The following is a 56900-nucleotide window of genomic DNA, read 5'->3' as shown; positions in this document are numbered from 1 at the left end:
CATCGGCGGCTTCGCCATCGGTATGGCCTCGGTGATCGGCCCGGCGTACATCGCGGAGGTCTCGCCGCCCGCCTACCGCGGCCGGCTCGGTTCCTTCCAGCAGGCGGCGATCGTCATCGGCATCGCCATCTCCCAGCTGGTCAACTACGGCATCCTCCAGCTAGCCGACGGCGACCAGCGCGGCAAGATCGGCGGCCTCGAAGCCTGGCAGTGGATGCTGGGCGTCATGGTCGTCCCGGCCGTCCTGTACGGGCTCCTGTCCCTCGCGATCCCCGAGTCGCCGCGGTTCCTGATCTCGATCGGCAAGAAGGACCGGGCCCGGACGATCCTGGCGGAGGTCGAGGGCAAGGGCACCGACCTCGACGCCCGGGTGGCCGAGATCGAGACCGCCATGCACCGCGAGCACAAGTCCAAGTTCACGGATCTGCTCGGCAGCCGCTTCGGGTTCCTGCCGATCGTCTGGGTCGGTATCGGCCTGTCGGTCTTCCAGCAACTCGTCGGCATCAACGTGGCGTTCTACTACTCGGCGACGCTCTGGCAGTCCGTCGGCATCGACCCCACCGCTTCCTTCTTCTACTCGTTCACCACGTCCATCATCAACATCATCGGTACCGTCGTCGCGATGGTCCTGGTGGACCGGGTGGGCCGCAAACCGCTCGCCCTGGTGGGCTCCACCGGCATGGCCATCGCCCTCGCCTTCGAGGCCTGGGCCTTCTCCGCCGACCTGGTCGACGGCAAACTGCCCAGCCCCCAGGGCGCCGTGGCGCTCGTCGCGGCCCATGTCTTCGTGCTCTTCTTCGCCCTGTCGTGGGGTGTCATCGTCTGGGTCTTCCTCGGCGAGATGTTCCCCAACCGGATCCGCGCCGCCGCGCTCGGCGTCGCGGCGTCCGCGCAGTGGATCGCCAACTGGGCGATCACCGCGAGCTTCCCGAGCCTGTCCGACTGGAACCTCTCTGGCACGTACATCATCTACGCCTGTTTCGCCACGCTCTCGATCCCCTTCGTGCTCATGTTCGTGAAGGAGACCAAGGGCAAGGCGCTGGAGGAGATGGGTTAGGGCCGCGCGTCCGGCGCGACCGCCTCGCAGAACAGACGCAGGCTGCGCCACCCCTCCTCGACCGGCATCCCGCCGCACAGCGGATGCAGCACCAGGCTGTCCAGCTCCCCGGCCGCCGCGGCGCACTCCTCGGGGGTGACGATCCGGTAGACCCCCTCGGCCCGCAGCTCCGCCACCGTCGTCGCCGCCGAACGCACGGCGGAGCGGATGTCCTTGGACTGCCAGGAGGCGTAGGTGCGCGCCTCGTGCAGGAAGTGCTCGCCGTACTCCGCCCAGGTCCGGTCCGGGTCCCGCGACACGTGCAGCAGCGGGGTCTCGGCGGCGGGCATCATGCAGAAGCCGTCCGTACCGGCCTCGGTGCGCCGCTCCTGGTAGTACGCCTCCAGCTCCGGCAGATGGGCGCTCGGGAAGAACGGCAGCCCGAACCGGGCCGCCCGCCGCGCCGCCGCCCGCGAGCTGCCGCCCACCAGCAGCATCGGATGCGGCCGGGTGTACGGGCGCGGCGTGACACGGACCGTGCGGCCCCGGTACGGGAACGGCTCACCGGTCCACGCCCGCAGCAGCGTCTCCAGCAGCTCGTCCTGGAGCCTGCCGCGCCTGCCCCATTCGACACCCGCCCGCTCGTACTCCTCGGGCCGGTAGCCGATCCCCGCCACCGTCACCAGCCGGCCGGCGCTCAGCAGGTCCAGGACCGCGATGTCCTCGGCCAGCCGCAGCGGGTCGTGCAGCGGGCCGATGATCGCCGAGACGGTGACCGCGATCCGGCGGGTGGTGCCGAAGACCGAGCCCGCGAAGACGAAGGGGGAGGGCAGCCAGGAGTTGGCGGCGCCGTGGTGTTCCTCGGTCTGTACGGTGTCGACGCCGTGCTCGTCGGCGTACGCGGCCATCTCCAGCGCGGCGCGGTAGCGGGCCGAGAGCGGCCCGGGTGCGGCATCGGGATCGACGAGATTGAACCGGACCACTGTGAAGGCCATGAGACTTGTCCCCATCGTCGGGCGGACTCGGCGAGCCGGGACAGTAGCTGACGTGGCGTCAGAAGTGTAGGGACGTGCCGCCGTCGCTTTCCCGGGCCCGTCCGGCGGGACGCGGCAGGATCGCGTACAGGGCGGCGGAGACCGTGATCGTGGCCGCCCAGCCGAGGCCCTGGCGTCCGGGCCAGGTGGTGGCGAGCGGTCCGGAGAACCACCGCACGCTCGTGAGGAGCAGGCCCGCCGCCAGCCCCGCGGCCCATGCGGTCACGGCCGGTACGGAGAAGCCCCCGGTGTACCAGTAGGCGCTGGTCGGCGTGGTGTCCAGGAGCGCCACCGGATCGTACGCGCGGCCCCGCAGCAGATCCACGGCGAAGACCCCGATCCACGCGGAGAACGTCACGGCGAGGAGGTTCAGGAAGGAGACGAAGGTGTCCAGGAAGCCCGCGGCCGTGAGCATCAGCGACGCGCCCAGGAGGAGGCTGATGGCGGCGTTCACACCGACCGCCCAGACGCGGGGGACCGTGAATCCCAGTGTCTGCGCGGTGAAACCGGCCGAGTACATCGACATCGCGTTGATCAGCACCATGCCGACCACGATGAGCAGCAGATACGGCACCGAGAGCCAGCCGGGCAGCAGGGGGCCGACGAACGCGACCGGGTCGCGGGTGACCGCCAGACCCGGCTCGGCGACCGCCATCACGGCCCCCATCAACACCATCGGCAGATACGCGATCCCGGCGCCGCCCACTGTCGCGGCGACCATCGCCCGGCCGGACGCCGTGCGCGGCAGATAGCGGGCGAAGTCGGGGCCCGACGGGGCCCAGCTGATGCCGCCCGCCGCCAGGGTGCCCACCCCGGCGATCACCATCCCCGTCGGCCCGGCGGGCCTGCCCAGCACCTCCCGCCAGTCGGTCGCGCCGATCAGATGGATCAGGACGAGCACACTGACGCCGCCGAAGAGGTACGCCGACCAGGTGCAGCACACCCGCAGCGCTCCTATGCCCAGCCCCGACACCAGCCAGCTGCACCCCACGAAGACGAGCAGGGTCACCAGGGTCAGGCTGTGGTTGCCGGTGACGCCGAAGAGCAGGCCGAGCACGGCGAGCACCGCGTAGGTGCCGGTGACCGCGTTCACGGTCTCCCAGCCCCAGCGGGCGACCCAGGTCAGCGCGCCGGGCAGCAGATTGCCGCGCTGCCCGAAGACGGCCCGGGAGAGCGCCATGCCGGGTGCCCCGCCCCGCCTGCCCGCGATCGAGACCAGGCCCACCAGCCCGAAGCCGATGACCGAGGCCAGGACCGCGACCACCAGCACCTGCCAGAGATTCAGACTGTCGAGGACGACGAGCCCCGCGCCGACGGTGAGCAGGAGCACGGTCAGGTTCGCGCCGACCCAGGTGGGGAAGAGGGTCCGGACCCGGCCGGTGCGTTCGTTGTCGGGGACGGGCTCCAGGCCGCGGGTCTCCACGGGCAGAATCGTACCTTTACCGCCAAAAGGTGCATAACTCTCAAGGGGATACTCGGGTGATCCTTCGGGGCGGTCCCCTCGGGCGGGCGTGACTGATACTGGGTGGGTTATGGAATTCGTCATCCTTGCTGTAGTCATCGCCCTGGTCGCGGTCGGCGTGATCAGCGGGCTCGTGGTCAGCAGCCGCAAGAAGAAGCAGCTGCCCCCGGCACCGCCGAGCACGCCGACCATCACTCCCTCCGCCGAGCCCCGTGTCGGCGAGGAAGCCGAGACGCCGCGCGAGGAACCGCGCCGCACCATCGAGGAGGCCGGTCCCCCCGCGGCCGAGGCTCCCGCCGAGGAGGCCCCCGGGGCCGTCGAGCCGGAGGCGCCCGCCGCCCCCGCCCTCGACGTGCCCGAGCCCACCGCAGGCCGTCTGGTGCGGCTGCGCGCCCGGCTCGCCCGCTCGCAGAACTCCCTCGGCAAGGGGCTGCTCACGCTCCTGTCCCGCGACAACCTCGACGAGGACACCTGGGAGGAGATCGAGGACACCCTCCTCACCGCCGACGTCGGCGTCGCGCCCACCCAGGAGCTCGTGGAGCGGCTCCGCGAGCGCGTCCGCGTGCTCGGCACCCGTACCCCCGAAGGGCTGCGCGCGCTGCTGCGCGAGGAGCTCCTCACCCTGCTGGGCACCGACTTCGACCGCGCGGTCAAGACGGAGAGCGGCCTCGACACCCCCGGCGTCGTGATGGTCGTCGGCGTCAACGGCACCGGCAAGACCACCACCACCGGCAAGCTGGCCCGGGTGCTCGTCGCCGACGGCCGCAGCGTCGTGCTCGGCGCGGCCGACACCTTCCGGGCCGCCGCCGCCGACCAGCTCCAGACCTGGGGCGAGCGCGTCGGCGCCCGCACCGTGCGCGGCCCCGAGGGCGGCGACCCCGCCTCGATCGCCTTCGACGCGGTGAAGGAGGGCATCGCCGAGGGCGCCGATGTGGTCCTCATCGACACCGCCGGCCGGCTGCACACCAAGACCGGGCTGATGGACGAGCTCGGCAAGGTCAAGCGGGTCGTGGAGAAGCACGGACCGCTGGACGAGATCCTGCTCGTCCTCGACGCCACGACCGGGCAGAACGGCCTGGTGCAGGCCCGGGTGTTCGCCGAGGTCGTGGACATCACCGGCATCGTGCTCACCAAGCTGGACGGCACGGCCAAGGGCGGCATCGTCATCGCCGTCCAGCGCGAGCTGGGCGTACCGGTGAAGCTGGTCGGCCTCGGCGAGGGCCCGGACGACCTGGCCCCGTTCGAGCCGGAGGCGTTCGTGGACGCCCTGATCGGCGACTGACGACACCGCGCGCAGCACCCGAGGAGCCCGACCGCACGGCACGGCAGCGGTCGGGCTCCTCGGCGCTACGGGACCGGCGCCGGTTCACGGGACCGGCCCCGGCGCGCTCGGTCGCGCGGTGATGCGTTCAGCCGCACAGCGGAGCGCGGTGGCAGCTGTACGCCAGCGTGCCCAGCAGCAGCCGCGCCTGCGGCGGCGCGGCCGCCGTGTCCAGCACCGGCGGGCGCAGCCACCGGACCGGGCCCCGGCCGCCCTCGTCGGACGGCGGGGCGGTGATGTGGCAGCCGGGCCCCAGCGCCCGCAGATCCAGCCCGGCGTCGTCCCAGCCCATCCGGTACAGCAGCTGCGGGAGCTCGGCGGCGGCCCCGGGGGCCACGAAGAACTGGGCCCGCCCGGCCGGGGTCACCGCGACCGGGCCGAGCGGCAGCCCCATCCGCTCCATCCGCACCAGGGCCCGGCGCCCGGCCGCCTCGGCGACATCGAGGACATCGAAGACGCGGCCCACCGGCAGCAGCATCGAGGCGCCCGGCACCCGGGCCCACGCGTCGGCCGCCGCGTCGAGCGTGGCGCCCGCGGGGACCTCGGGGGCGAAGTCCAGCGGATGGGCGCCGGGGGAGGGGCAGTCCGCCCGTCCGCAGGAGCAGCGGCCGGCCGCTGCCCGCGCTCCCGGCGCGACGGCCCAGCCCCACAGTCCCGTGTACTCGGCCACTGCCGTGCATTCGGCCGCACGGCCGCGGCGCCGTGAGCCGGTGCGCATCTCTCGGATGCCGCCGATCGTGAAGCCCATGCCCCCTCCAACGGGTCCGGCTCGCCGGTGGTTACGACGTGCGTGGGAGTCGTGACACTCCGCCGTCGCTGTCGGTCCGGAGTGCGCCGGTGGCATTCGGAGCGCGCGGGATCGTTCATGCGCTCCGAGCCGCATCACTGCGCCCCCTGCTGACCGCTATGTGTCAAGTGAATCGCGCCCGACGGGGGTGGTGTTCATTCAAAGGGGTGGCGAATGGTGGCGTTTCTGTAATCACCATGGCCCCAGGGGTGATCGTAGGATTACCGTCGGTACACGAACCATGGAAGTATGTGCGCCCACGGGTATGCCGGAGGCAACCCGATTCCCTGTTCGATGGTGCGCACCCTCTGCATGGGCGGCATCGGCTCAGGGCATTCTGGTAATGGTTCGCGCGACAGGTATTCAGCGGGATGGGGGCGTTCCAGTGAGTGGCAGCGGCGCAGGCGATTCGACGAATGCCGGTAAGCGCCCCAACGGGCAATTGAGCTCATGGTTCGTGCGAAGCGGCTGGTCGAAGGGCGAGCTCGCGCGCCAGGTGAACCGCCGGGCGCGTCAGATGGGCGCCCACCACATCAGCACCGACACGTCCCGGGTGCGGCGCTGGCTCGACGGCGAGCAGCCGCGCGAGCCGATCCCGCGCATCCTCTCCGAGCTCTTCTCGGAGCGCTTCGGCGCCGTCGTCGCCATCGAGGACCTCGGGCTGCGCGCCGCGCACCAGTCCCCGTCCGTGGCCGGTGTCGACCTGCCCTGGGCGGGCCCGCAGACCGTCGCCCTGCTCAGCGAGTTCTCCCGCAGCGACCTGATGCTCGCCCGGCGCGGATTCCTCGGCTCCTCGCTCGCCCTGGCCGCCGGACCCGCGCTCATCGAGCCCATGCAGCGCTGGCTGGTGCCCGTCGCCGCCGCGGGCCCCGCCGAACAACCCGAACCGGCGGCCGTGTCCCACCGCCCCTCCCGGCTCTCCGGCCCCGAGCTCGACCTGCTGGAGTCCACCACCGCGATGTTCCGCCAGTGGGACGCGCAGTGCGGCGGCGGGCTGCGCCGCAAGGCCGTCGTCGGACAGCTCCACGAGGTCACCGACCTGCTCCAGGAGCCGCAGCCGGAGGCCACCGCCAAGCGGCTCTTCCGGTGCGCCGCCGAGCTGGCCGAGCTGGCGGGCTGGATGAGCTACGACGTCGGCCTCCAGCCCACCGCCCAGAAGTACTTCGTCCTCGCGCTCCACGCCGCCAAGGAGGCCGGTGACAAACCGCTGGGCTCGTACGTCCTCTCCAGCATGAGCCGCCAGATGATCCACCTCGGACGGCCCGACGACGCCCTCGAACTGATCCACCTCGCGCAGTACGGCAGCCGGGACTGCGCCACCCCGCGCACCCAGGCCATGCTGTATGCGATGGAGGCCCGCGCGTACGCCAACATGGGCCAGCCCAGCAAGTGCAGACGAGCCGTCCGGATGGCCGAGGACACCTTCCTCGACGTGGGGATCGACGGCGAGCCCGAACCCGACTGGATCCGCTTCTTCACGGAGGCCGAGCTCAACGGCGAGAACTCCCATTCCTACCGCGACCTCGCCTATGTGGCGGGCCGCAGCCCCACGTACGCCTCGCTCGCCGAGCCCTTGATGGAGAAGGCCGTCCAGCTCTTCGGCGAGGACGACGAGCACCAGCGGTCGTACGCGCTCAATCTGATCGGCCTCGCCACCGTCCACCTGCTCAAGCGCGAGCCCGAGGAGTCCACGGTCCTGGCCGGGCAGGCCCTGCGCGTCGCCAAGAGGATCCGCTCCGAGCGGGTCAACACCCGGCTCCGCAAGACCGTCGACACCGCCGCCAGGGACTTCGGGGACATCCCCGAAGTCGCCAGGCTCACCGATCTCCTCACCGAACAGCTGCCGGAGACCGCGGAAGCGGTCTGAGCAGCACCCCCGGCCCCGGCCACGGCGACCACCCCGCACAGACCGACTTCGGCTCCCCCCATTGCCAGGTCAGCGGGTGGTCGGCGTGGCCGGTTCGCGTTGCCGTGCCCGTACGGAAGAGTCGGCACCGCACCGTATGCGGCCACCGCCGCAGGGCGGGCCCGGCACCGGTCGCGCCACCGGTGGTTCATGGCCGCGTAACACACCGGACCTCTTCGTCACCGCCGTGAAACACCGTGCGGCATCGGCGGAAACCGCGCTGGGCGAATCTCGTGGCCATAACCGGCCCGCACCTTTTCCCAGTGGTCCCGCACGTGGTGCCGCTCCCCATCACCCGCACGCGGCCGCACCGAAGACGAGGAGACGCCGATGCCCCCAGGCATCACGACGCTTGCCGCAGACACCCCGACACTGTCTGCCGCCAACACCGGGTTCATGCTGATCTGCTCCGCCCTGGTGATGCTCATGACCCCGGCCCTGGCCTTCTTCTACGGAGGCATGGTCCGCGTCAAGAGCACCCTCAACATGCTGATGATGAGCTTCATCAGCCTCGGGATCGTCACGATCCTGTGGGTGCTGTACGGCTTCAGCCTCGCCTTCGGCTCCGACGTCGGCTCCTTCCTCGGCTGGAGTTCGGACTACGTCGGGCTCAGCGGGATCGGCGTCACCCAGCTCTGGGACGGCTACACGATCCCCGTCTACGTCTTCGCCGTCTTCCAGCTGATGTTCGCCGTGCTCACCCCGGCCCTGATCAGCGGCGCCCTCGCCGACCGGGTCAAATTCACCTCCTGGGCCCTGTTCATCACGCTCTGGGTCACCGTCGTCTACTTCCCCGTCGCCCACTGGGTCTGGGGCGCCGGCGGCTGGCTGTACGAGATGGGGGTCATCGACTTCGCGGGCGGCACCGCCGTCCACATCAACGCCGGTGCGGCGGCGCTCGGCGTGATCCTCGTCATCGGCAAGCGCGTCGGCTTCAAGAAGGACCCGATGCGGCCGCACAGCCTGCCGCTCGTCATGCTCGGCGCAGGTCTGCTCTGGTTCGGCTGGTTCGGCTTCAACGCCGGCTCCTGGCTCGGCAACGACGACGGCGTCGGCGCGGTGATGTTCGTCAACACCCAGGTCGCCACCGCCGCCGCGATGCTCGCCTGGCTCGGCTACGAGAAGCTCCGTCACGGCTCCTTCACCACCCTCGGCGCGGCCTCCGGCGCGGTCGCCGGACTCGTCGCCATCACCCCGTCAGGCGGAGCGGTCAGCCCGCTCGGCGCCATCGCGGTCGGCGCGATCGCCGGAGTGCTGTGCGCCATGGCCGTCGGCCTGAAGTACCGGTTCGGCTACGACGACTCCCTGGACGTGGTCGGCGTCCACCTCGTCGGCGGCATCGCCGGTTCCCTCCTCGTCGGCCTCTTCGCCACCGGCGGAGTCCAGTCCGACGCCAAGGGCCTCTTCTACGGCGGCGGCCTCGACCAGCTCGGCAAGCAGGCCGTCGGCGTCTTCGCCGTCCTCGCGTACTCTCTGGTCGTCTCCGCGGTCCTGGCCTTCCTCCTGGACCGGACGATCGGGATGCGGGTCACCGAGGACGACGAGATCTCCGGCATCGACCAGGGCGAACACGCCGAGACCGCGTACGACTTCAGCGGCGCGGGCGGCGGAGCGGCCCTGCGTACCGCGGGCTCCGCCCAGGGCAGCACGGCAGCAGCGAGGACCAAGAAGGTGGACGCATGAAGCTCATCACCGCAGTCGTGAAGCCGCACCGGCTGGACGAGATCAAGGAGGCCCTCCAGGCCTTCGGCGTCCAGGGCCTCACGGTCACGGAAGCCAGCGGATACGGACGCCAGCGCGGCCACACCGAGGTCTACCGGGGCGCCGAGTACACCGTCGACCTCGTACCCAAGATCCGTATCGAGATCCTGGTCGAGGACGAGGACTCCGACGAGCTCATCGACATCGTCGTGAAGGCCGCCCGCACCGGCAAGATCGGTGACGGCAAGGTCTGGAGCGTGCCGGTCGACACCGCGGTCCGGGTCCGGACCGGCGAACGCGGCCCGGACGCGCTCTGACCGACGCCCCCGAACGAAAGGCAGCCGGGTGACGCGCACCGGAACGACCATCGAATCCGCAGACCCGGAACCCGGCGGCTACGCGGCGGCCCGGCTACGCCTCCTCCAGGAGAAGACGCGGTCCGGGCCGCCGCGCCGTGCGGCCCTCGCCTCGCTCACCGACGACTGGCTCACCACACTGTTCACCGCCGCCGCCCGGCAGGCGGGCGTCCACGGCGCCGCCCTCGTCGCCGTCGGCGGCTACGGACGCGGCGAACTCTCCCCGCGCAGCGATCTCGACCTGCTGCTCCTGCACGACGGGAACGCCGACCCGGCGGCGCTCGCCGCCCTCGCCGACCGCGTCTGGTACCCGGTCTGGGACCTGGGCCTCGCCCTCGACCACTCCGTACGCACCCCCGCCGAAGCCCGCCGGACGGCCGGCGAGGACCTCAAGGCACAGCTCGGACTGCTCGACGCCCGGCCCGTCGCCGGGGACCTCGGACTCGTCGCCGCGATGCGCACCACGGTCCTCGCCGACTGGCGCAACCAGGCCCCCAAGCGCCTGCCCGCACTCCACGAGCTCTGCCGTGAGCGGGCCGAACGCCACGGCGAGCTGCGGTTCCTCCTCGAACCCGACCTCAAGGAGGCCCGCGGCGGACTCCGGGACGCCACCGCACTGCGCGCCGTCGCCGCCTCCTGGATCGCCGACGCCCCCCGCGAAGGGCTCGCCGAGGCCCGCCGCGTCCTCCTCGACGTCCGTGACGCCCTCCACCTCACCACCGGCCGCGCCACCGACCGCCTCGCCCTCCAGGAACAGGACCAGGTGGCCGGCGAACTCGGCCTGCTCGACGCGGACGCCCTGCTCCGCCAGGTCTACGCGGCCGCCCGCACCCTCTCGTACGCCACCGACGTCACCTGGCGCGAGGTCGACCGCGTCCTGCGCGCCAGGTCCGTGCGCCCCCGGCTGCGTGCCATGCTCGGCGGCGGCAGGACGGCCGCACCGGAACGCAGCCCGCTCGCCGAGGGTGTCGTCGAGGCCGACGGCGAAGTGGTCCTCGCCCGCACCGCCCGCCCCGAACGCGACCCCGTGCTCGTGCTGCGCGCCGCCGCCGCGGCCGCCCAGTCCGAACTCCCGCTCTCCCGCCACGTCGTACGCCGGCTCGCCACCGCCGCGCCACCGCTCCCGGTGCCCTGGCCCGCCGAGGCCCGCGAGGAACTCGTCACCCTCCTCGGCGCGGGCGAGGCCACCGTCCCCGTCTGGGAGGCGCTCGAAGCCGAAGGGCTCATCACCCGGCTGCTCCCGGACTGGGAACGCGTCCACTGCCGCCCCCAGCGCAACCCCGTCCACACCTGGACCGTCGACCGCCACCTGGTCGAAGCGGCCGTCCGCGCCTCCTCCCTCACCCGGCGCGTCCACCGCCCCGACCTCCTCCTGGTCGCCGCGCTCCTGCACGACATCGGCAAGGGCTGGCCCGGCGACCACTCCGCCGCCGGTGAGGTCATCGCCCGGGACATGGCCGCCCGGATCGGCTACGACCAGCACGACGTGGGCGTCATCGCCACCCTCGTACGCCACCACCTGCTGCTCGTGGAGACCGCCACCCGGCGTGACCTCGACGACCCGGCGACCGTCCGCTCCGTCGCCACCGCCGTCGGGAGCGCCGCCACCCTGGAGCTGCTGCACGCGCTCACCGAGGCCGACGCCCTCGCCACCGGGCCCGCCGCCTGGTCCGCCTGGCGCGCGGCCCTCGTCGCCGACCTCGTGGGGCGCGTCGCCGCCGTGCTCGCCGGCCAGGCCCCCGAGGAACCGGAACCCACCGCGCCCGGCGCCGAACAGGAACGTCTCGCCGTCGAGGCCCTGCGCACCGGCGGACCCGTCCTCGCCCTGCACGCCCAGGCCGAGGCCCCGGACGCGGACGGCGAACCGGAACCCGTCGGCGTCGAACTCCACATCGCCCTGCCCGACCGGCCCGGGGTGCTGCCCGCGGCGGCGGGCGTCCTCGCCCTGCACCGCCTCACCGTCCGCGCCGCCGACCTGCGCGCCGTGGAACTCCCCACCGAGCTGGGCGAGCCCGCGGACCTGCTGCTGCTCAGCTGGCGGGTGGCGGCCGAGTACGGCTCCCTGCCGCAGGCCACCCGGCTCCGCGCCGACCTCGTACGTGCCCTGGACGGCTCCCTGGACATCGCGGCCCGGCTCGCCGAACGCGAGGCGGCCTACCCGCGCCGCCGCGGGGTGAAGGCCCCGCCGCCGAGGGTGACCGTCGCGGCGGCCGGCTCCCGGCTGGCCACCGTGATCGAGGTGCGGGCCCAGGACGCCCCGGGGCTGCTGCACCGGATCGGCCGGGCACTGGAGCTGAGCGGGGTACGGGTGCGCAGCGCGCATGTGTCGACCCTGGGGGCGAACGCGGTGGACGCCTTCTACGTCACGGACACGGACGGGAAGCCGTTGCCCGGGGAGCGGGCGCTCGCGGTGGCGGACGCGGTGGAGGCCGCGCTGCGGGCGTGAGACACGGCAGGGCCCGGGTCCGGGATTTCCCGGGCAGGGGTCATCGTTTCTGCCGGGGCGGATACCCTGGGGTACCGAATCCACTTTGCCCCCGACCCTGAGGACCGACGAGCGCCGTGTTCGATACTCTCTCCGACCGCCTTGCCGCGACTTTCAAGAACCTCAGGGGCAAGGGCCGCTTGTCCGAGGCGGACATCGACGCCACGGCTCGCGAGATCCGTATCGCCCTGCTCGAAGCGGATGTCGCGCTGCCCGTCGTCCGGGCCTTCATCGCCAACGTCAAGGAGCGGGCGCGCGGCGTCGAGGTCTCCCAGGCGCTGAACCCGGCCCAGCAGGTCGTCAAGATCGTCAACGAGGAGCTCGTCGGGATCCTCGGCGGCGAGACCCGGCGGCTGCGGTTCGCCAAGACCGCGCCCACCGTGATCATGCTCGCCGGTCTCCAGGGTGCCGGTAAGACCACCCTCGCCGGAAAGCTCGGCCTCTGGCTCAAGGGCCAGGGCCACTCCCCGCTGCTGGTCGCCTGTGACCTCCAGCGTCCCAACGCCGTCAACCAGCTGAGCGTCGTCGCCGACCGCGCCGGTGTCGCGGTGTACGCGCCCGAGCCGGGCAACGGCGTCGGTGACCCGGTCCAGGTCGCCAAGGACTCGATCGAGTACGCCCGCACCAAGCAGTTCGACGTCGTGATCGTCGACACCGCGGGCCGCCTCGGTATCGACCAGGAGCTGATGCAGCAGGCCGCGGACATCCGCGACGCCGTCAGCCCCGACGAGATCCTCTTCGTCGTCGACGCGATGATCGGCCAGGACGCGGTCAACACCGCCGAGGCCTTCCGCGACGGCGTCGGCTTCGACGGCGTGGTGCTCTCCAAGCTCGACGGTGACGCCCGCGGTGGTGCGGCCCTGTCGATCGCCCATGTCACGGGCAAGCAGATCATGTTCGCGTCGAACGGCGAGAAGCTCGAGGACTTCGACGCCTTCCACCCCGACCGCATGGCGTCCCGCATCCTCGACATGGGTGACCTGCTCACCCTGATCGAGCAGGCGGAGAAGACCTTCAGCCAGGAAGAGGCCGCCAAAATGGCCTCCAAGCTGGCGTCCAGCAAGGGCAAGGACTTCACGCTCGACGACTTCCTGGCCCAGATGGAGCAGGTCAGGAAGATGGGCTCCATCTCCAAGCTGCTCGGCATGCTGCCCGGCATGGGTCAGATCAAGGACCAGATCAACAACATCGACGAGCGCGACGTGGACCGCACCGCCGCGATCATCAAGTCGATGACCCCGAAGGAGCGCGCCGAGCCGACGATCATCAACGGCTCGCGCCGGGCCCGTATCGCCAAGGGTTCCGGAGTCGAGGTCAGCGCGGTGAAGAACCTGGTGGAGCGGTTCTTCGAGGCCCGCAAGATGATGTCGAAGATGGCCCAGGGCGGCGGCATGCCGGGGATGCCCGGGATGCCGGGCATGGGCGGTGGCCCCGGCCGGCAGAAGAAGCAGGTCAAGCAGGCCAAGGGCAAGCGCAAGAGCGGCAACCCGATGAAGCGCAAGGCCGAGGAGCAGGCCGCGGCGGCCCGGCGGGAGCAGGCGGCGCAGGGCGGCGCCCTGGGTCTGCCCGCGCCGGAGGACAAGAACTTCGAGCTGCCGGACGAGTTCAAGAAGTTCATGGGCTGAACCGGCCCCGGATCCGACGGGCCGTGACGGCCCGGTGAGCTCCCCGAGGGGGCGCCCGCTTTCCGGCGGGCGCCCCCTTCGGCGTGTACGGAGCCGCTGCCGTACGCCGTCCCTCCAAGGGACCATCCGGCAGACACTGGGAGGGCTTTGCCCGCATTCCTCCTTTACTGTCGCTTCAACGGCTGTCGGCAGAGGAGCGCGCGTGACCAACCCCGTACCTCCCCGCGACCGCCCCGATCAGCCCTGGCGCTCCGAGGGCGCCCCGCCGCCCCCGGCACCGGGCCGGAAGATGCCGGGAGGCTGGGGCGGGCTGCTGCTGACCGCGCTCGCCGTCTATCTCATCGCCAATCTGGTGCTCTCCTTCTTCAACGGGGAGGAGGAGCGGACGATCGCGTACACGGAGTTCAGCAAGCAGGTCACCTCGGGCAATGTCTCCAAGATCTACTCCAAGGGCGATGCCATCGAGGGGCAGCTCAAGAAGGAGGTGAAGGTCCCGGGGAGCGACGAAAAGTACACCAAGTTCGTCACCCAGCGGCCGGCCTTCGCGGACGACAACCTCTGGGCCGAACTGGTCAAGGACGACGTCACGGTCACCGCCAAGCCGGTCGTCCAGCAGCGCAGCTTCCTCGCCAACCTGCTGATCTCCCTCGCGCCCATGCTGCTGCTCGTCGTGCTCTGGGTGTTCATCGCCCGGCGGATGTCCAGGGGCATGGGCGGCGGGATGGGCGGATTCGGGCGCAAGGCCCCGCCCAAGCCCGTGGAGCTGGAGGGCGCCAAGCGCACCACCTTCAAGGACGTGGCCGGGATCGACGAGGTCGAGGGCGAACTCAACGACGTCGTGGACTTCCTGAAGAACCCGCAGGCGTACCGGAGGATGGGCGCCCGGATGCCCGGCGGAGTGCTGCTCGCGGGACCGCCCGGCACCGGCAAGACCCTGCTGGCGCGGGCCGTCGCCGGTGAGGCCGGAGTGCCGTTCTTCTCGGCATCGGCCTCCGAGTTCATCGAGATGATCGTCGGCGTCGGCGCGAGCCGGGTCCGGGAGCTCTTCGCGGAGGCGCGCAAGGTCGCCCCCGCCATCGTCTTCATCGACGAGATCGACACCATCGGCAGGGCCCGCGGCGGCGGCTCGGGCATGGGCGGCCACGACGAGCGCGAGCAGACGCTCAACCAGATCCTCACCGAGATGGACGGCTTCTCCGGCTCGGAGGGCGTCGTCGTACTCGCCGCCACCAACCGCGCCGACGTGCTCGACCCCGCCCTCACCCGGCCCGGCCGCTTCGACCGGATCGTCCAGGTCAGCCCGCCGGACAGGAACGGCCGGGAGGCGATCCTGGAGATCCACACCCGGCAGATCCCCCTCGCCGACGACGTGAACCTGGCCCAGGTGGCCGGGACGACACCCGGGATGACCGGCGCGGATCTCGCCAACCTGGCCAACGAGGCCGCGCTCCTGGCGGTCAAGCGCCGGCAGTCCGAGGTCACCCAGCCCGACTTCTCGGACGCCCTGGAGAAGGTCCAGCTGGGCGCGGAACGCTCCCTGGTCATGTCCGACGAGGAACGCCGCAGGACCGCGTACCACGAGAGCGGCCACGCCCTGCTCGGCATGGTCCAGCCCGGCGCCGACCCGGTCCGCAAGGTCACCATCGTGCCGCGCGGCCGCGCCCTGGGCGTCACGCTCTCGACGCCGGACGCCGACAAGTACGCGTACACCGAGGAGTATCTGCGCGGCCGCATCGTCGGGGCGCTCGGCGGCATGGCGGCCGAACAGGTGGTCTTCGGCGTGATCACCACCGGTGCGGAGAGCGATCTGGAACAGGTCACCAACCTGGCCCGCGGGATGGTCGGCCGCTGGGGCATGAGCCACAAGGTGGGCAGGCTGACGGCGATCCCGAGCGACGCCCAGCAGGCGTACGGACTCTCGGCGGCCCCCGCCACGCTCGACGCGGTCGACGGCGAGATGCGCCGGATCGTCGACGAGTGCTACGAGGTGGCCTGCCGGCTCCTGCGCGAGAACCGGGACCGGCTGGACTCGCTCTCCGCCGCGCTGCTGGCCAACGAGACGCTGGACGAGGCCGAGGCCTACCGGGCGGCCGGCATCACCCGCCTGTCCAAGTAGGGGCCGCCGCGGTCGCCAGGTGGTGCAGACGAGATGGTCGTTCAGGTGCTGCAGACGAGATAGCGGAAGACGTTCGGCATCCAGACCGTGCCGTCCCGGCGCCGGTGCGGCCGCAGGGCCTGGGTGACCTCCTTCTCCACCTGGGCCCGGTCCGTCGCCCGCACCGCCGCGTCGAAGAGCCGGGTGGAGAGCAGCCCCCGCACCGCGCTGTCCGTGTCCGCGTACCCGAACGGGCAGGCCACCCGCCCCGAACCGTCCGGATTCAGACCGGCCCGGAACGCCAGCTCCTCCAGGTCGTCCCGGCCCGACGGCCGCCAGTCGCCGGTGCGCGGGGCCCGGTCCCGGCCGCACAGCCGTTCCGCCACCCGCAGCACGGGCGCCGTCGCACAGCGCTCCGGCGGACCCCAGCCGGTGAGCACCACGGTGCTCCCCCGCGCGGCCAGCGGCACCGCGGACCGCAGCGCGGCCACGAGCCCCTCGCCGTCGTCGGACGAGCAGCCGATCGGGGTGAACGCGGTGATCAGGTCGTACGGTGTGCCGTCGGACGGCCGGGCGGCGGACGGATCGCCCTCCAGCAGCCTCGGTTGCCCGGCCGGGGACCCCGCGTCGCCGTCCGGACCGGGCAGCAGCCGGGTCCGGGCGAGCGCCAGCCGTTCGAGGTCGGTGTCCACGCCGGTGACGCGCGCCCCGCGGGCGGCCGCGATCAGCAGCGAGAGACCGGAGCCGCAGCCCAGGGAGAGCAGCCGGGTACCGGATCCCACTTCGAGCCGTGCGTACACCGCTTCGTACAGCGGTGCCAGCATCCGCTCCTGGATCTCGGCCCAGTCCCGGGCACGGTCGCCCGGGGCCGTTCGGGTGGACGTCTCCGTGCGGCCGTGGTGCCGGACGAGCGTGGGTGTCATGGATAGCGCCCCAATCCGCCGAGAGGTCGGCCGTGTCCGATCGGTAGTGCCCGAGTGGGTCCCCCCGTGTACGTGTGCGCCCGCTTCCCCCGTATGTCAGAGAACTGCGGATCCGCGTCCGCGTCCAGAGGACCGATGGCAATGCTGCGGTGCCGCCGTGGTGCGTCCGTGGGGAAGGCCCGCGGCACCGGGGTCCGTCGCCCCGTGCGGCGGGCGGTGTCGCCGTACGATGCGCGCCATGGCAAAGGCACCCGTTCTCACGCCCCAGGCCGAGGACTTTCCCCGCTGGTACCAGGATCTGATCAACAAGGCCGAACTCGCGGACAACGGCCCGGTGCGCGGCACCATGGTCATCCGGCCGTACGGATACAGCCTGTGGGAGCGGATGCAGCAGGAGCTGGATGCCCGGATCAAAAAGGCGGGCGCCCGCAACGCCTACTTCCCGCTCTTCATCCCCCAGTCTTACCTGACACGCGAGGCCGAGCACGTCGAGGGCTTCGCACCGGAGCTCGCGATGGTCACCCACGGCGGCGGCAAAGAGCTCGAAGAGCCCGTGGTGGTGCGGCCGACCTCCGAAACGATCATCAACGAGTACTTCTCGAAGTGGGTGCAGAGCTACCGCGATCTGCCGCTCCTGATCAACCAGTGGGCCAACGTCGTGCGCTGGGAGATGCGCCCGCGGGTCTTTCTCCGTACGACGGAATTCCTCTGGCAGGAGGGTCACACCGCCCATGCCACCGACGAGGAGGCCCGGGACTTCGCCGCGTACATCCACCGCGAGGTGTACGCGGACTTCATGGTCAATGTGCTGGGCATCGATGTGGTGCTCGGCCGCAAGACCCCGGCCGAGCGGTTCGCCGGGGCCGTCAACACGCTCACGCTCGAAGCGATGATGCGGGACGGCAAGGCCCTCCAGATGGGGACGAGCCACGAGCTCGGCACCAATTTCGCCAGGGCCTTCCACACCTCCTACCTGTCCAGGGAGGGCAGGCAGGAACTCGTCCGGCAGACCTCGTGGGGCTCCTCGACCCGGATGGTCGGCGGCCTGATCATGGCGCACGGCGACGACCACGGGCTCCGGGTGCCGCCGCGGCTCGCGCCCGTCCAGGCGGTCGTCCTCGCGGTCAAGGAGGACGAGGCCGTCCTGGCCGAGGTCCGGTCCCTCGGCGAACGGCTGCGCGCGGCGGGGATCAGGACCGAGGTCGACGACCGTACCGACACCCCGTTCGGCCGCCGCGCGGTCGACTGGGAGCTGAAGGGGGTGCCGGTGCGGATCGAGATCGGCCCGCGCGATCTGGCGGACGGCACCGCGATGCTGGCCCGGCGTGTCCCGGGCGGGAAGGAGCCGGTCGCGATCGAGGCCCTGCCCCGGCTGCTTCCGGCACTCCTGGAGGAGGACCAGGCGGCGCTGCTGCGGGAGTCCCGCAGCCGCCGCGAGTCCGCCACCAGCGAGGTCACCACCGAGCGGGAGGCCGTGGCGGCGGCCGCCGCAGGCGGCTGGGCCCGGATCGCCTGGTCGGCCCTCGGCCCGGCGGGGGAGGCCCGGCTCGCGGAGCACGGGGTGTCCGTACGGTGCCTGGTGGCCGAGGACGGGTCGGTGCCGGACGCGGACGACGAGCCCGGTACTGTCGCCCTGGTGGCGCGCGCCTACTGACCGCCCCCGTCCGATGCCCCGGGCGGTCCGGCGTAAGGTGGCCGCCCACGTACCCGGCGTACGCGTCGCTACGTACCACCTTGGTGTGAGCTGTGAGGCTTCTCCGCAGTTCTGCGCACCCGCCCTCGTCGGGACGCATCAATGGCAACTGACTGGTACGTGCAAAATATTTGGGATGGCCCGGAATCGGAACACCGGGGCACTCGTGCTCGTTGTCACGACGTGAGCACGACACCACCTGTACTTGCCGCAGAGCTGGCGCAGGCGTGGGCCGACATTCAGCGGTACCACCCCGAGCTGCCGGATCTAGCCGCGCCCGAGTCCCTGATCGGAGAGTCCTCGTCCGCCTGCGGCGCCGAACTCTCCTTCGAGCGACTGCTCCATGAGGCAGTCCACGGCATCGCCGCCGCACGAGGTGTCCGCGACACTTCGCGCGCCGGCCGCTACCACAACCGCAGATTCCTCGCGATCGCCGAGGAGCTGGGCCTCGACCACGCCGAGGAGCCCCACCCCAGCAGCGGCTTCTCGCTGGTCACCCTCAACCCCGAGGCCAAGCGCCGGTACCGCCCGACGATCGAGCGGCTGCAGCGCGCCCTCAAGGCCCACACCGTCGCCACCGCCGCCGACACCAAGCGTTCCTTCCGCGGGCCGGCCGCCCGGCACGGCTCCTCCGGCGGAGGCGTCCGCGTCAAGGCCGTATGCGACTGCGGCCGCAATGTGCGCGTCGTCCCGTCGGTCCTGGCGCAGGCGCCGATCGTCTGCGGAGGCTGCGGCAAGCCCTTCCGCATCCCGGAAGCCGCAGTCGCGGTGGGGTGACCCGGCACGGTGTGGCACAATGGCTAGCTGTACTCGACAGTCGCATAGGACCCCTCTCTCCTCCGGCTGACGCGTCCATCGGGCACTCCGAGTACCGCAACCCCACGTGGCATCTTCGTTGTGCCCAACCACGTCATAGACCAGGAGACACCACTTCCGTGGCAGTCAAGATCAAGCTGAAGCGTCTGGGCAAGATCCGTTCGCCTCACTACCGCATCGTCGTCGCCGACTCCCGTACCCGCCGTGACGGCCGGGCCATCGAGGAGATCGGCCTGTACCACCCGGTGCAGAACCCCTCGCGCATCGAGGTCAACTCGGAGCGTGCGCAGTACTGGCTGTCCGTCGGCGCCCAGCCGACCGAGCCGGTTCTCGCGATCCTGAAGCTCACCGGTGACTGGCAGGCCCACAAGGGTCTTCCGGCCCCCGCGCCGCTGCTGCAGCCGGAGCCCAAGGCTGACAAGCGCGCCCTGTTCGAGGCTCTGACCAAGGACGGCGGCGACGAGTCCAAGGGCGAGGCCATCACGCAGAAGGCGAAGAAGGCCGACAAGAAGGCGGACGAGGCTGCTGACGCGGCTGCGCCCGCCGAGTCGACCGAGGCCTGAGCATGCTCGAGGAGGCTCTCGAGCACCTCGTGAAGGGCATCGTCGACAACCCTGACGATGTGCAGGTCGCCTCGCGCAACCTGCGCCGTGGTCGCGTGCTGGAGGTCCGGGTCCACCCCGACGACCTCGGCAAGGTGATCGGTCGCAACGGTCGCACCGCACGCGCGCTGCGTACCGTCGTGGGCGCCATCGGCGGCCGTGGCATCCGCGTCGACCTCGTCGATGTGGATCAGGTTCGCTGACAGAGTTGAACACCGGCACGGGCCGGGGAGGGCCTTGCGCCCACCCCGGCCCGTCGTCGTATGACAGGAGAGACACAAGGTGCAGTTGGTAGTCGCGCGGATCGGCCGGGCCCATGGCATCAAGGGCGAGGTCACCGTCGAGGTCCGTACGGACGAGCCGGAGCTGCGGCTCGGGCCCGGTGCCGTGCTCGCCACCGAACCGGCGGGTACCGGACCGCTGACCATCGAGACCGGCCGGGTGCACAGCGGACGGCTGCTGCTGCGCTTCGAGGGCGTCCGCGACCGTACGGCTGCCGAGGCCCTGCGCAACACGCTCCTGATCGCCGAGGTCGACCCGGCGGAACTCCCCGAGGACCCCGAGGAGTTCTACGACCATCAGCTCATGGACCTCGACGTGGTCCTCGCCGACGGCACCGAGGTCGGCCGGATCACCGAGATCACGCACCTGCCGTCCCAGGACCTCTTCATCGTCGAGCGGCCGGACGGCAGCGAGGTGATGATCCCGTTCGTCGAGGAGATCGTCACCGAGATCGATCTGGCCGAGCAACGCGCGGTGATCACCCCGCCGCCCGGCCTGATCGACGCGAGTCAGGCCGTGATCGCCTCCGCTCGGGACGACGAGGGCGACGACGGGGCTCCGGTGGCCGGGAAGGACGTCTGATGCGCCTCGACGTCGTCACGATCTTCCCGGAGTACCTGGAACCGCTGAACGTCTCCCTCGTCGGCAAGGCCCGCGCGCGCGGCCGCCTCGACGTCCGGGTGCACGACCTGCGCGACTGGACGTACGACCGGCACAACACGGTCGACGACACCCCGTACGGCGGCGGCCCCGGCATGGTCATGAAGACCGAACCGTGGGGCGAGGCCCTGGACGACGCCCTGGCGGCCGGATACGAGGCCGGGGCGCACTCCCCGGTGCTCGTGGTACCCACGCCCAGCGGCCGCCCGTTCACCCAGGAGCTCGCCGTAGAGCTCTCCGAACGGCCCTGGCTGATCTTCACGCCCGCCCGCTACGAGGGCATCGACCGGCGGGTGATGGACGAGTACGCCACCCGGATGCCGGTCGTCGAGGTGTCCATCGGGGACTACGTACTGGCCGGCGGGGAAGCCGCGGTGCTGGTGATCACGGAGGCGGTGGCCCGGCTGCTGCCCGGCGTGCTCGGCAACGCCGAATCGCACCGGGACGACTCCTTCGCCCCCGGCACGATGGCCAATCTGCTGGAGGGGCCCGTCTACACCAAGCCGCCCGAGTGGCGCGGCAGGGGGATCCCCGAGGTGCTGCTCAGCGGCCACCACGGGAAGATCGCCCGCTGGCGGAGGGACGAGGCGTTCCGCCGTACCGCCCTCAACAGGCCCGATCTGATCGAGCGCTGCGACGCCGCGGGGTTCGACAAGAAGGACCGCGAGACGCTCTCCATCCTCGGCTGGGCACCGGAGCCCGGCGGCCGATTTTGGCGCAGGCCCGAGGCCGTGGAAGAATAGGCCGCTGCTGTACGTCCGGCGTGCGCCCCTGCCACAGGGGGAACGACGCCCGCCCGACGCGATCAGCACCCCCATTTCTCACGATCTCCCGTCGATGACCTGTGGCATCGGCGAAGAAAGCAGACAACATGGCTTCCCTGCTCGATGGCGTCAACGCCGCATCGCTGCGTACCGACGTCCCGGCGTTCCGCCCCGGTGACACCGTCAACGTCCACGTCCGAGTGATCGAGGGCAACCGCTCCCGTATCCAGCAGTTCAAGGGCGTTGTCATCCGTCGCCAGGGTGCGGGCGTCAGCGAGACCTTCACGGTCCGCAAGGTCTCCTTCAGCGTCGGCGTCGAGCGCACCTTCCCGGTGCACAGCCCGATCTTCGAGAAGATCGAGCTCGTCACCCGCGGTGACGTCCGTCGCGCCAAGCTGTACTACCTCCGTGAGCTCCGCGGCAAGGCCGCGAAGATCAAGGAGAAGCGCGACAACTGAGCTGACTCCCAGGTCCACAGGTCGGCCGGATAGGCTCTGGCCCCGATGGACACGGAAGCAAAGCCCTCGGAGCGCGATCGCTCCTCCGCACCCGCAACGGCGCCGGAGGAGGGGTCGCGCTCCTCGCGTATCCCGGACCGCCGGCCCCTCTCGATGTCCTGGCGGCGGACCGCCGCGCTCGGGGCCGTCTGCGCGGTCTTCGTGCTGCTCCTGAGCAACTACGTGGTGCAGCCCTTCCTGATCCCCAGTGGCTCGATGGAGCCCACGCTCCAGGTGGGGGACCGGGTGCTGGTGAACAAACTGGCCTACCGTTCGGGCGCCGTGCCGCACCGCGGCGACGTGGTCGTCTTCGACGGCACCGGATCGTTCGTGCAGGAGCCCCCGCGGGAGAACCCCGTCACCGGCCTGGTGCACTCGGTGGCCGCGTCCCTGGGCCTGGCGGAGCCCGCCGGGACCGACTACGTGAAGCGGGTGGTGGGCGTGGGCGGGGACCGGGTGGTCTGCTGCGACAAGCGGGGCCGGATCGAGGTGAACGGCCGACCGGTCGTCGAGGGCTATCTGTATCCGGGGGACGAGCCCTCCCGCGCCCGCTTCGACATCGTCGTCCCCGACGGCACGCTGTGGATGATGGGCGACCACCGCAGCAATTCCCGCGATTCGCGCGACCACCTGGGCGAGCCGGGCGGCGGCATGGTCCCCGTCGACAGGGTGATCGGCAGGGTGGACTGGATCGGCTGGCCGCCCAGCCGCCTGCGCTCGCTGCCGGACAGCACCGCCTTCGCCGCCGTGGGGGCGCCGGGCGGGGGCCGTGGGTAACCGCGGCCGAGGACGCGCCGGGTCCGGTCCCGGGATACCGTCCGGCGGCGACGGGCCGGAGGGCGCCCGTTCGCTGCCCACCAGGGCCCAGCGGCGGAAACTGGCCCGGAGGGTCAGGAGACGGCGGCGCGGGGCCGCGGCGGGGGAGATCCCGCTGCTCGTCGTCGTGGCGCTGGTGATCGCGCTCGTGCTCAAGACGTTCCTGGTGCAGGCCTTCGTGATCCCTTCGGGATCGATGGAGCAGACCATCCGGATCGGCGACCGGGTGCTGGTGGACAAGCTGACCCCCTGGTTCGGATCCAGGCCCGAGCGCGGCGATGTCGTCGTCTTCAAGGACCCGGGGCACTGGCTGCGGCAGGAGCACACCGGAAAGAAGGACCCGCCGGTCGGCGTCAAGCAGGCGAAGGAGGTACTGACCTTCATCGGACTGCTGCCCTCCGACGACGAACAGGACCTGATCAAGCGGGTGATCGGGGTCGGCGGGGACACGGTGAAGTGCTGTGGCAAGGACGGCCGGGTCAGCGTCAACGGCGTACCGCTCGACGAGCCGTATCTGTATCCCGGGAACCCTCCCTCGCTCATCAAATTCGAGGTAAAGGTTCCGCCGGGCCGGATCTTCGTGATGGGCGACCACCGTTCCGATTCCGCCGATTCCCGCTATCACCTGGACGAGCCGGAACACGGCACGGTGTCCGAGGACGAGGTCGTGGGACGGGCTGTCGTGATCGCCTGGCCCTTCGGCCACTGGGGAGGACTGGAGGAGCCGGAGACCTTCGGCCGGGTCCCTGACGCGCGCGCCGGGACGGCTGCCGCTCCGGACCCGTCGAATAGTGTGTCGTCCCAGGATCTGAACGGATTGATTCCTCTCCCGACCCCTGCGGAACTCCCGCTCGTTATGGGAGTGGTGGGCCTGCGCCGGCTAGGGCGCGGGCGGTGGCACGAGTAAGGAGTGGATGTGGGGGATTTGGCCGTCGGCGCACGATCCGGACACGAGGAGCCCGAGGACCGGCCGGACCGTTCGGGCAATGCCGAGTCCGCCGGGACGGCGGGCCACGCGGGGAGTGACGGCGACACTCCGGGCGGCGGTGGCCGGGCGGCGAAGAAGCCACGCTCCTTCTGGAAGGAGTTGCCGCTGCTGATCGTGATCGCGCTGGTGCTCGCGCTGCTGATCAAGACGTTCCTGGTGCAGGCGTTCTCGATCCCCTCGGACTCGATGCAGAACACCCTCCAGCGGGGCGACCGCGTGCTCGTCGACAAGCTGACCCCCTGGTTCGGCTCGGAGCCCGAGCGCGGCGAAGTGGTCGTCTTCCACGACCCGGGCGGCTGGCTGGACGACACCCCGGAGGTCCATCCGAATGTGGTCCAGAAGTTCCTCAGCTTCATCGGGCTGATGCCGTCCGCCGAGGAGAAGGACCTGATCAAGCGGGTCATCGCGGTCGGCGGTGACACGGTGGAGTGCAAGGAGAACGGCCCCGTCGTGGTCAACGGCAAGGCCCTGGACGAGAAGTCGTTCATCTTCCCGGGCAACACGCCCTGCAACGACGAGCCGTTCGGCCCGATCAAGGTGCCCAAGGGCCGGATCTGGGTGATGGGGGACCACCGCCAGGACTCCCGCGACTCCCGTTACCACCAGGAACTTCCGGGCGACGGCACGGTCTCCAACGACGAGGTCGTCGGCCGGGCCTTCGTGGTGGCGTGGCCGATCAACCGCTGGGCGACCCTGCCCGTCCCGAAGACCTTCGACCAGCCGGGCCTGAACGCCGCGATGGCCGCGGCGCCCGGTGCGATCGGTATCGCCGGAGCCGTGCCGATCGTGCTCTGGCGACGCAGGCGGGCCGGCCTGGGTTCCGCTCGGGAGCAGTGACGGGCGGTCGGCCGTGAGCCGTTGGATCCTGCCGCTGGACAGGGACCGCGATGCCGTTGATGTCGTTGCGATCAAGGCATCGGCAAGATCGAGTAAATGCGCGGATGTCCGCCGGGCATCCTTCATAGGATCCTGACGGCCGATCGGTGCAGTCGCACGGAACGATCAGTACAACTGCACGGAGTACGACGATCTGTGTCGAGGCGGGCCCCGGCCACCACCGCGCACGGACGACATCGATGGGTCCGGCTCCGGCCGGACGGTACGGAAGAACCGCCCTCCGGTCGCTCGGCGAGCATGCTGAGCGACCGGAGGGCGGTCGTCGGTGGTGGGAGGCCGGGATCCCGGCGGTCCGCTGCCGGCAAGACGGTCGGGGACGCAGGAGCGCTGCGGAACTCCCGTTCGTTGTGCGGGGCAGTGGGCTTGGGACGGACGGGCCCAGGAGCAGACGTGGGCGCAGAGTGAGGACTGGATGTGAGTGACGTGGCTGCCGGTGCGCGACCTGGACATGGAGAGCCCGCGAAGGGGCCCGACCAGCCCGCCGATGCCGCCTCCGGTCCGCCGGGGGAGACACCGGATCCGGAAGCGCCCGTGACGGAGCAGAACGCGGACGTGGGCACGGACGGGGACGGGGACGCGGCCGGGGACGGCAAGAAGGTCAGGAAGCAGCGTCCTTTCTGGAAGGAGTTGCCGCTGCTGATCGTCATCGCGCTGGTGCTCGCGCTGCTGATCAAGACGTTCCTGGTGCAGGCGTTCTCGATCCCCTCGGACTCGATGCAGAACACCCTCCAGCGGGGTGACCGGGTGCTGGTGGACAAGCTGACGCCCTGGTTCGGCGGGGAGCCCGACCGCGGCGAAGTGGTCGTCTTCCACGACCCGGACAACTGGCTGGCCGGGGAGCCGACCCCTGAGTCGAACGTCGTGCAGGACTTCCTGAGCTTCATCGGCCTGATGCCGTCGTCCAAGGAGAAGGACCTGATCAAGCGGACGATCGCGGTCGGTGGCGACACCGTGGAGTGCGCGAAGGGCGGTCCGGTCAAGGTCAACGGCAAGGCCCTCGACGAGCCGTACATCTTCCCCGGCAATTCGGCCTGCGACGACAAGCCCTTCGGGCCGTTCAAGGTACCCGAGGGCAAGATCTGGGTGATGGGCGACCACCGGCAGAATTCCTGGGACTCGCGCTATCACACCGAGGACGCGACCAAGGGCTTCGTGCCCGTCAAGGACGTCGTGGGGCGGGCCGTGGTGGTGGCCTGGCCGATCAACCGCTGGGCGACGCTGCCGGTTCCGGACACCTTCGACCAGCCGGGCATCGGCGCGGCGGCCGCTCTGGCCCCGGGGGCACTCGGCGTCGCGGGCGCGCTGCCTCTGGTGCTGTGGCGTCGCAGGAGGCTGACCGGCGGGCGTACCGCCGGGTAGGGTGCCGACTCGGACCGGCGATCGACGATCTCCGAGGTGGGGGAGGCTGGGATGAGCGGAAAAGGACATACGGGTGACGGTCGCGGCCGGCTCGGCAGCATGCTGTCGGGGCTGGCCGTGGCCGTCGGCTGTGTGCTCTTCCTCGGCGGGTTCGCCTGGGGGGCGGTGGTGTACAAGCCGTACACGGTGCCGACCGAGTCGATGATGCCGACGGTGCACGCGGGCGACCGGGTGCTGGCGCAGCGGATCGACGGCAGCGAGGTGCACCGCGGCGACGTGGTGGTCTTCACCGATCAGGCATGGGGCGCCGTGCCGATGGTGAAGCGGGTCGTCGGGATCGGCGGCGACAAGATCGCCTGCTGCGGCAAGGACGGCCGGCTCACGGTCAACGGCAAGCCCCTTGACGAACCGTATCTGCGGGAGAAGGGCCCGGCCTCGGTCGAGGACTTCACGGCGGAGGTGCCCGAGGGGAAGCTCTTCCTGCTGGGCGACGCACGCGCCGCCTCCCTGGACTCCCGGGTCCACCTGGAGGACGCGGGGCAGGGCTCCGTCCCCCGAGGCGCGGTACAGGCCCGGGTGGACGCGATCGCCTGGCCGATGAACGGCATGGTCGAGCGTCCACGGGCCTTCGCCGCCCTCCCCGGCGGGGTGTCCTCGCCCGGACCGCTGCGACTGCAGCTCGGGGCGGTGCTCGTGGGCATGGTGCTCATCCTGGGCGGTGCGGCGTACGGTCCGGTCGCGGCACGGTTCGGGCGCCCGGCACGGAAGAGCCGTGGACAGGTGCCCGCCGGTGCGCACTGAGAAGCGGAAGGTCGCCCGCGTGGTCCTCCTGGACCCCGACGACCGGATCCTCCTGATGCACGGGTTCGAACCGGAGGATCCGGACAGCAGTTGGTGGTTCACCCCGGGCGGTGGCCTGGAGGGTGACGAGACCCGGGAGGAGGCCGCGTTGCGCGAGCTCGCGGAGGAGACCGGGATCACCGATGTCGAACTGGGCCCGCTGCTCTGGCAGCGGATGTGCTCCTTCCCGTTCGACGGACGCCGCTGGGACCAGGACGAGTGGTATTTCCTGGCACGTACGGCACAGACCGCCACCGACACCAGCGGGCAGACCGGACTGGAGCGGCGCAGCGTCGCGGGCCTGAGGTGGTGGACCTCCGCCGAACTGTCGGCGGCGCGTGAGACGGTGTACCCGACCAGGCTCGCCGAGTTGCTGCGCACGCTGCTCGACGAGGGTCCCCCGCGTACGCCACTGGTTCTCGACCCCGAAATCGCCTAAGCGCCCAGGGGGCCCGGGGCCTGGCGCACAATGGGGGGACGCACGGCTGAAGGGGAACATGCCAATGAGCGCCGAGGACCTCGAAAAGTACGAGACCGAGATGGAGCTGAAGCTCTACCGGGAGTACCGAGATGTCGTCGGTCTGTTCAAATATGTGATCGAGACCGAACGGCGCTTCTACCTCACCAATGACTACGAGATGCAGGTGCACTCGGTTCAGGGCGAGGTGTTCTTCGAAGTATCGATGGCGGACGCCTGGGTCTGGGACATGTACCGGCCCGCGCGGTTCGTCAAGCAGGTACGGGTGCTGACGTTCAAGGACGTCAACATCGAGGAGCTCAACAAGAGCGACCTCGAACTTCCGGGTGGCTGAACCCCACTCCAATGAGGGATTGATTCCCCCTTCCGGGTGGCCGAGTTGTCCACAATCCGGGAGTTGTCCACCAAGATCCACACGCCGGGACCGGACGCGTCAGAGTCGGTCCCGGAGGTGGTGCCGAAATGAACGCACGGGGGGCACTCGGGCGGTACGGCGAGGATCTGGCGGTACGGCTGCTGGCCGACGCAGGAATGTCCGTACTGGAACGGAACTGGCGCTGTCGCGCCGGTGAGATCGACATCGTCGCGATGGACGGCGACGCACTCGTGGTCTGCGAGGTGAAGACCCGCAGGTCGGGCGCGTTCGAGCATCCGATGGCGGCCGTCACGCCGGTCAAGGCGGAGCGGCTGCGGCGGCTGGCCGGTATCTGGCTGGACCGGCACGGCGGCCCGCCGCCCGGCGGGGTCCGGATCGACCTGGTCGGAGTGGTGCTGCCCAGGCGCGGAGCGCCGGTCGCCGAGCATGCGCGGGGGGTGGCCTGATGGGGTTCGCGCGGGCGTGCTCGGTGGCGCTGGTCGGCGTCGAGGGCGTGGTGGTGGAGGTCCAGGCGGACCTGGAGGCGGGGGTGGCCGCGTTCACCCTGGTGGGTCTGCCGGACAAGAGCCTGGTGGAGAGCCGGGACCGGGTCAGGGCCGCGGTGGTGAACTCGGGGGCCGAGTGGCCGCAGAAGAAACTCACGGTGGGCCTGTCGCCCGCCTCCGTGCCGAAGGGCGGATCCGGGTTCGACCTCGCCGTCGCCTGTGCGGTGCTGGGGGCGGCCGAGCGGATCGATCCGGCGTCCATCGCCGATGTGGTGATGATCGGCGAGCTCGGACTCGATGGCCGGGTGCGGCCGGTGCGCGGTGTGCTGCCGGCCGTGCTCGCCGCGGCGGAGGCCGGATACCGGCAGGTCGTGGTGCCCGAACAGACCGCGGGGGAGGCGGCGCTGGTCCCCGGGGTCTCCGTCCTCGGGGTGCGGAGCCTGCGGCAGCTGATCGCCGTGCTCTGCGAGGAGCCGGTGCCCGACGAGCGGGAGGCGCACGACGAGGGGCGCCCCGACACCAGGCTGGCCGGGCTGATGGTGCCCGGCGCGGGCATCGGCACCGGGCTCGCCCGCGGAGCCGGGCAGGGCGACGGAAGCGCACCCGACCTGGCGGACGTGGCGGGACAGGAGCGGCCTCGCAAGGCCCTGGAGGTCGCCGCGGCCGGCGGCCACCACCTGCTGCTCTCGGGGCCACCGGGCGCCGGAAAGACCATGCTGGCCGAGCGGTTGCCCGCGATCCTGCCGACGCTGACCAGGCAGGAATCCCTGGAGGTGACCGCGGTGCACTCGGTGGCGGGCATCCTGCCACCTGGGGAGCCACTGGTCGCCCGGCCGCCCTACTGCGCGCCCCACCACTCGGCGACGATGCAGTCGCTGATCGGCGGGGGCAACGGGATGCCGCGGCCCGGTGCGGTCTCGCTGGCCCACCGGGGGATCCTCTTTCTGGACGAGGCCCCCGAATTCTCCGTGCGGGCGCTGGACGCGCTGCGCCAGCCGCTGGAGTCGGGCCATGTGGTGGTGGCCCGCAGCGCCGGGGTGGTGCGGCTGCCCGCCAGATTTCTGATGGTGCTGGCCGCCAACCCCTGTCCCTGCGGACGGCACAGCCTCAGCGGGGCCGGATGCGAATGTCCGCCGTCCGCGGTCAGGCGCTATCAGGCGCGACTCTCGGGGCCGCTGCTCGACCGGGTGGATCTGCGGGTGCTCGTCGATCCGGTCAGGCGTGAGGACCTGATGGGGCAGGGCGGCCGCCGGGGCGAGTCGACGGCCTCCGTCGCGGCCCGGGTCCAGGAGGCCAGGGCACGGGCCGCGGAACGGCTGGCGGGCACCGGATGGTCGACCAACAGCGAGGTCCCCGGCCACGAGCTGCGGACCAGACTGGTCGCGGCACCGGGCGCGCTCCTGGAGGCCGAACGGGACATGGAACGGGGCATGCTCACCGCGCGCGGCCTGGACCGGGTGCTCAGGGTGGCGTGGACGGTCGCCGATCTGCGCGGCGCCGACCGCCCCGACGCCTCCGACATCGCGGTGGCGCTGGAACTGCGGACCGGGATTTCGCGGGGCGCCCTGACGAAAGCGGGTGCGTCATGAAGCCGGGGGCGGACGGCCGTCACGGCGCCGGGCAGGACCCGTCGTCGGCGGGCGTACGGCAGCGGATCGCGGAGCACGATCCCGACGAGGCGCCGGAGGCGGGGCCGGGGAAGGCGGTGAGCGGCCAGGAGCGGCTGGCGCGGGCCGCCCTGACCCGCATCGTCGAGCCCGGGGACGAGCACGGTGGCCGCTGGCTGCGCGAGTGCGGTGCCGTCGAGCTGTTGCGCCGGATCACCACCAGGGACGGCACCGCGGAGCGGTTGGGCGGAATGACCCCGAAACGGCTCGCCGGGTACCGGCTGCGGGCCGAGGGCGTCGACCCCGGGCGGGATCTCTCGGCGGTCGCCGCGCTCGGCGGGCGGTTCATCTGCCCCGGGGACCGGGAATGGCCCAGCCAGCTCGACGACCTCGCGGACGCCCGGCCGACCGGCCTGTGGGTGCGGGGCCCTCGCGATCTGCGGCTCTGGGCGCTGCGCTCGGTCGCCGTGGTCGGCGCACGGGCCTGCACACCCTACGGATCGCACATGGCGGCCGGCCTCGGCGCGGGGCTCGCCGAGCTGGGGTGGGTGGTCGTGTCGGGAGCCGCGTTCGGGGTCGACGGGGCGGCGCACCGCGGCGCGCTCGCCGTCGGCGGGGCGACGATGGCCGTCCTGGCCTGCGGGGTGGACGTCCCCTACCCCCCGGGACACACCGAGCTGATCGGACGGATGGCGGAACAGGGGCTCGTCATCGGCGAATTGCCGCCGTCCGACCATCCCACCCGCAGCAGATTCATCCTCCGGAACCGGGTCATCGCCGCGTTGACGCGCGGGACGGTCGTGGTCGAGGCCGAATACCGCAGCGGTTCACTGGTCACCGCACGGTGCGCACAGCGGCTCGGCCGCTTCACCATGGGCGTGCCGGGCCCCGCCACCAGCGGATTGTCGGCGGGGGTCCATGAACTCCTGCGGGGAGAGGGCATCCTGGTGACCGATGCCTCGGAAGTCGCCGAGCTGGTGGGGGACATCGGCGAACTCGCTCCGGCCAGACGCGGCCCCGTGCACCCCAGGGACCTGCTGGACGCGGTCTCCGCCAGAGTCCTCGACGCGTTGCCGTACCGGGGCGCCGTCGGCGGACGCGAGGTGGCCCGTACCGCCGGGACCAGCGTCGACGAGGCGCTCGGCAGACTGTACGAACTGCACTCACTGGGGTTCGTCGAACGGGATGGCGAGGGATGGCGGTTGACGCCGAGACCGCTCCGCAATGGCGACGCGCGGCGAGGCGGTGCTTGACCTGGAGCATTCGGGTGAAAAGGTGATGCCGATGACCTCGGCGGATCCTTCAGTCACGCCTCCGGGGCCGACGTGCACGGCGGCGGCCCCGGTCCTCAGTCATACCGGATCGGCCGGATGCGCAGAGCGCCGATCCCCTATCCTGCGCGGACCGCGACGTCACAGTCACGCTACGCTCACGAGGATTCCGACTCAGACATACGTCCCAGTACTTCACAGCAGAACGGCTCAAGGCACCACATGCCCCAGCACACCTCCGGGTCTGACCGCGCGGCAGTACCACCGGCTGCGCGTGGCACTGTGCGCCCCCCTGCGCCCTCCTCGCTCGACGAGTTGTGGCGCTCGTACAAGTCCACGGGCGACGAGCGGCTGCGGGAGCAGCTGATCCTGCACTACTCGCCGCTGGTGAAGTACGTGGCGGGCCGGGTGAGCGTGGGCCTGCCGTCCAATGTCGAGCAGGCGGACTTCGTCTCCTCCGGGGTCTTCGGACTGATCGACGCGATCGAGAAGTTCGACATCGAGCGCGCGATCAAGTTCGAGACGTACGCGATCACCCGCATCCGCGGCGCGATGATCGACGAACTGCGGGCGCTGGACTGGATCCCGCGCTCGGTGCGCCAGAAGGCACGAGCCGTGGAACGCGCCTACGCCACGCTGGAGGCGCAGTTGCGACGTACCCCTTCCGAGGCGGAGGTCGCCGCGGAGATGGAGATCGCGCTGGAGGAACTGCACGCGGTTTTCAGCCAGTTGTCGCTGGCCAACGTGGTCGCGTTGGAAGAGTTGCTGCATGTCGGCGGCGAGGGCGGCGACCGGCTCAGCCTCATGGACACGCTGGAGGACACGGCCGCCGACAATCCGGTGGAGGTCGCCGAGGACCGTGAGCTCAGACGGCTGCTCGCCCGTGCCATCAACACGCTCCCGGAGCGCGAGAAGACGGTCGTGACGCTCTACTACTACGAGGGCCTCACCCTCGCCGAGATCGGCAATGTCCTCGGGGTCACCGAGAGCCGGGTCAGCCAGATCCACACCAAATCGGTGCTGCAACTGCGCGCGAAACTGGCCGACGCCGGCCGCTGAGACCCGCTCGTGCCCGGTGCCGGCCATGGCCGCTTCGGCCAAGGAATCAGGGCCGTACCCACCCCCTCGTGCACCGGTCGCCGTAGAGTGGACGCGTGCCCAGGATTCGAGCGGCCTCGGTGGCCGAGCACCGGACCATGCAGCGCGGCGCCCTCCTGGACGCCGCACGCTCCCTGCTGTCCGAGGGCGGTACGGAGGCATTGACCTTCCCCGCCCTCGCCGAACGCACGGGCCTCGCCCGGTCCTCCGTGTACGAGTACTTCCGCTCCCGCGCGGCCGTCGTCGAAGAGCTCTGCGCCGTCGACTTCCCGGTCTGGGCGGCCGAGGTCGAGAACGCGATGGAGCAGGCCACGACGCCCGAGGGCAAGATCGAGGCCTATGTCCGCAGGCAGCTCGACCTCGTCGGGGACCGCCGCCACCGGGCGGTCGTCGCCATCTCGGCGAGTGAGCTGGACGCCGGGGCGCGCGAGAAGATCAGGGCCGCGCACGGCGGCCTGATCGCCATGATCGTCGAGGCGCTCGGCGACCTCGGCCATGCGCAGCCGAGGCTGGCGGCGATGCTGCTCCAGGGTTCGGTGGACGCCGCGGTGCGACGTATCGAACTGGCCGTGGCCGAGGAGCCGTCCGTGATCGCGGACACCGCCGTCGCCATGATCCTCCGAGGCGTGCAGGGCGTACGGGACTGACGCGGGCGCCGCACCGCGGCGACCGTCAGCAGAACGCCGGGGGCGGCGAGCCCGTCCCCGGTCCCCTCGGTGGCATGCCCGGGTCCCGGTTCGGGCTCGGGTACGCCGAACACCGGAAGCAGCCTGGACGGGCCCCGTCGCAGCAGTGACGGCGGCAGCAGTGACAGCGGATCAAGATAGGTGTCACCGCGCCGCAGCCCCCAGTGCAGACAGCCCGGCGCACAGTGGAAGGGCCCCGCCTCCACGACAGCCACCACCTGTCCCGCCGTCACCTTCTCGCCCTTGGCGACCAGCGCGCGCACCGGTTCGTACGTGGTCCGCAGCGGGGGATCGCCACTGCCGGCCACTTCGATCGCCAGCACCCCGCGCCCCGCCACCCGTCCTGCGAACGAGACCTGTCCCGGGGCGGCGGCGAGCACCGCCGTATCCGGCCCCGCGGCGAGGTCGACGCCGCGGTGGCCCCGCGCGTAGGGGCCCGCCGGGGGCTCCCATCCCCGTACGACCGCGGGCCGCCCGGCGAGCGGCCAGGCCCGGTCGTCACCCGCCGTCGGCGCCGGTGCGGGCACGGGATCGGGTGCCGGGGCCGCCGCTCCGGCGGCGGCCGACGGGCCGCACACCACCGCCAGCAGGGCCACCGCCGCCACGAGCACCGCCATGAACGCCCGCCGTCCGCGAAGGGTCGGTAACCCGTGGGGCAAGGCCCCGCAGAGCCCGTTCCGGAAACGGGAAGCGGTCGGGACGCCCCGAGCGGCCGGGGCGAACGGGCTGAGCGGGCTGGTCGGATCAGTTGCGCGTCGCATGGCAGAACCGTCCCGCAGCCGGCCGATCCGCGGGGATCATGAACCGGATCTGTGGACAACCGACCGGTTGTGGACAGCGCCGTCACCCGGCACCCGGGCCGTCCCGTACACTTCCTATGGCGATCCGGGTCACCGGGTCGACTTCGCACGCCCCGCCACCTCCCTCTCTGTGGACGGTGGCCGCGCTCCTCGGTCCCTTGTGGCACGGCGCGTCGGGGCGTCAGGCGCGACAGCAATCCTGCGGTCGCGACAACCGAGCACCTCAAGGAGTACGGCCATGGCCGTCGTCACGATGCGGGAGCTGCTGGAAAGCGGCGTCCACTTCGGTCACCAGACCCGTCGCTGGAACCCGAAGATGAAGCGCTTCATCTTCACCGAGCGCAACGGCATCTACATCATCGACCTGCTCCAGTCGCTGTCGTACATCGACCGCGCCTACGAGTTCGTCAAGGAGACCGTCGCCCACGGCGGCTCCATCATGTTCGTGGGTACGAAGAAGCAGGCCCAGGAGGCCATCGCCGAGCAGGCGACGCGCGTCGGCATGCCGTACGTCAACCAGCGTTGGCTCGGTGGCATGCTCACCAACTTCTCCACCGTCTACAAGCGCCTTCAGCGTCTGAAGGAGCTCGAGCTCATCGACTTCGAGGACGTGGCCGCCTCCGGCCTCACCAAGAAGGAGCTCCTGGTCCTCTCCCGCGAGAAGGCCAAGCTGGAGAAGACCCTCGGTGGTATCCGCGAGATGCAGAAGGTGCCGAGCGCCGTCTGGATCGTCGACACCAAGAAGGAGCACATCGCCGTCGGTGAGGCGCGCAAGCTCCACATCCCGGTCGTCGCGATCCTCGACACCAACTGCGACCCCGACGAGGTCGACTACAAGATTCCGGGCAACGACGACGCGATCCGCTCCGTCACCCTGCTCACCCGTGTGATCGCCGACGCCGTCGCCGAGGGCCTCATCGCCCGTTCCGGTGCCGCCACCGGTGACTCGAAGCCGGGCGAGAAGGCCGCCGGCGAGCCGCTCGCCGAGTGGGAGCGCGACCTGCTCGAGGGCGACAAGAAGGCCGACGCCGAGGTGCAGACCTCCGCCGAGACCGAGAAGGTCGCGGACGCCGAGGCCGCTGAGGCCCCCGCCGCCGAGGCCGCTGCCGAGGCACCGGCTGCCGAGGCCCCGGCCGCGGACGCCGAGCAGGCCTGACACCCGTCACGGCTGAAGACGGCGGGGGCCGGTGCCACAAGCACCGCCCCCGCCGTTCACCCGTAGATCTTTCAGACTTCGAGAGAGAAACCCAGACTCATGGCGAACTACACCGCCGCTGACGTCAAGAAGCTCCGCGAGCTGACCGGCGCCGGCATGATGGACTGCAAGAAGGCGCTCGACGAGGCCGACGGCAACGTCGACAAGGCCGTCGAGGCGCTCCGTATCAAGGGCCAGAAGGGCGTCGCCAAGCGCGAGGGCCGTTCTGCCGAGAACGGCGCCGTCGTCTCCCTCATCTCCGAGGACCAGACGTCCGGTGTTCTGCTGGAGCTGAAGTGCGAGACGGACTTCGTCGCCAAGGGTGAGAAGTTCCAGAACGTCGCGAACACCCTCGCCGCGCACGTCGCCGCCACCTCCCCGGCCGACATCCAGGCGCTGCTCGCCTCCGAGATCGAGGCCGGCAAGACCGTTCAGGCGTACGTCGACGAGGCCAACGCCAACCTCGGCGAGAAGATCGTCCTGGACCGCTTCGAGCAGTTCGCCGGCGCGTACGTCTCCGCGTACATGCACCGCACCATGCCCGACCTGCCGCCGCAGATCGGTGTTCTGGTCGAGCTGGACAAGGCCGACGCCGAGCTGGCCAAGGGCATCGCGCAGCACATCGCCGCGTTCGCCCCGAAGTACCTGTCCCGCGAGGACGTCCCGGCCGAGGTCGTCGAGGCCGAGCGCCGCGTCGCCGAGGAGACCACGCGCGCCGAGGGCAAGCCCGAGGCCGCGCTCCCGAAGATCGTCGAGGGTCGCGTCAACGGCTTCTTCAAGGAGGCCACCCTCCTCGGCCAGCCGTACGCGCTGGACAACAAGAAGTCCGTCCAGAAGGTCCTGGACGAGGCCGGTGTCACCCTGAAGCGCTTCTCGCGCATCAAGGTCGGCATCTGAGTCCGTCCGCGAACAACGGTGGACCCCGATAGGGTCTAGTGCAGTCGTCGGCAGCACTCATGCCGTACGACCGCAGAACTGACGAGGAGGCCATTGCCGCTGAGGGACACCAGACCCACCGGCAATGGCCTTCTTCGTATGTGCACGAGGAGAATCTCCATGAACAAGGGCGCGGACGCCGCACAAGGTGACCACAAGCGCGACGACGGCAAGGTGGCCGGACGCTTCATGCTGAAGCTGTCCGGAGAGGCGTTCGCCGGCGGCGGGGGTCTCGGTGTCGACCCCGACGTCGTACACGCCATCGCCCGGGAAATCGCGGCGGTCGTCCGTGACGGCGCGGAAATCGCGGTCGTCATCGGCGGCGGCAACTTCTTCCGCGGCGCCGAGCTCCAGCAGCGCGGCATGGACCGGGCCAGGTCCGACTACATGGGCATGCTCGGCACGGTCATGAACTGCCTGGCACTCCAGGACTTCCTGGAGAAGGAGGGCATCGACTCCCGCGTCCAGACCGCCATCACCATGGGGCAGGTCGCGGAGCCGTACATCCCGCTGCGCGCCGTGCGCCACCTGGAGAAGGGCCGCGTCGTCATCTTCGGCGCCGGCATGGGGATGCCCTACTTCTCCACCGACACCACTGCCGCCCAGCGCGCCCTGGAGATCGACGCAGAGGCTCTCCTGATGGGCAAGAACGGGGTGGACGGGGTCTACGACTCCGACCCGAGGAGCAACCCCGACGCGGTGAAGTTCGACGCGCTCGAGTACAGCGAGGTTCTCGCCCGCGATCTCAAGGTCGCCGACGCCACCGCCATCACGCTCTGCCGCGACAACGACCTGCCGATCCTCGTCTTCGAGCTGACCGCCACCGGCAATATCGCCCGCGCGGTCAAGAGTGAGAAGATCGGCACGCTCGTGAGTGACCGGAGCACTCGGGACTGAGTGCCGGGGGACCCTCCCGGAGTGCGACGGGAGGTCCGGGCCCCGGGGGAGACCCCGGACCGGCCCGAAGGATGGACAACGGCCTGCCGGTCGGACACCGTGCAGGTGAGGACGCGACGCAGGACCCGCCGGGCCCCGGCACGCCGGGCCCGCTCAAGACACGCAGGAGCACGTGGTGATCGAAGAAACCCTCCTCGAGGCCGAGGAGAAGATGGAGAAGGCCGTCGTCGTCGCGAAAGAAGACTTCGCCGCGATCCGTACCGGCCGTGCGCACCCGGCGATGTTCAACAAGATCGTCGCCGACTACTACGGCGCGCTGACCCCGATCAACCAGCTCGCCTCGTTCTCGGTGCCCGAGCCGCGCATGGCCGTCGTGACGCCGTTCGACAAGACCGCGCTGCGCAACATCGAGCAGGCCATCCGCGACTCGGACCTCGGCGTCAACCCGAGCAACGACGGCAATATCATCCGGGTGACCTTCCCGGAGCTCACCGAGGAGCGCCGCCGCGACTACATCAAGGTCGCCAAGAGCAAGGCCGAGGACTCCAAGATCTCCATCCGCGCCGTGCGCCGCAAGGCCAAGGAGACCCTCGACAAGCTGGTCAAGGACAAGGAGTCGGGCGAGGACGAGGTGCGTCGCGCCGAGAAGGAGCTCGACGACACCACCGCGAAGTACGTCGCGCAGGTCGACGAGCTGCTCAAGCACAAGGAAGCCGAGCTGCTCGAAGTCTGATGAACGACTCTTCCTGGGGCGCCCCGCAGGGAGCCGGCCGCTGGGGTGCGCCCGAGATGAGGGCTGCCCCGGCGGGTCCTGCTTACGATGTGCATGACGCCCAGCACACTCGGCCCATGCCCATCGTGCCGGACGATCCCGACGCAGGTAGAGACGCTGACGACCGTGATGACCGGGACCAGGGGGCCGGACGCCTGAGCGGCGGCCCCCTGTTCCGTGACGAGAAGCCGCAGGAGCCCATGTCCACCGCGCCGCCGCCCCCGCAGAAGAAACGTGCGGGCCGTGATCTGCGAGCCGCCATAGGGGTCGGTGTGGGGCTCGGCGCCGTCATCATCGCCTCGCTGTTCATCGTGAAGGCCGTCTTCGTCGGTGTGATCGCCGTCGCCGTCGTCGTGGGCCTGTGGGAGCTGACCTCCCGCCTGCAGGAGCGCAAGGGCATCAAGGCACCGCTCGTCCCGCTGGCGGTGGGCGGTGCGGCGATGGTCGTCGCCGGTTACGCGTGGGGTGCCGAGGGCGCCTGGGTGGCGACGGCGCTGACCGCGCTGGCGGTGCTCGTCTGGCGGATGACCGAGCCGCCCGAGGGCTACCTCAGGGATGTCACGGCCGCTGTGTTCGCGACGTTCTACGTACCGTTCCTCGCCACCTTCGTCGCCATGCTCCTGACCGCCCACGACGGGCGGTGGCGGGTGCTCACCTTCCTGCTGCTGACCGTGGTCAGCGACACGGGTGCGTACGCCGTCGGCTGGCGCTTCGGGAAGCACAAGCTCGCGCCGCGCATCAGCCCCGGAAAGACCCGGGAGGGCCTGTTCGGAGCCGTCGCCTTCGCGATGGTCGCCGGTGCGCTGTGCATGGAGTTCCTGATCGACGGCGGTTCCTGGTGGCAGGGGCTGTTGCTCGGCCTCGCCGTCGCGGCCAGCGCCACCCTCGGTGACCTGGGCGAGTCGATGATCAAGCGGGACCTCGGGATCAAGGACATGGGCACGCTGCTGCCGGGGCACGGCGGCATCATGGACCGGCTGGACTCGCTGCTGCCGACCGCCCCGGTGGTGTGGCTGCTGCTGGTGCTCTTCGTCGGCTCCGGCTGAGACCACACCCCTGACCTGGGATTTTACGAGTGAGGGCCCGCTGTCCACAGGACGGCGGGCCCTCGCTGTTCCGTCTGCGACACTGGATGAACCATGCCTAAGCCCGGAGAACTCACTTTCGTCGCGCCCCGCGGAGCCAAGAAGCCGCCGCGGCACCTCGCCGACCTCACGCCCGCCGAGCGCAAGGAAGCCGTCGCCGCGATCGGCGAGAAGCCGTTCCGCGCCCAGCAGCTCTCGCAGCACTACTTCGCGCGGTACGCGCACGACCCGGCCGAGTGGACCAACATCCCGGCCGGATCGCGGGACAAGCTCGCCGAGGCGATGTTCCCCGACCTGATGTCCGTGGTCCGGCACATCAGCTGCGACGACGACACCACCCGCAAGACGCTCTGGAAGCTGCACGACGGGACGCTCGTCGAGTCCGTCCTGATGCGCTACCCGGAGCGGGTGACGATGTGCATCTCCTCGCAGGCGGGATGCGGGATGAACTGCCCGTTCTGTGCGACGGGGCAGGCCGGTCTCGACCGCAATCTGTCGACCGCCGAGATCGTCCACCAGATCGTGGACGGGATGCGGGCGCTGCGCGACGGGGAGGTCCCCGGGGGCCCGGCGCGGCTCTCCAACATCGTCTTCATGGGCATGGGCGAGCCGCTCGCCAACTACAACCGCGTGGTCGGCGCGATCCGCCGGCTGACCGACCCGGAGCCGGACGGGCTGGGGCTCTCGCAGCGCGGGATCACCGTCTCCACCGTGGGCCTGGTGCCCGCGATGCTCCGTTTCGCGGACGAGGGCTTCAAGTGCCGTCTCGCCGTCTCGCTGCACGCGCCGGACGACGAGCTGCGCGACACCCTCGTTCCCGTGAACACGCGCTGGAAGGTCGCGGAGGTGCTGGACGCCGCGTGGGAGTACGCGGAGAAGTCCGGCCGCCGCATCTCCATCGAGTACGCGCTGATCCGTGACATCAACGACCAGGCATGGCGCGGCGACCGGCTCGGCCGGCTCCTCAAGGGCAAGCGGGTGCACGTCAACCTGATCCCGCTGAACCCCACGCCCGGTTCCAAGTGGACCGCCTCCCGCCCCGAGGACGAGAAGGCGTTCGTCGAGGCGATCGCGGCCCATGGAGTGCCGGTCACCGTGCGGGACACCCGCGGCCAGGAGATCGACGGAGCCTGCGGGCAGCTGGCGGCCGCCGAGCGCTGAGGCCGCTCCCGGGCGGGCCCCGGGGCCCGTGTAATCTGGGCCTGAAATCAACTTCATATTCCGACAGGGGAGCGCCACAGCGCTGAGAGTGCGGCACCGAGGACAGGTCGGCCGCAGACCCTCTGAACCTCGCCCGGGTCATTCCGGGTAGGAAGTTCGGTCATCAACTCATGCTGTTGCGCCCTGCCCGCTTCCCGCGGGCGGGGCCGCGTCTCTTCCTGGCCAAAACCCAGGAGGAATCCACCATGACCACCACGCGCAGAACCAGGCAGCTCGCGGCGTCGGCCGTCGCCGCCGCGCTCGGCGTCACCGCACTCGCCGGATGCGGGAGCTCCGACGACCAGGCCTCTGGTTCCGGCGGTACGAAGGGCTCGGGCTCCAAGACCGTGACCCTTGTCAGCCACGACTCCTTCAACGCCTCCAAGGACGTGCTGAAGGAGTTCACCGAGGAGACCGGCTACACCGTCAAGGTGCTGAAGAGCGGCGACGCGGGTGTCGCGCTCAACCAGGAGATCCTGACCAAGGGCTCCCCGCGCGGCGACGTGTTCTTCGGCGTCGACAACACGCTGCTCTCCCGCGCCCTCGACAGCGGGCTCTTCGCGCCGTACCAGGCGAAGGGCCTCGACCGGGTCGCCGCGGACACCCGGCTCGACGCGGACAAGCACCGGGTCACCCCGGTCGACACCGGCGACATCTGCGTCAACTACGACAAGAAGTTCTTCGCCGACAAGAAGCTCGCGCCGCCGCAGTCCTTCGACGATCTGGCGAAGCCCGCGTACAAGAACCTCCTCGTCACCGAGAACGCCGGGACCTCCTCGCCCGGCCTCGGCTTCCTCCTCGGCACCGTCGCCGCCTACGGCGAGAAGGGCTACCAGGACTACTGGAAGAAGCTGAAGAGCAACGGCGTCAAGGTCGTCGACGGCTGGGAGCAGGCGTACAACGAGGAGTTCTCCGGCTCGGCCGGTGGGAAGAAGGCCAAGGCGGACCGGCCGCTCGTCGTCTCGTACGCCTCCAGCCCGCCCGTCGAGGTCCTGTACGCGAAGCCGCAGCCGAAGACCGCACCGACCGGGGTGGCCACCGGGACCTGCTTCCGCCAGATCGAGTTCGCGGGGCTGCTGACGGGCGCGAAGAACGAGGCGGGCGGCAAGGCGCTGCTGGACTTCCTGATCAGCAAGAGGTTCCAGGAGGACATGCCGCTCAACATGTTCGTGAACCCGGTCGCCAAGGACGCGAAGCTGCCGGAGCTCTTCACGGAGTTCGGCGCGACGGTGGACCGGCCGGCGACCGTGGCCCCGGACCTCATCGCCAAGAACCGTGAGCAGTGGGTCCAGTCGTGGTCCTCGCTCGTAGTGAAGTAACGAAGACGCCCGGACGCCGACCGGACGCGGGCGGGAACGCTCCCCGCGGCCGGTCGGCGCGCGCGGACCACGCCCGAGCGAAGGCCCGGCGCGGGAACGCGGTGCGGCTCGGCCTGATGGCCGTGCCCGTCGCGTTCTTCGCGCTGTTCTTCGCCTACCCGGTCGCCGCGATCGTCGGCCGGGGCCTGAAGGTGGACGGCGTCTGGCAGTTCGGCCGGATCGGCGAGGTGCTGGCCCGGCCGGACATCCGCGAGGTCCTCTGGTTCACCAGTTGGCAGGCGCTCGCCTCGACCGCGCTGACCCTGCTGATCGCGCTGCCCGGCGCCTATGTCTTCGCCCGCTTCGACTTCCCCGGCAGACAACTGCTGCGGGCGGTCGTCACCGTGCCGTTCGTCCTGCCGACCGTGGTCGTCGGGACGGCCTTCCTGGCGCTGCTGGGACGCGGCGGATTCCTCGACGAACTCTGGGGCGTACGGCTCGACACCACCGTCTGGGCGATTCTGCTCGCCCATGTCTTCTTCAACTACGCGGTGGTCGTCCGGACGGTCGGCGGGCTGTGGGCCCAGCTCGACCCCCGGCAGGAGGAGGCCGCCAGGGTGCTGGGCGCCGGACGGTTCGCCGCCTGGCGGCGGGTCACCCTGCCGGCCCTCGCGCCGGCGGTGGCCGCCGCCGCGCTGATGGTCTTCCTCTTCACCTTCACCTCGTTCGGGGTCGTACAGATCCTCGGCGGTCCCGGGTACTCCACGCTGGAGGTGGAGATCTACCGGCAGACCGCGCAACTGCTCGCCCTGCCGACGGCGGCCGTGCTGACGCTGGTGCAGTTCGCCGCCGTCGGTGCGATCCTCGCCGTGCACGCGTGGACCGTACGGCGCCGGGAGACCGCGCTGAGGCTGGTCGATCCGGCGCGGACCGCCCGCAGGCCGCGCGGCGCGGGGCAGTGGGCGCTGCTCTGCGGGGTGCTGCTGACCGTGCTGCTGCTGATCCTGCTGCCGCTCGGGGTGCTGGTCGAGCGCTCCTTCGACACCGGCGGCGGGCATGGTTTCGACTTCTACCGTGCCCTGGCGTCCGTGGACGCGGGCGGCGGTACGTTCCTGGTCGCGCCGCTCGAAGCGATCGGGAACTCCTTGCAGTACGCGCTGGTCGCGACGGTCATCGCGCTCGTCATCGGCGGGCTCGCCGCCGCGGCCCTGACCCGGCGGGCGGGCCGGCTGGTGCGCGGTTTCGACGCCCTGCTGATGCTGCCGCTCGGGGTGTCCGCGGTCACCGTCGGCTTCGGCTTCCTGATCACCCTGGACAAGCCACCGCTGGATCTGCGGACCTCCTGGATCCTGGTGCCGCTCGCCCAGGCGCTGGTCGGGGTGCCCTTCGTCGTACGGACCATGCTGCCGGTGCTGCGCGCGGTGGACGGGCGGCTGCGGGAGGCGGCCTCGGTGCTCGGGGCGTCCCCGCTGCGGGCCTGGCGGGAGGTCGATCTGCCGCTGGTGCGGCGGGCGTTGCTGGTTGCTGCCGGTTTCGCGTTCGCCGTCTCGCTCGGCGAGTTCGGCGCGACGGTGTTCATCGCGCGGCCCGACCGCCCGACGCTGCCGGTCGCCGTGGCCCGGTTGCTGGGGCGGGCCGGGGAGCTCAACTACGGCCAGGCGATGGCCCTCAGCACCATCCTGATGGTGGTCTGCGCCGTCTCGCTGCTGCTGCTCGAACGTATCCGCACGGACCGGTCCGGGGAGTTCTAGAGATGCTGACACTGGAATCGGCCACCGTTCGCTTCGGCGCGCGGGCGGCGCTCGACGCGGTGGACCTGGAGGTCGCCGAGCACGAGACCCTCTGTGTGCTCGGGCCGAGCGGAAGCGGCAAGTCCACCCTGCTGAGAGTGGTCGCCGGACTGCATCCGCCGGACGGCGGCCGGGTGCTGCTGGACGGCGCGGACCAGGCCGGGGTGCCGGTGCACCGGCGCGGCCTCGGCCTGATGTTCCAGGACCACCAGCTGTTCCCGCACCGGGACGTCGGCGCCAATGTCGCGTTCGGGCTGCGGATGCGCGGGGTGTCGCGCCGCGACCAGGAGCACAGGGTCGGCGAACTCCTCGACCTGGTGGGCCTGCCCGGCGCCGAACGGCGTGCCGTCGCCGCGCTGTCCGGGGGCGAGCAGCAGCGCGTCGCCCTCGCGCGGGCCCTCGCCCCGCGCCCCAAGCTGCTGATGCTGGACGAGCCGCTCGGCCAGCTCGACCGCGGACTGCGTGAGCGGCTCGTCGTCGAACTGCGCACGCTCTTCGGGCGGTTGGGTACGACGGTGCTCGCCGTCACGCACGACCAGGGCGAGGCGTTCGCCCTGGCCGACCGGGTGGTGGTGATGCGCGACGGACAAATCGCGCAGGCGGGCACCCCGCTGGAGGTCTGGCAGCGGCCCGCCTCCGCCTTCGTCGCCCGGTTCCTCGGTTTCGACAACGTGGTCGGGGCGACCGTCGCCGGTACCGTCGCCGACACGGTGTGGGGCAAGGTGCCGGTGCCCGGGGGCTCGCCGCAGGGGGCGTGCGATCTGCTGGTGCGGCCGGCCGGGGTCCGGATCGGCGCCCCGGAGGAGGGGCTGCGCTGCGTGGTCGGGACGCGTACGTTCCGCGGCAACCACGTCGCCGTGCGGCTGACGCCGGAGCGCGGTCCGGTCCTGGAGGCGGAGTGCGCGCTGCGCGACGCCCCCGAGGAGGGCTCGGCGGTGGGGGCCGGATTCGACGCGGCGGAGACCGTCGTCCTGCCCGCCCGTCCCTGACCGGGCGCGGTCGCCGCGCCCACCGGGCCGGGGCGGCACCGGTCGCGGGATCCGGCCGGCGGCCGGACGATGGCCTGATGGCCCTGAGCGCGGTCGCGGCCGCCCCGGGGGAGCCTCCGGCACGTCCTCGCGGGCGGCCCGGGGGCCGGGCAGCGGATCCGGGACGACTCCGGGAAGGACAGGACAATGACCGAGTCAGCACGTGAGGGCATCGACATCACCCGCGTCCTCGACGCCCCGCGCGAGCGGGTCTTCGAGGCCTGGACGACGCCCGAGCACTTCGCGGCCTGGTACGGCGGTGACGCCGAGGTGCCGCTCGACCGGGTGTCGATGGACGTCAGGCCGGGCGGCGCCTGGAGCCTGGTCATCGTGGTGCCGGGCACGGAGATGCCCTTCCACGGGGTCTACCGCGAGGTGGTGGCCCCCGAGCGGCTGGTGTTCACGCTCAAGGACGCCTCCGCGCCCGCCGACATCGAGGGCGAGACCGTCACCGCCACCTTCACCGACCGCGGCGACCGGACCACCGAGCTGGTCTTCCGGCAGCGCGGCGGCAACCTGACGGCCGAACAGTACGCGGCGGCCGAGGACGGCTGGGAGGCGTTCTTCGACGCGCTCGCGGTCCGGCTGGCGTCCTTCTGAACCGGCCCCGGCCTACGGTTTCGCCGACAACCGGGCGAGTGCCCCGGGGGCCTCGTCCACCGTGTCCACCAGCGCGATCACGGACTCCATCGCCCGGCCCGCGGCCAGCGCCCGCAGCAGCGGCCACGCGGGCAGCGCACGCGTCCAGTGGGCCCGGCCGACCAGCACCACCGGGGTCGGGCCGCCGAGGGAGTCGTAGTAGTTCGGCGTCGTGCTGTCGAAGATCTCCTGTACGGTTCCGGCCGCGCCGGGCAGGAAGATCACGCCCGCCGTGGAACGGGTGAGCAGCCCCTCCTCGCGCAGCGCGTTGGCGAAGTACTTGGCGATCCGGTCCGCGAACGGGTTCGGCGGCTCGTGTCCGTAGAACCAGGTGGGGATCGAGACGGAGTCGCCACCGCCCGGCCAGCGCCGGCGCACGTCGAAGGCGGCCAGCGCCCAGTCGGTGACCGAGGGGGTGAACGAGGGGGCCGCGGCCAGCAGGGCGCAGGCCTCCGCCAGCACGGGATCGGGGTGCGGCGCCGTGTACGCCCCGAGATTCGCGGCCTCCATCGCGCCGGGCCCGCCGCCGGTGGCCACTGTCAGGCCGTCCCGGGCCAGGGTCCGCCCGAGCCGGGCCGCGGCCGCGTACGGGGCGCTGCCCCGGGCCGTCGCGTGGCCGCCCATCACCCCGACCACGCGGGCCCCGGCGAGGAAATCGCCCAGCGCGTCCGAGACCGCGTCGTCGTGGAGCGCCCGCAGCATCGACGCGAAGGCGTCGCCGTTGGCCCGGGTCCGCTGGAACCAGCGGTACGCGCGGGCGTCGGGCGTCGCCTCGTAGCCGCCCTCGGACAGCCCCGCGTAGAGCGCGTCGGGGGAGTAGAGCAGACCGCGGTACGGATCGAAGGGGAGCCCGGGAACCGGCGGGAAGACGAACGCTCCGTCGGCCCGCACCTTCGCCGCCGCCCCGGGCCCCATCCGGCAGCCGAGGAACACGGCGCCGGCCGTGTCGGCGGACCGCAGGGCGGCGCCCCGGCCCGTCAGGTCGAGGGACTGGATCCGGTGTCCCGCCAGCGTCCCCGAGGCGACCGCCTCGTCGAACGCGGCGAGGGACTCGATCTCGGGGCCGGGCGGGGGACTGGTTTCGTCCGGATTGTCCACGCTGTCATGCTACGCAGCGGCCGCCAGGGAGGCCCGGGGCCGTGGCGCGCGTCCTCAGACCGTCAGCGGCAGCGCGGCCAGCTCCGCGATCAGCCAGGTCAGCGGGGCGAAGACCAGCAGCAGTGCGGCGGCGCGCAGGGCCGTCGCGGCGCGCAGCGCCGATGGCGGGGCGCCGAGCCGCAGCAGTGCCCGCGCCGTCTGTGCGCGGGCCTGCCTCGCCTCCAGCGCCGTCGTCAGCAGCGTCGCCGTCGTGCAGCCGAGGACGAGTACCGCGCCCAGTGCCGTGAGCGGGCCGAGAGGGTGGGCCCCCGCCCCGTAGAGCGCGTAGCCGCCGACCGCCGCGGTGAGCACCGCGCAGACCACACCGAGGGGCCGGCCGATCCGGCGCGACTCGTCCATCAGCACCCGGCCCGCCAGCAGCCGTACGGCGCCGGGCCGCACCGCCTGGAGCAGCCGCCCGCACAGATACGCCAGGCCCGGCCCCGCCACGGCAAGCCCGACCGCCGTCAGCGTCCACCCCGCCAGCACCCCGGCCGGGGTGGCTTCGAGCCGGCCGGGCAGCGGAAGCAGGCTGTGACCGCCGCCCCGGCTCATGTACGCCTCGACGGCGAGGCCGACCGCGGCCAGCGCGACGCCCCACGGCAGCCCCGCCGGAGGCGCCGTCGGAGGGGGCGCCTCCGGTTCCGTCAGGACCTTCGAGGCGGCGTTGTCCGGGGCTGCCGTCGAGACCGGCTCGGCGCGCAGCGCGAGCGCGCTCGCCGTCGCCGCGACCACCGGGACCAGGGCCAGCAGCACCAGTGCGGCGGCGAGCGGCAGCGGGGCCTCGGCGTCGAGCAGTCCGGCCGCCGCGCCGTCGAACGGCAGCCCGGTCAGATCACCTCGCAGATGCAGGAAGAACAGCAGCGCCACCATCGACCCCAGGGTGCAGGAGACGGCGGTGGAGACCGCGGCGAGCACGGCGAGCCGGACCGGGCCGAGGCCCACGGCGGACAGCCCGGAGCGCGGCCGTGTGCTCGGGTCCGTACGGGCCACCGCGACCGCGAACTGCACGGTGGCGGCGAGCGGCACCAGGCTCCAGAGCAGGCGCAGCACGGCCCCGGTGGAGTGCGCCGGATGCCCCGACGCGTAACTCAGGGTGCAGAGCAGCAGGAAGCCGACACCGGCCGAGGCGGCGGCGACCAGCAGCCGCCGCAGCAGCACCAGCGGGTGGGAGCCCCGGGCTAGACGGAGAGCGAGCACGCCGCGCGGCCTTCCGTATCGGACCCGGCGGGCAGGGCGACGGTGGCGACGCGGCGGCCGTCCAGCAGCGGGACCGTACGGTCGGCGAGGGCGGCGATCTCCGCGTCATGGGTGGCGAACACGATCGTGATGCCGTGCGAACGGGCCGCGCTGGTGAGGGTGCGCAGCACATGCGTCCGGTCGCTGCGGTGCAGGGTCGCGGTCGGCTCGTCGGCGAAGATCACCGTGGGGGCGCCGGCCAGGGCGCGGGCCACGGCGATCCGCTGGCGCTGCCCCTGGAGGAGAGTGTGCGGTCGCTGTCTGGCGCAGGGGCCGATGTCGAGCCGCTCCAGCCACTCCAGGGCCACCTTCTTCGCCTCCCGGCGCGGGGTGCCGCGCAGCAGCAGCGGAAGGGCCGTGTTCTCCCAGGTGTTCAGTTCGGGCACGAGCTGGGGCTCGGGGGCGATCCAGCCGAACCGGTCGCGGCGCAGCCGTTCGCGCAGCCGGGGGCCCATGGTGTGGACGGGGACGCTGTTGAACCACACCTCGCCCTGCTCGGGCACCAGCTGGCCGGACAGACAGTGCAGCAGGGTCGTCTTGCCGCAGCCCCGGGGGCCGGTCACGGCGAGGATCTCGCCGTCACGGACGCCCAGCGAGATGCCGCCGAGCGCGGGTGAGCCGTTGTGGGAGTGGTGCAGGGAACGCGCCCAGATCACGTCGTTGTCCGGCGGGGCCACCATGGCGTACACCTCGGTTCAGATCGTAATTCCCGTCCCCCGTACGGGGGAACGAAGAGGGGGCCGATCGGTCACTCGGCACCGTAGGGATCAGAACCGCGGTGAGCGCACAGCACACGGCCCGGGTGCGCCCCTTCCCACTCGAATGGGCGCATCCGGGCCGTGTGGACCGTATGAGGATGACGGCTGGAAGCCGGTCAAGCAGTGGTCAAGCGATGGTCAAGCCGGGAGACCGGCCGGCCGGCGGCCGATCCGTGGTCGGCCGACCGGTCGCGGTACCGGTCAGAGCTTGGTCCACGCCTCCGTGAGGACGGTGCGCAGGATGCCCTCGATCTCGTCGAACGTCGACTGGTCGGAGACCAGCGGCGGCGCGAGCTGGACGACCGGGTCGCCGCGGTCGTCGGCCCGGCAGTACAGGCCGTTGTCGTACAGCGCCTTGGAGAGGAAGCCGTACAGGACGCGCTCGGTCTCCTCGTCGGTGAAGGTCTCCTTGGTGGCCTTGTCCTTCACCAGCTCGATGCCGTAGAAGAAGCCGTTGCCGCGGACGTCGCCGACGATCGGCAGGTCGAGGAGCTTCTGCAGCGTGGTGAAGAAGGCGTTCTCGTTGTCCAGGACGTGCTGGTTGAGGCCCTCGCGCTCGAAGATGTCGAGGTTGGCGAGGCCGACCGCCGCGGAGACCGGGTGGCCACCGAAGGTGTAGCCGTGCAGGAAGGTGTTGTCACCCTCGTAGAACGGCGCGGCGATGCGGTCCGAGACGATGCAGGCACCGATCGGGGAGTAGCCCGAGGTCATGCCCTTGGCGCAGGTGATCATGTCCGGCACGTAGCCGAACTTGTCGCAGGCGAACATCGTGCCGAGGCGGCCGAAGGCGCAGATGACCTCGTCGGAGACGAGCAGCACGTCGTACTTGTCGCAGATCTCGCGGACGCGCTGGAAGTATCCGGGCGGCGGCGGGAAGCAGCCACCGGCGTTCTGCACCGGCTCCAGGAAGACCGCGGCGACGGTCTCCGGGCCCTCGAAGAGGATCTCCTGCTCGATCTGGTCGGCGGCCCAGCGGCCGAAGGCCTCGGGGTCGTCGCCGTGGATCGGGGCGCGGTAGATGTTGGTGTTCGGCACCTTGTGCGCGCCGGGGACCAGCGGCTCGAAGGGGGCCTTCAGGGCCGGCAGGCCGGTGATGGACAGGGCGCCCTGCGGGGTGCCGTGGTAGGCGACCGCACGCGAGATGACCTTGTACTTGGTCGGCTTGCCCTGGAGCTTGAAGTACTGCTTGGCCAGCTTCCAGGCGGTCTCCACGGCCTCGCCGCCACCGGTGGTGAAGAAGACCTTGTTGAGGTCGCCCGGAGCGTAGTCGGCCAGGCGCTCGGCCAGCTCGACGGCCTTCGGGTGGGCGTAGGACCAGACCGGGAAGAAGCCCAGCTCCTGGCCCTGCTTGTACGCCGCCTCGGCGAGCTCGTGACGGCCGTGGCCGGCGTTGACCACGAACAGGCCGGACAGGCCGTCCAGGTAACGCTTGCCCTGGTCGTCGAAGATGTAGGTGCCCTCGCCACGCACGATGGTGGGAACGGGCGCGTTCTCGTAGTCCGACATGCGGGTGAAGTGCATCCACAGGTGGTCGTACGCGGTTCGGCTGAGGTCCTTGCTCACGGCTATCGGGTTCCCCACATATAGGTCTGCTTCTTGAGCTTCAGGTACACAAAGCTCTCGGTGGAGCGCACGCCGGGGAGGGCCCGGATGCGTTTGTTGATCGTTTCCAGCAGGTGGTCGTCGTCCTCGCAGACGATCTCCACCATCAGGTCGAAGGAGCCCGCGGTCATCACCACGTACTCGCACTCGGCCATGGCCGACAGCGCCTCGGCGACGGGGTCGAGGTCTCCCTCGACATTGATGCCGACCATCGCCTGCCGCCGGAACCCCACGGTGAGGGGATCGGTGACGGCGACGATCTGCATCACGCCCTGATCGAGCAGCTTCTGGACGCGCTGCCGCACGGCCGCCTCGGAGAGGCCGACGGCCTTGCCGATCGCGGCGTACGGACGGCGTCCGTCCTCCTGGAGCTGCTCGATGATTGCGAGGGAGACGGCATCGACCGCTGGTGACGATCCGTTCCCGGTCCTGGAGTCTGCGCTGCGACTGGCCACGCATCCACTGTGCACCGGGACTCGTCTGTCTGGCAACCCCAGATCGATGAAATTCGTTGTTTGAGGGTCCGGATCTCACTGAATCCGAAGTTCACAGCGGTTGGGCATGTCGAAAGCGACATCCGAACGACTACTCTGGGCATCTCATCCATTGGACGTGTCGACAGGAGGGGTGGTTGTGACCACCGAGGTGCGCCGTCTGCGCAACTACATCAACGGAGAGTTCCGGGACGCCGCTGACGGGCGGACCATCGACGTGGTCAACCCGGTGACGGAGGAGGTCTACGCGACCTCGCCGCTCTCGGGACAGGCCGATGTCGATGCCGCGATGGACGCCGCCGCGGCCGCTTTCCCCGCCTGGCGCGATGCCACGCCCGCCGAGCGCCAGAAGGCCCTGCTGAAGATCGCGGACGCCTTCGAGGAGCGCGCCGAGGACCTCATCGCCGCCGAGTCGGAGAACACCGGCAAGCCGCTCGAACTCACCCGCACCGAAGAGGTCCCCCCGATGGTGGACCAGATCCGCTTCTTCGCGGGTGCGGCGCGGATGCTCGAAGGCCGCTCGGCCGGCGAGTACATGGAGGGCCTCACCTCCATCATCCGGCGCGAGCCGGTCGGCGTCTGCGCGCAGGTCGCGCCGTGGAACTACCCGATGATGATGGCCGTCTGGAAGTTCGCCCCGGCGCTCGCCGCGGGCAACACCGTCGTCATCAAGCCGTCCGACACCACCCCGGCGTCGACCGTGCTGATCGCCGAGATCATCGGCCAGATCCTGCCCAAGGGCGTCTTCAACGTCATCTGCGGCGACCGGGACACCGGCCGCGCGATGGTCGAGCACCCGACTCCGGCGATGGCCTCCATCACCGGTTCGGTACGGGCCGGCATGCAGGTCGCCGAGTCCGCCGCCAAGGACGTCAAGCGGGTCCACCTGGAGCTCGGCGGCAAGGCCCCGGTCGTCGTCTTCGAGGACACCGACATCGCCAAGGCCGTCGAGGGCATCTCCGTCGCGGGCTACTTCAACGCCGGCCAGGACTGTACGGCCGCGACCCGCGTCCTGGTCCACGAGTCCATCCACGACGAGTTCGTCACCGCGCTCGCCAAGGCCGCCGCCGACACCAAGACGGGGCAGCCGGACGACGAGGACGTGCTGTACGGCCCCCTCAACAACGCCAACCAGCTGAAGCAGGTCAGCGGCTTCATCGAGCGGCTCCCCGCCCACGCCAAGGTCGAGGCGGGCGGCCACCGGGTCGGCGACAAGGGCTACTTCTACGCCCCGACCGTCGTCTCCGGCCTCAAGCAGGACGACGAGATCGTCCAGAACGAGGTATTCGGCCCGGTCATCACCGTCCAGAAGTTCACCGACGAGGCTCAGGCCGTGGAGTACGCCAACGGCGTCGAGTACGCCCTGGCGTCCTCGGTGTGGACCAAGGACCACGCCCGCGCCATGCGGATGTCCAAGAACCTCGACTTCGGCTGCGTGTGGATCAACACCCACATCCCGCTCGTCGCCGAGATGCCGCACGGCGGCTTCAAGAAGTCCGGCTACGGCAAGGACCTCTCCGCCTACGGCTTCGAGGACTACACCCGCATCAAGCACGTCATGACCTCGCTCGACGACTGATTCCCGTCAGCGGGCAGGTCACGGCCCCGGGCGCCCGCCCGGGGCCGTTCCCGTTCCCCGGCACCGATCCGCCCCCGGGCATCGACAGGGTGTGCGGACGGAGTGCGTGCCGCTGGACGGTTGGTCCATTGCCCGCCCCGCCGGCCGACGGGCATCCTGCGCAGGTGCGAGCAACCCCGAAGAACCCCATGTCCCGCCGGTCCCTGCTGCGCGCCCTCGGAGCCACGACGGCCGGTGCCGCGCTGGCCGGCTGCGGAGTGCCCGCCGCCTATGTGAAGCCCGGTGACCGTGCCGGACGCGACACCTCGGCGAGCGACCACACCCTGCACTTCGCGAACTGGCCCCTCTACATCGACACCGACGACAAGGACGCGTCGAAGCGGCCCACCCTCGACGGGTTCAGCAGGCGGACCGGGATCTCCGTGACGTACACCGAGGAGATCAACGACAACGACGAGTTCTTCGGGAAGATCAGCCCGGCGCTGATGAACCACCAGCAGACCGGCCGCGACCTGATCGTCATCAGCGACTGGATGTCCGCCCGGTTCGTACGGCTGGGCTGGGTGCAGGAGATGGACCGGGCGAAGCAGCCGAACGTCGCCAAATACCTGGACCCGCAGCTGCGGTCGCCCGCCTTCGACAAGGGCCGGACGCACAGCGTCCCCTGGCAGTCCGGGATCACCGGCATCGCGTACAACCGCAAGAAGCTCGGCCGCGAGATCAAGCACCTGAGCGACCTGTGGGCGGACGACCTGCGCGGCAAGGTGACGCTGCTGTCCGGGCTCGACGAGTCCTTCGCCCTGCTGATGCAGGGCAACGGCGTCGACATCACCCGCTGGCAGCGGGACGACTTCTACCAGGTGTGCGAGCAGGTCGAGAAGCTGGTGCGGAAGCGGCACATCCGCCGGTTCACCGGCAACGACTACATCAAGGACCTGTCGACCGGCGATGTGCTCGCCTGCCAGGCCTACTCCGGCGACGTCATCCAGCTCCAGGCCGACAACCCGGAGATCGAGTTCGTCGTCCCCGAGGAGGGGGCCGAACTCTGGTCGGAATCGCTGATGATCCCCAACCTCGCGCGCCACAAGCGCAACGCGGAGAAGCTCATCGACTACTACTACGAGCCGGAGGTCGCCGCCGAACTGGCGACCTGGGTCAACTACGTCTGCCCCGTCCCGGCCGCCCGCGAGGTGCTGGCCTCCGCCAAGGACGAGGAGACCGCCGCACTCGCCGAGGACCCGCTGATCTTCCCCGACGACGCGATGCGCAAGCGGCTCGTGATCGCCCGCGACGTCACGTCCGAGGAACGCACCGAGTTCGCGAAGAAATGGAACTCCGTCGTCGGGTTGTGAAGCGGCACGAGGGGTGGCGTAAAGGACTGGTAAACGCGGGCGTACGCTGCGGACATGAGCGAGCGAAGAGCCCTGCTGAGGCGCATACGCGTGTGGTTGGTCGCCTTTATCGTCTGTCTGGTCCTGAGCGGGCTGACCGCCTTCCCGCTCGTCCATGAACTCCACTGGGCCGAGGATCTGTTGAGGTCCTCGGCCTCTCCCGTGCCGGAGCACTTCCCGGCGCTGATGGAGTGGATCACCAAGGTCCGCGTCGGCCTCGACGAGGCCGACGCGAAGCACCCCTTCGTGCTGTACGGCACCGACTGGCTGGCCTTCGCCCATCTCGTCATCGCGGTCGCCTTCTACGGCCCCTACCGCGACCCGGTCCGCAATATCTGGGTCATCGAATTCGGCATGATCGCCTGTGCCGGAATCATCCCGCTCGCGCTGATCTGCGGGCCCATTCGTGACATCCCCTTCTGGTGGTCCGTCATCGACATGTCGTTCGGGGTCTTCGGGGTGATCCCACTGCTCGTCGTCCGCCGCATGATCAAGCGGCTGGAGGCCCTGGAGCGGACCCCGCTCCCGGAGCCCGCTCCGACGGCCGCCGCGGCGGGCTGAGTCACTCGACCGACGGGGCGCCGAAGGCGGCCACCACTATGTTCATCGCCGTGGGGTTCATGCCTTCCCCCTTCGCGTCCGTCGCGTTGACGTCGTAGACGAGGGTCCGGGAGAGATCACGGGTGGCCGCGACGGCCGTGTTGTAGCCCCAGCGTCCGCCCGTCTTGCCCCAGACCTCGCGCCCGCCCAGCCGCATCACCGAGAGCCCCGCGCTGTACGCGGCGGGCTTGCCCGTGCCGTACTCGCGGACCGAGGCGTCGGGCAGTGTGAACATCTCCTGGAGCAGCGGCCCCCGCACCACCTGCCCGCCGAACAGCGCCCGGGTGAAACGCTCCAGGTCGGCGGTGGTCGAGATCAGATCCCCCGCCGCCCAGGCGTCCGTCGCCCCCCACACCGTCACATCGCGCAGCTCGCCGGCCGTGCCGAAGAGCTGGTAGCCGTGGTTGTGCGGCCCGCGGATCGTCGGGTCGGTGCCGGGGAAGTACGTGTCCTCCAGGCGCAGGGGCTCCAGGACGCGGCGGGAGACCTGCGAGGCGTATGTGTCACCCGTGACCCGCTCGATCAGCAGGCCGGCCACGGTGTAGCCGGTGTTGGCGTAGTGCTGCTGGGTGCCGGGCGCGAAGTCCGGCTCCCGGGAGGTGGCTTCGCGCACGGTCCGCACCGGGTCGTGGAGGTCGAAGCGGTGTGCGTACCAGTCGTCCAGGTCGCCGCCGGAGCCGACGGACGGGATGCCGCTCGTGTGGTTCAGCAACTGGCGCACCGTGACGTCCTCGTACGCCGCCGGGATCAGATCCGGCAGATAGCGCCGGACCGGGCGGTCCAGGCCCAGCCTGCCCTCCCCGGCCAGTTGCAGCACGACGGCCGCCGTGAAGACCTTGGTGACCGAACCGGCCCGGAAGCGGCCGTCCGGGTCCGCCGGCCGCCCGGAGACCAGGTCGTGGACCCCGGCGCTGCCCCGCCAGCCGCCCTCGGTGCCCGAGACCCGCACCAGCGCGGCCGTGGCGTCGTCCTTCGGGAGCCCCTGGATCGCGGCCCGCAGCGCCCCGGCGTCCGGAGCCTCCCGGGCGGGTGCCCCCGGCGTGGCGTGGCCCGGGGCGGCCGAGGTACCGGACGCTGCCAGGGCCGGTACGGCGGGGCCCGCGGCGATGCCGAGGGCCAGTGCTGCTGCGACGACGGTGCGGGACGTGCGGGTGTTCATGTCCGGTGCCTCCCGGCGTGGGAACCTCAACTGCTGACGGATTCCATCCTGTTGATCAGCGTGCCCGGCCGGATCCCCCGAGCGGGGGTTTCCCGGAGGGAGGCCGCCTCCCCTGCGCGGGGGAGGAGGAGACAGGCCCTCCCTCCGGAGAGGGAGTGACGACGCCGCACTCGTACGCACAGATCACCGCCTGGATCCGGTCGCGCAGACCCAGCTTGGACAGCACATTGCCGACGTGGGTCTTCACCGTGTGCTCGCTGACGACCAGCGCCGCCGCGATCTCCGCGTTCGACAGTCCGCGGGCCAGGTGCAGCAGCGTCTCGTGCTCCCGGGTGGTCAGCACGTCCAGGCGCGCCGATGGTGCCACGGCCGTGGCGGGCGGGCGCGAGGTGTACTCGGCGATCAGCCGGCGCGCCACCGAAGGGGCCAGCAACGAGTCCCCGGCCGCCACCACCCGTACCGCGTGCACCAGGTCGTCGCGGCGGACGTCCTTGAGCAGGAAACCGCTCGCGCCCGCGTGCAGCGCCTCGTAGACGTACTCGTCGGAGTCGAAGGTGGTCAGCATGACCGTCCGGCAGCCGGTCTCGGCGCTGATGGTGCGGCAGGCCTCGATGCCGTCCGTGCCGGGCATCCGGATGTCGAGCAGCGCCACCTCGGGTGCCAGCCGCCGCACCGCCTCGACCGCCGCCCGGCCGTCGCCCGCCTCGGCCACCACCTCGATGTCCGGCTGCGCGTCCAGGATCATCGCGAAGCCGCTGCGCACCAGCTCCTGGTCGTCGGCCACCACCACATGGATCGTCAACTCTCCACTCCTGTCCCTTGCTCCGTCTCCCGTTCCTGCCGCGACCCCGTCCCCGTCCCCGACTCCTGCCGCGTCCGCGGAATCGTCACCCGGACCCGGAACCCCCGGCCGCCCGGACCGGCGCCGGTGCGGGCCGTGCCACCGTGCGCGGCGGCACGTTCCCGGATGCCGACCAGCCCCAGCCCGGACCCGCCGCCGGGGCCCCGTCCGTCATCGGTGACGGTGAGGGTCAGCGCCTCGGGGCCGTGGTCCAGCAGGATCCGGACCGTCGTCGCGTCCGCGTGCCTGACCACGTTCGTCAGGGCCTCCTGAACGATCCGGTAGACGGTCGTCTCGACCGCCGGACCCGGAGGGCGGGGGCGGCCCGTGACCTCGTACGAGACCGCCGGACCGCTGCCGCGCACCCGCGCCACGAGACCGGGCAGTCCGGCCAGCGCGGGCTGGGGCTCCCTCGGCGAGTCCGGCGAGCCCTCGTTCTCGCGCAGCACACCGAGCATCCGGCGCAGCTGGACCATCGCGTCGCGGCCCGTCTCCGAGATCGCGTCGAAGGCCGCCTCGGCACGCTCCGGCGCCGTGCGGACCGCCACCGGACCGGCCTCCGCCTGCACGATCATCAGGCTCACCGCATGGGACAGGATGTCGTGCATCTCCCGGGCGATCCGGGCCCGTTCGCGGGCCGCGGCCTGCTCGGCCTCGATCCGGTGCGTCAGCTCCAGCTGACGGGCCCGGTCCTCCACCGCGCGCAGATAGGCCCTGCGCGTCACCGTGAACCGGCCGAAGGCGTAGGCCGCCGCGAACACGAACAGGGAGAAGAGCAGCTCCCGCATGTCGTCGCTGCCGAGCCCGACCGAGGCCACCACCGCCAGCGCCATGAGCACCGCGATCCCGATCCGCTTCGGCGGCGAGGAGAGTTCGGCCACCGTGTAGAACGCCACCAGGCCGGTGTACGGGAGCGGCTGGCCCGGCCCGTCGACGGTGAACCCGTACAGGGCACCGGCCGCCAGCACCGCGACGAGGATCACGACCGGCGCCCGGCGGCGGGCCACCAGTGGCAGCACCATCAGGGTGGTCAGCCCGTACGCCGTCCACGTCGCGTCCGGCAGCCCCGGGGCGCGCGGCACGACGAACGGCATGGTCATGGCGGCCTGGACCAGCAGCGCGATGAGCAGGTCTCCACCACGGGAGCCGGTTCCCGTGGCGTGCCCCGGCACTCTCGCCAGGACGTCTCGTATCCGCATCGGACCGGCGCCGTCAGGGCTTCCGCGCCACCGTGGCGAACTGGGCGACCCGCGCCGCACCGGGCTCGGAACGCCAGTGCGCGCGCGACACGAGGTCCGGCTCCACCAGGTCGGGCCCCGCCAGGAAGCCGGCGAACGCGACGCGGCAGTCGGGCGTGGTGCGCCGGGCGACCTCGGGGGTGTGGTCCGCCAGACCGGTGCCGATGTCCAGGAACTGCCTGATCCCCGCCGCACCGGCCGGATACCCCACCGCCCGGCCCGGCAACGCCCGGTCGGCGCGCGCCACTTCACCGGTGCCCGGGTACGGGGCGGTGA

Annotated in this window: 51 protein-coding genes, 3 pseudogenes and 1 riboswitch (1 of these 55 running past the window's edge); of the genes and pseudogenes, 40 read left to right on the top strand and 14 right to left on the bottom strand. The window is 71.2% G+C overall.

The window, feature by feature from the left end:
* Positions 1–1057: the 3' portion of a sugar porter family MFS transporter gene (locus GA0115234_RS23680; protein ID WP_093545091.1), read on the top strand. It extends 362 nt beyond the left edge of the window; only the last 1057 of its 1419 coding nucleotides appear in the window; its start codon lies off the left edge, out of view; its stop codon occupies positions 1055–1057.
* Here GA0115234_RS23680 and GA0115234_RS23675 read toward each other — a convergent pair.
* A complete protein-coding gene (locus GA0115234_RS23675) occupies positions 1054–2031 on the bottom strand; it encodes an LLM class flavin-dependent oxidoreductase (protein WP_093545088.1) in 978 nt (325 codons plus the stop codon). The two genes, GA0115234_RS23680 and GA0115234_RS23675, sit on opposite strands and share 4 nt — an antisense overlap.
* Positions 2032–2089: 58 nt before the next feature.
* Complete coding sequence (locus GA0115234_RS23670) at positions 2090–3493, bottom strand: purine-cytosine permease family protein (RefSeq protein WP_093545085.1); 1404 nt, start codon at positions 3491–3493, stop codon at positions 2090–2092.
* Between the two features lie 109 nt (positions 3494–3602).
* On the opposite strand from GA0115234_RS23670, the gene ftsY reads away from it, so the two are divergent.
* Positions 3603–4814, top strand: coding sequence for a signal recognition particle-docking protein FtsY (gene ftsY / locus GA0115234_RS23665; RefSeq protein WP_093545082.1), 1212 nt, complete (start codon positions 3603–3605; stop codon positions 4812–4814).
* Between the two features lie 127 nt (positions 4815–4941).
* Here ftsY and GA0115234_RS23660 read toward each other — a convergent pair whose 3' ends face one another.
* Complete coding sequence (locus GA0115234_RS23660) at positions 4942–5601, bottom strand: bifunctional DNA primase/polymerase (RefSeq protein WP_093545078.1); 660 nt, start codon at positions 5599–5601, stop codon at positions 4942–4944.
* A 424-nt stretch (positions 5602–6025) separates the two neighbouring features.
* On the opposite strand from GA0115234_RS23660, the gene GA0115234_RS23655 reads away from it, so the two are divergent.
* The 6 genes from GA0115234_RS23655 to ftsH all read left to right on the top strand — a co-directional run bounded on the left by GA0115234_RS23655 (position 6026) and on the right by ftsH (position 15829).
* Positions 6026–7507, top strand: a complete 1482-nt coding sequence (locus GA0115234_RS23655; protein ID WP_093545075.1) for a transcriptional repressor NsdA — start codon at positions 6026–6028, stop codon at positions 7505–7507.
* 369 nt (positions 7508–7876) lie between these two features.
* Entirely contained in the window at positions 7877–9229 is a 1353-nt protein-coding gene (locus GA0115234_RS23650) for an ammonium transporter (RefSeq protein WP_093545073.1), read from the top strand.
* A complete protein-coding gene (locus GA0115234_RS23645; RefSeq protein WP_093545070.1) occupies positions 9226–9564 on the top strand; it encodes a P-II family nitrogen regulator in 339 nt (112 codons plus the stop codon). The genes GA0115234_RS23650 and GA0115234_RS23645 overlap by 4 nt, the downstream gene beginning before the upstream one ends.
* A 28-nt stretch (positions 9565–9592) precedes the next feature.
* The gene (locus tag GA0115234_RS23640) at positions 9593–12049 is read left to right on the top strand and encodes a [protein-PII] uridylyltransferase (protein ID WP_093545067.1); all 2457 of its coding nucleotides are present in this window, start codon (positions 9593–9595) and stop codon (positions 12047–12049) included.
* 116 nt (positions 12050–12165) lie between these two features.
* Entirely contained in the window at positions 12166–13713 is a 1548-nt protein-coding gene (gene ffh, locus GA0115234_RS23635) for a signal recognition particle protein (protein ID WP_093545064.1), read from the top strand.
* Between the two features lie 202 nt (positions 13714–13915).
* Complete coding sequence (gene ftsH, locus GA0115234_RS23630; protein WP_093545061.1) at positions 13916–15829, top strand: ATP-dependent zinc metalloprotease FtsH; 1914 nt, start codon at positions 13916–13918, stop codon at positions 15827–15829.
* A gap of 41 nt (positions 15830–15870) precedes the next feature.
* Here the strand turns inward: ftsH and GA0115234_RS23625 are convergent, their stop codons facing one another.
* On the bottom strand, positions 15871–16731 hold the full coding sequence (locus GA0115234_RS23625; RefSeq protein ID WP_093545058.1) for a class I SAM-dependent methyltransferase: 861 nt from the start codon (positions 16729–16731) through the stop codon (positions 15871–15873).
* A 238-nt stretch (positions 16732–16969) separates the two neighbouring features.
* On the opposite strand from GA0115234_RS23625, the gene proS reads away from it, so the two are divergent.
* The 19 genes and pseudogenes from proS (at position 16970) to GA0115234_RS23530 (ending at position 32907) form a co-directional block, all read left to right on the top strand.
* Entirely contained in the window at positions 16970–18385 is a 1416-nt protein-coding gene (gene proS, locus GA0115234_RS23620; protein WP_093545317.1) for a proline--tRNA ligase, read from the top strand.
* Between the two features lie 222 nt (positions 18386–18607).
* Positions 18608–19201, top strand: a complete 594-nt coding sequence (locus GA0115234_RS23615) for a hypothetical protein (RefSeq protein ID WP_030928573.1) — start codon at positions 18608–18610, stop codon at positions 19199–19201.
* A 158-nt stretch (positions 19202–19359) separates the two neighbouring features.
* Positions 19360–19803, top strand: coding sequence for a 30S ribosomal protein S16 (rpsP, locus tag GA0115234_RS23610; protein WP_093545055.1), 444 nt, complete (start codon positions 19360–19362; stop codon positions 19801–19803).
* 2 nt (positions 19804–19805) lie between these two features.
* Entirely contained in the window at positions 19806–20045 is a 240-nt protein-coding gene (locus tag GA0115234_RS23605; RefSeq protein WP_005311361.1) for an RNA-binding protein, read from the top strand.
* Positions 20046–20124: 79 nt separating this feature from the next.
* Complete coding sequence (gene rimM / locus GA0115234_RS23600; RefSeq protein WP_093545052.1) at positions 20125–20706, top strand: ribosome maturation factor RimM; 582 nt, start codon at positions 20125–20127, stop codon at positions 20704–20706.
* Positions 20706–21527 (top strand): tRNA (guanosine(37)-N1)-methyltransferase TrmD, encoded by an 822-nt coding sequence (trmD, locus tag GA0115234_RS23595; RefSeq protein WP_093545049.1) that lies wholly within the window; start codon positions 20706–20708, stop codon positions 21525–21527. The genes rimM and trmD overlap by 1 nt, the downstream gene beginning before the upstream one ends.
* A 128-nt stretch (positions 21528–21655) precedes the next feature.
* Complete coding sequence (gene rplS / locus GA0115234_RS23590; protein WP_093545046.1) at positions 21656–22006, top strand: 50S ribosomal protein L19; 351 nt, start codon at positions 21656–21658, stop codon at positions 22004–22006.
* Between the two features lie 45 nt (positions 22007–22051).
* Positions 22052–22822, top strand: coding sequence for a signal peptidase I (gene lepB / locus GA0115234_RS23585; protein WP_093545043.1), 771 nt, complete (start codon positions 22052–22054; stop codon positions 22820–22822).
* Positions 22815–23887, top strand: a pseudogene (gene lepB, locus GA0115234_RS23580) (signal peptidase I). Before lepB (GA0115234_RS23585) ends, lepB (GA0115234_RS23580) begins: the two are co-directional and overlap by 8 nt.
* On the top strand, positions 23787–24686 hold the full coding sequence (gene lepB, locus GA0115234_RS23575) for a signal peptidase I (protein ID WP_093545040.1): 900 nt from the start codon (positions 23787–23789) through the stop codon (positions 24684–24686). The pseudogene lepB (GA0115234_RS23580) and the gene lepB (GA0115234_RS23575) overlap by 101 nt, the downstream one beginning before the upstream one ends.
* 474 nt (positions 24687–25160) lie before the next feature.
* Complete coding sequence (lepB, locus tag GA0115234_RS23570; protein ID WP_370804554.1) at positions 25161–26105, top strand: signal peptidase I; 945 nt, start codon at positions 25161–25163, stop codon at positions 26103–26105.
* Positions 26106–26156: 51 nt separating this feature from the next.
* Positions 26157–26906: a signal peptidase I gene (lepB, locus tag GA0115234_RS23565; protein ID WP_093545035.1), complete on the top strand. Its 750-nt coding sequence runs from the start codon at positions 26157–26159 to the stop codon at positions 26904–26906.
* Entirely contained in the window at positions 26896–27384 is a 489-nt protein-coding gene (locus GA0115234_RS23560) for an NUDIX hydrolase (protein ID WP_093545313.1), read from the top strand. The genes lepB (GA0115234_RS23565) and GA0115234_RS23560 overlap by 11 nt, the downstream gene beginning before the upstream one ends.
* Positions 27385–27448: 64 nt before the next feature.
* The gene (locus tag GA0115234_RS23555; protein ID WP_003965949.1) at positions 27449–27757 is read left to right on the top strand and encodes a DUF2469 domain-containing protein; all 309 of its coding nucleotides are present in this window, start codon (positions 27449–27451) and stop codon (positions 27755–27757) included.
* 128 nt (positions 27758–27885) lie between these two features.
* Positions 27886–28245 carry a YraN family protein gene (locus GA0115234_RS23550; protein ID WP_093545032.1) on the top strand — a complete coding sequence of 120 codons (360 nt, stop codon included), beginning with the start codon at positions 27886–27888 and terminating at the stop codon, positions 28243–28245.
* A complete protein-coding gene (locus GA0115234_RS23545; protein WP_093545029.1) occupies positions 28245–29873 on the top strand; it encodes a YifB family Mg chelatase-like AAA ATPase in 1629 nt (542 codons plus the stop codon). The genes GA0115234_RS23550 and GA0115234_RS23545 overlap by 1 nt, the downstream gene beginning before the upstream one ends.
* Positions 29870–31144, top strand: coding sequence for a DNA-processing protein DprA (dprA, locus tag GA0115234_RS23540; RefSeq protein WP_093545026.1), 1275 nt, complete (start codon positions 29870–29872; stop codon positions 31142–31144). The genes GA0115234_RS23545 and dprA overlap by 4 nt, the downstream gene beginning before the upstream one ends.
* Positions 31145–31384: 240 nt before the next feature.
* Positions 31385–32221: an RNA polymerase sigma factor WhiG gene (whiG, locus tag GA0115234_RS23535; RefSeq protein WP_093545023.1), complete on the top strand. Its 837-nt coding sequence runs from the start codon at positions 31385–31387 to the stop codon at positions 32219–32221.
* Positions 32222–32340: 119 nt separating this feature from the next.
* Positions 32341–32907, top strand: coding sequence for a TetR/AcrR family transcriptional regulator (locus GA0115234_RS23530; RefSeq protein ID WP_093545020.1), 567 nt, complete (start codon positions 32341–32343; stop codon positions 32905–32907).
* A gap of 227 nt (positions 32908–33134) precedes the next feature.
* Here GA0115234_RS23530 and GA0115234_RS23525 read toward each other — a convergent pair.
* A pseudogene (locus tag GA0115234_RS23525) lies at positions 33135–33563 on the bottom strand (peptidoglycan DD-metalloendopeptidase family protein); the annotation flags it as partial.
* Between the two features lie 421 nt (positions 33564–33984).
* Here GA0115234_RS23525 and rpsB point away from each other — a divergent pair.
* From rpsB to GA0115234_RS23475, 10 genes are all read left to right on the top strand, one after another.
* Positions 33985–34902 (top strand): 30S ribosomal protein S2, encoded by a 918-nt coding sequence (gene rpsB / locus GA0115234_RS23520; RefSeq protein WP_093545017.1) that lies wholly within the window; start codon positions 33985–33987, stop codon positions 34900–34902.
* 99 nt (positions 34903–35001) lie between these two features.
* Positions 35002–35838, top strand: a complete 837-nt coding sequence (gene tsf / locus GA0115234_RS23515; protein ID WP_093545014.1) for a translation elongation factor Ts — start codon at positions 35002–35004, stop codon at positions 35836–35838.
* A 159-nt stretch (positions 35839–35997) separates the two neighbouring features.
* Positions 35998–36774, top strand: a complete 777-nt coding sequence (gene pyrH, locus GA0115234_RS23510; RefSeq protein WP_093545011.1) for a UMP kinase — start codon at positions 35998–36000, stop codon at positions 36772–36774.
* A 175-nt stretch (positions 36775–36949) separates the two neighbouring features.
* A complete protein-coding gene (frr, locus tag GA0115234_RS23505; protein WP_093545310.1) occupies positions 36950–37507 on the top strand; it encodes a ribosome recycling factor in 558 nt (185 codons plus the stop codon).
* Positions 37507–38592, top strand: a complete 1086-nt coding sequence (locus GA0115234_RS23500) for a phosphatidate cytidylyltransferase (protein WP_093545008.1) — start codon at positions 37507–37509, stop codon at positions 38590–38592. Before frr ends, GA0115234_RS23500 begins: the two co-directional genes overlap by 1 nt.
* A gap of 93 nt (positions 38593–38685) precedes the next feature.
* Entirely contained in the window at positions 38686–39792 is a 1107-nt protein-coding gene (gene rlmN / locus GA0115234_RS23495; RefSeq protein ID WP_093545005.1) for a 23S rRNA (adenine(2503)-C(2))-methyltransferase RlmN, read from the top strand.
* Between the two features lie 55 nt (positions 39793–39847).
* Positions 39848–39964: riboswitch (TPP riboswitch) on the top strand.
* Between the two features lie 73 nt (positions 39965–40037).
* Complete coding sequence (locus tag GA0115234_RS23490; RefSeq protein ID WP_093545002.1) at positions 40038–41150, top strand: thiamine ABC transporter substrate-binding protein; 1113 nt, start codon at positions 40038–40040, stop codon at positions 41148–41150.
* Positions 41151–41266: 116 nt separating this feature from the next.
* The gene (locus tag GA0115234_RS23485) at positions 41267–42880 is read left to right on the top strand and encodes an ABC transporter permease (RefSeq protein WP_093545306.1); all 1614 of its coding nucleotides are present in this window, start codon (positions 41267–41269) and stop codon (positions 42878–42880) included.
* Between the two features lie 2 nt (positions 42881–42882).
* Positions 42883–43908, top strand: a complete 1026-nt coding sequence (locus GA0115234_RS23480; RefSeq protein ID WP_093544998.1) for an ABC transporter ATP-binding protein — start codon at positions 42883–42885, stop codon at positions 43906–43908.
* A 186-nt stretch (positions 43909–44094) separates the two neighbouring features.
* A complete protein-coding gene (locus tag GA0115234_RS23475; protein ID WP_093544995.1) occupies positions 44095–44547 on the top strand; it encodes an SRPBCC family protein in 453 nt (150 codons plus the stop codon).
* Positions 44548–44559: 12 nt separating this feature from the next.
* Here the strand turns inward: GA0115234_RS23475 and GA0115234_RS23470 are convergent, their stop codons facing one another.
* From GA0115234_RS23470 to GA0115234_RS23450, 5 genes are all read right to left on the bottom strand, one after another.
* Positions 44560–45684 (bottom strand): LOG family protein, encoded by a 1125-nt coding sequence (locus GA0115234_RS23470; protein WP_093544992.1) that lies wholly within the window; start codon positions 45682–45684, stop codon positions 44560–44562.
* Positions 45685–45738: 54 nt separating this feature from the next.
* Positions 45739–46923 carry a hypothetical protein gene (locus GA0115234_RS23465; RefSeq protein ID WP_093544989.1) on the bottom strand — a complete coding sequence of 395 codons (1185 nt, stop codon included), beginning with the start codon at positions 46921–46923 and terminating at the stop codon, positions 45739–45741.
* Complete coding sequence (locus GA0115234_RS23460; protein WP_093544986.1) at positions 46905–47642, bottom strand: ABC transporter ATP-binding protein; 738 nt, start codon at positions 47640–47642, stop codon at positions 46905–46907. Before GA0115234_RS23460 ends, GA0115234_RS23465 begins: the two co-directional genes overlap by 19 nt.
* Positions 47643–47921: 279 nt before the next feature.
* A complete protein-coding gene (locus GA0115234_RS23455; RefSeq protein WP_072487209.1) occupies positions 47922–49301 on the bottom strand; it encodes an aspartate aminotransferase family protein in 1380 nt (459 codons plus the stop codon).
* The gene (locus GA0115234_RS23450; RefSeq protein WP_176729251.1) at positions 49286–49777 is read right to left on the bottom strand and encodes an Lrp/AsnC family transcriptional regulator; all 492 of its coding nucleotides are present in this window, start codon (positions 49775–49777) and stop codon (positions 49286–49288) included. The genes GA0115234_RS23455 and GA0115234_RS23450 overlap by 16 nt, the downstream gene beginning before the upstream one ends.
* A gap of 178 nt (positions 49778–49955) precedes the next feature.
* Between GA0115234_RS23450 and GA0115234_RS23445 the strand changes: the two genes are divergently transcribed.
* The 3 genes from GA0115234_RS23445 to GA0115234_RS23435 all read left to right on the top strand — a co-directional run bounded on the left by GA0115234_RS23445 (position 49956) and on the right by GA0115234_RS23435 (position 53347).
* Positions 49956–51395: a gamma-aminobutyraldehyde dehydrogenase gene (locus GA0115234_RS23445; RefSeq protein ID WP_093544983.1), complete on the top strand. Its 1440-nt coding sequence runs from the start codon at positions 49956–49958 to the stop codon at positions 51393–51395.
* Positions 51396–51583: 188 nt separating this feature from the next.
* Positions 51584–52747, top strand: a complete 1164-nt coding sequence (locus tag GA0115234_RS23440) for a polyamine ABC transporter substrate-binding protein (RefSeq protein WP_093544980.1) — start codon at positions 51584–51586, stop codon at positions 52745–52747.
* 54 nt (positions 52748–52801) lie between these two features.
* On the top strand, positions 52802–53347 hold the full coding sequence (locus GA0115234_RS23435; protein WP_176729250.1) for a hypothetical protein: 546 nt from the start codon (positions 52802–52804) through the stop codon (positions 53345–53347).
* A 1-nt stretch (position 53348) separates the two neighbouring features.
* Here the strand turns inward: GA0115234_RS23435 and GA0115234_RS23430 are convergent, their stop codons facing one another.
* The 4 genes and pseudogenes from GA0115234_RS23430 to GA0115234_RS43625 all read right to left on the bottom strand — a co-directional run.
* Positions 53349–54545 (bottom strand): serine hydrolase domain-containing protein, encoded by a 1197-nt coding sequence (locus tag GA0115234_RS23430; RefSeq protein ID WP_093544974.1) that lies wholly within the window; start codon positions 54543–54545, stop codon positions 53349–53351.
* 55 nt (positions 54546–54600) lie between these two features.
* Positions 54601–55347, bottom strand: coding sequence for a response regulator transcription factor (locus GA0115234_RS23425; RefSeq protein ID WP_093544971.1), 747 nt, complete (start codon positions 55345–55347; stop codon positions 54601–54603).
* Entirely contained in the window at positions 55344–56486 is a 1143-nt protein-coding gene (locus tag GA0115234_RS23420; protein ID WP_237541662.1) for a sensor histidine kinase, read from the bottom strand. Before GA0115234_RS23420 ends, GA0115234_RS23425 begins: the two co-directional genes overlap by 4 nt.
* 232 nt (positions 56487–56718) lie before the next feature.
* Positions 56719–56900 (bottom strand): annotated as a pseudogene (locus tag GA0115234_RS43625) (SAM-dependent methyltransferase); the annotation flags it as partial.

The sequence above is a fragment of the Streptomyces sp. DvalAA-43 genome, from assembly GCF_900091725.1.
GTDB classification, from domain to species: domain Bacteria; phylum Actinomycetota; class Actinomycetes; order Streptomycetales; family Streptomycetaceae; genus Streptomyces; species Streptomyces pulveraceus.
Note: the sequence above shows the minus strand (reverse complement) of the source record. Positions and strands in the feature narration are given on the sequence as shown.

Bases quoted from the DNA above. Each gene is read 5' to 3' on its own strand.
- GA0115234_RS23675 (WP_093545088.1), bottom strand. From the start codon at position 2,031: ATGGCCTTCACAGTGGTCCGGTTCAATCTCGTCGATCCCGATGCCGCA.
- ftsY (WP_093545082.1), top strand. From the start codon at position 3,603: ATGGAATTCGTCATCCTTGCTGTAGTCATCGCCCTGGTCGCGGTCGGC.
- GA0115234_RS23660 (WP_093545078.1), bottom strand. From the start codon at position 5,601: ATGGGCTTCACGATCGGCGGCATCCGAGAGATGCGCACCGGCTCACGG.
- GA0115234_RS23650 (WP_093545073.1), top strand. From the start codon at position 7,877: ATGCCCCCAGGCATCACGACGCTTGCCGCAGACACCCCGACACTGTCT.
- GA0115234_RS23645 (WP_093545070.1), top strand. From the start codon at position 9,226: ATGAAGCTCATCACCGCAGTCGTGAAGCCGCACCGGCTGGACGAGATC.
- GA0115234_RS23625 (WP_093545058.1), bottom strand. From the start codon at position 16,731: ATGACACCCACGCTCGTCCGGCACCACGGCCGCACGGAGACGTCCACC.
- proS (WP_093545317.1), top strand. From the start codon at position 16,970: ATGGCAAAGGCACCCGTTCTCACGCCCCAGGCCGAGGACTTTCCCCGC.
- GA0115234_RS23605 (WP_005311361.1), top strand. From the start codon at position 19,806: ATGCTCGAGGAGGCTCTCGAGCACCTCGTGAAGGGCATCGTCGACAAC.
- trmD (WP_093545049.1), top strand. From the start codon at position 20,706: ATGCGCCTCGACGTCGTCACGATCTTCCCGGAGTACCTGGAACCGCTG.
- rplS (WP_093545046.1), top strand. From the start codon at position 21,656: ATGGCTTCCCTGCTCGATGGCGTCAACGCCGCATCGCTGCGTACCGAC.
- lepB (WP_093545043.1), top strand. From the start codon at position 22,052: ATGGACACGGAAGCAAAGCCCTCGGAGCGCGATCGCTCCTCCGCACCC.
- lepB (WP_093545035.1), top strand. From the start codon at position 26,157: ATGAGCGGAAAAGGACATACGGGTGACGGTCGCGGCCGGCTCGGCAGC.
- GA0115234_RS23555 (WP_003965949.1), top strand. From the start codon at position 27,449: ATGAGCGCCGAGGACCTCGAAAAGTACGAGACCGAGATGGAGCTGAAG.
- GA0115234_RS23550 (WP_093545032.1), top strand. From the start codon at position 27,886: ATGAACGCACGGGGGGCACTCGGGCGGTACGGCGAGGATCTGGCGGTA.
- GA0115234_RS23545 (WP_093545029.1), top strand. From the start codon at position 28,245: ATGGGGTTCGCGCGGGCGTGCTCGGTGGCGCTGGTCGGCGTCGAGGGC.
- dprA (WP_093545026.1), top strand. From the start codon at position 29,870: ATGAAGCCGGGGGCGGACGGCCGTCACGGCGCCGGGCAGGACCCGTCG.
- whiG (WP_093545023.1), top strand. From the start codon at position 31,385: ATGCCCCAGCACACCTCCGGGTCTGACCGCGCGGCAGTACCACCGGCT.
- rpsB (WP_093545017.1), top strand. From the start codon at position 33,985: ATGGCCGTCGTCACGATGCGGGAGCTGCTGGAAAGCGGCGTCCACTTC.
- tsf (WP_093545014.1), top strand. From the start codon at position 35,002: ATGGCGAACTACACCGCCGCTGACGTCAAGAAGCTCCGCGAGCTGACC.
- pyrH (WP_093545011.1), top strand. From the start codon at position 35,998: ATGAACAAGGGCGCGGACGCCGCACAAGGTGACCACAAGCGCGACGAC.
- GA0115234_RS23500 (WP_093545008.1), top strand. From the start codon at position 37,507: ATGAACGACTCTTCCTGGGGCGCCCCGCAGGGAGCCGGCCGCTGGGGT.
- rlmN (WP_093545005.1), top strand. From the start codon at position 38,686: ATGCCTAAGCCCGGAGAACTCACTTTCGTCGCGCCCCGCGGAGCCAAG.
- GA0115234_RS23490 (WP_093545002.1), top strand. From the start codon at position 40,038: ATGACCACCACGCGCAGAACCAGGCAGCTCGCGGCGTCGGCCGTCGCC.
- GA0115234_RS23485 (WP_093545306.1), top strand. From the start codon at position 41,267: ATGGCCGTGCCCGTCGCGTTCTTCGCGCTGTTCTTCGCCTACCCGGTC.
- GA0115234_RS23480 (WP_093544998.1), top strand. From the start codon at position 42,883: ATGCTGACACTGGAATCGGCCACCGTTCGCTTCGGCGCGCGGGCGGCG.
- GA0115234_RS23475 (WP_093544995.1), top strand. From the start codon at position 44,095: ATGACCGAGTCAGCACGTGAGGGCATCGACATCACCCGCGTCCTCGAC.
- GA0115234_RS23460 (WP_093544986.1), bottom strand. From the start codon at position 47,642: ATGGTGGCCCCGCCGGACAACGACGTGATCTGGGCGCGTTCCCTGCAC.
- GA0115234_RS23440 (WP_093544980.1), top strand. From the start codon at position 51,584: ATGTCCCGCCGGTCCCTGCTGCGCGCCCTCGGAGCCACGACGGCCGGT.
- GA0115234_RS23435 (WP_176729250.1), top strand. From the start codon at position 52,802: ATGAGCGAGCGAAGAGCCCTGCTGAGGCGCATACGCGTGTGGTTGGTC.
- GA0115234_RS23430 (WP_093544974.1), bottom strand. From the start codon at position 54,545: ATGAACACCCGCACGTCCCGCACCGTCGTCGCAGCAGCACTGGCCCTC.
- GA0115234_RS23420 (WP_237541662.1), bottom strand. From the start codon at position 56,486: ATGACCATGCCGTTCGTCGTGCCGCGCGCCCCGGGGCTGCCGGACGCG.